General features: G+C 71.5%; 43 protein-coding genes. 27 read left to right on the forward strand and 16 right to left on the reverse strand.

Annotated elements, in window-relative coordinates; translation table 11 throughout:
• The 4 genes from ACFVJX_RS28590 to ACFVJX_RS28605 form a co-directional block, all read left to right on the forward strand.
• On the forward strand, positions 1-249 hold a 249-nt coding region (locus tag ACFVJX_RS28590), incomplete at its 5' end, for a flavodoxin-dependent (E)-4-hydroxy-3-methylbut-2-enyl-diphosphate synthase (RefSeq protein WP_384132439.1).
• 173 nt (positions 250-422) lie between these two features.
• On the forward strand, positions 423-1,268 hold the full coding sequence (locus ACFVJX_RS28595; protein WP_384132442.1) for a GNAT family N-acetyltransferase: 846 nt from the start codon (positions 423-425) through the stop codon (positions 1,266-1,268).
• A gap of 73 nt (positions 1,269-1,341) precedes the next feature.
• Complete coding sequence (locus ACFVJX_RS28600; RefSeq protein ID WP_384132444.1) at positions 1,342-1,908, forward strand: GNAT family N-acetyltransferase; 567 nt, start codon at positions 1,342-1,344, stop codon at positions 1,906-1,908.
• 93 nt (positions 1,909-2,001) lie between these two features.
• On the forward strand, positions 2,002-3,702 hold the full coding sequence (locus ACFVJX_RS28605) for a proline--tRNA ligase (RefSeq protein ID WP_384132447.1): 1,701 nt from the start codon (positions 2,002-2,004) through the stop codon (positions 3,700-3,702).
• A gap of 115 nt (positions 3,703-3,817) precedes the next feature.
• Here the strand turns inward: ACFVJX_RS28605 and ACFVJX_RS28610 are convergent, their stop codons facing one another.
• The 4 genes from ACFVJX_RS28610 to ACFVJX_RS28625 form a co-directional block, all read right to left on the reverse strand.
• Positions 3,818-4,651 carry an NAD(P)H-binding protein gene (locus ACFVJX_RS28610; RefSeq protein WP_384132450.1) on the reverse strand — a complete coding sequence of 278 codons (834 nt, stop codon included), beginning with the start codon at positions 4,649-4,651 and terminating at the stop codon, positions 3,818-3,820.
• 83 nt (positions 4,652-4,734) lie between these two features.
• Positions 4,735-5,667: an aminoglycoside phosphotransferase family protein gene (locus tag ACFVJX_RS28615; protein ID WP_384132453.1), complete on the reverse strand. Its 933-nt coding sequence runs from the start codon at positions 5,665-5,667 to the stop codon at positions 4,735-4,737.
• Positions 5,668-5,696: 29 nt separating this feature from the next.
• Positions 5,697-6,221, reverse strand: coding sequence for a ferritin-like domain-containing protein (locus ACFVJX_RS28620; RefSeq protein ID WP_384132456.1), 525 nt, complete (start codon positions 6,219-6,221; stop codon positions 5,697-5,699).
• Positions 6,218-6,733 (reverse strand): hypothetical protein, encoded by a 516-nt coding sequence (locus tag ACFVJX_RS28625; protein ID WP_384132458.1) that lies wholly within the window; start codon positions 6,731-6,733, stop codon positions 6,218-6,220. Before ACFVJX_RS28625 ends, ACFVJX_RS28620 begins: the two co-directional genes overlap by 4 nt.
• 177 nt (positions 6,734-6,910) lie before the next feature.
• On the opposite strand from ACFVJX_RS28625, the gene rimP reads away from it, so the two are divergent.
• From rimP to ACFVJX_RS28675, 10 genes are all read left to right on the forward strand, one after another.
• Positions 6,911-7,408: a ribosome maturation factor RimP gene (gene rimP / locus ACFVJX_RS28630; protein ID WP_384132461.1), complete on the forward strand. Its 498-nt coding sequence runs from the start codon at positions 6,911-6,913 to the stop codon at positions 7,406-7,408.
• Between the two features lie 2 nt (positions 7,409-7,410).
• Positions 7,411-8,451 (forward strand): transcription termination factor NusA, encoded by a 1,041-nt coding sequence (nusA, locus tag ACFVJX_RS28635; protein ID WP_384132464.1) that lies wholly within the window; start codon positions 7,411-7,413, stop codon positions 8,449-8,451.
• Between the two features lie 135 nt (positions 8,452-8,586).
• Positions 8,587-8,865, forward strand: coding sequence for a YlxR family protein (locus tag ACFVJX_RS28640; protein ID WP_384132467.1), 279 nt, complete (start codon positions 8,587-8,589; stop codon positions 8,863-8,865).
• Positions 8,866-9,013: 148 nt separating this feature from the next.
• A complete protein-coding gene (infB, locus tag ACFVJX_RS28645) occupies positions 9,014-12,157 on the forward strand; it encodes a translation initiation factor IF-2 (protein ID WP_384132470.1) in 3,144 nt (1,047 codons plus the stop codon).
• Positions 12,158-12,295: 138 nt separating this feature from the next.
• Positions 12,296-12,592: a DUF503 domain-containing protein gene (locus ACFVJX_RS28650; RefSeq protein WP_073739168.1), complete on the forward strand. Its 297-nt coding sequence runs from the start codon at positions 12,296-12,298 to the stop codon at positions 12,590-12,592.
• An 80-nt stretch (positions 12,593-12,672) separates the two neighbouring features.
• On the forward strand, positions 12,673-13,125 hold the full coding sequence (rbfA, locus tag ACFVJX_RS28655) for a 30S ribosome-binding factor RbfA (protein ID WP_123462623.1): 453 nt from the start codon (positions 12,673-12,675) through the stop codon (positions 13,123-13,125).
• The gene (gene truB, locus ACFVJX_RS28660) at positions 13,122-14,078 is read left to right on the forward strand and encodes a tRNA pseudouridine(55) synthase TruB (RefSeq protein WP_384132473.1); all 957 of its coding nucleotides are present in this window, start codon (positions 13,122-13,124) and stop codon (positions 14,076-14,078) included. The genes rbfA and truB overlap by 4 nt, the downstream gene beginning before the upstream one ends.
• A gap of 193 nt (positions 14,079-14,271) precedes the next feature.
• Complete coding sequence (locus ACFVJX_RS28665; RefSeq protein ID WP_384132476.1) at positions 14,272-18,597, forward strand: trypsin-like peptidase domain-containing protein; 4,326 nt, start codon at positions 14,272-14,274, stop codon at positions 18,595-18,597.
• A 43-nt stretch (positions 18,598-18,640) separates the two neighbouring features.
• Entirely contained in the window at positions 18,641-19,594 is a 954-nt protein-coding gene (locus ACFVJX_RS28670; RefSeq protein WP_384132479.1) for a bifunctional riboflavin kinase/FAD synthetase, read from the forward strand.
• Positions 19,595-19,720: 126 nt separating this feature from the next.
• Complete coding sequence (locus ACFVJX_RS28675; RefSeq protein WP_384132482.1) at positions 19,721-20,818, forward strand: XdhC family protein; 1,098 nt, start codon at positions 19,721-19,723, stop codon at positions 20,816-20,818.
• Between the two features lie 79 nt (positions 20,819-20,897).
• Here ACFVJX_RS28675 and ACFVJX_RS28680 read toward each other — a convergent pair whose 3' ends face one another.
• The 8 genes from ACFVJX_RS28680 to eccE all read right to left on the reverse strand — a co-directional run bounded on the left by ACFVJX_RS28680 (position 20,898) and on the right by eccE (position 32,429).
• The gene (locus tag ACFVJX_RS28680; protein WP_384132485.1) at positions 20,898-21,893 is read right to left on the reverse strand and encodes an ABC transporter ATP-binding protein; all 996 of its coding nucleotides are present in this window, start codon (positions 21,891-21,893) and stop codon (positions 20,898-20,900) included.
• Positions 21,890-22,918: an ABC transporter ATP-binding protein gene (locus tag ACFVJX_RS28685; protein WP_384132487.1), complete on the reverse strand. Its 1,029-nt coding sequence runs from the start codon at positions 22,916-22,918 to the stop codon at positions 21,890-21,892. The genes ACFVJX_RS28680 and ACFVJX_RS28685 overlap by 4 nt, the downstream gene beginning before the upstream one ends.
• Positions 22,915-23,883: an ABC transporter permease gene (locus tag ACFVJX_RS28690; RefSeq protein WP_384132490.1), complete on the reverse strand. Its 969-nt coding sequence runs from the start codon at positions 23,881-23,883 to the stop codon at positions 22,915-22,917. Before ACFVJX_RS28690 ends, ACFVJX_RS28685 begins: the two co-directional genes overlap by 4 nt.
• Entirely contained in the window at positions 23,880-24,962 is a 1,083-nt protein-coding gene (locus ACFVJX_RS28695) for an ABC transporter permease (protein ID WP_384132493.1), read from the reverse strand. The genes ACFVJX_RS28690 and ACFVJX_RS28695 overlap by 4 nt, the downstream gene beginning before the upstream one ends.
• Before the next feature lie 151 nt (positions 24,963-25,113).
• Positions 25,114-26,991, reverse strand: a complete 1,878-nt coding sequence (locus ACFVJX_RS28700) for an ABC transporter substrate-binding protein (RefSeq protein ID WP_384132496.1) — start codon at positions 26,989-26,991, stop codon at positions 25,114-25,116.
• 197 nt (positions 26,992-27,188) lie between these two features.
• Positions 27,189-30,098 (reverse strand): SCO5717 family growth-regulating ATPase, encoded by a 2,910-nt coding sequence (locus ACFVJX_RS28705; RefSeq protein ID WP_384132499.1) that lies wholly within the window; start codon positions 30,096-30,098, stop codon positions 27,189-27,191.
• Between the two features lie 292 nt (positions 30,099-30,390).
• On the reverse strand, positions 30,391-31,113 hold the full coding sequence (locus tag ACFVJX_RS28710) for a hypothetical protein (RefSeq protein ID WP_384132502.1): 723 nt from the start codon (positions 31,111-31,113) through the stop codon (positions 30,391-30,393).
• The gene (gene eccE / locus ACFVJX_RS28715) at positions 31,113-32,429 is read right to left on the reverse strand and encodes a type VII secretion protein EccE (RefSeq protein WP_384132505.1); all 1,317 of its coding nucleotides are present in this window, start codon (positions 32,427-32,429) and stop codon (positions 31,113-31,115) included. Before eccE ends, ACFVJX_RS28710 begins: the two co-directional genes overlap by 1 nt.
• Positions 32,430-32,645: 216 nt before the next feature.
• Here eccE and eccB point away from each other — a divergent pair, with 216 nt between their 5' ends.
• The 4 genes from eccB (at position 32,646) to ACFVJX_RS28735 (ending at position 36,403) form a co-directional block, all read left to right on the forward strand.
• On the forward strand, positions 32,646-34,196 hold the full coding sequence (eccB, locus tag ACFVJX_RS28720; protein ID WP_384132508.1) for a type VII secretion protein EccB: 1,551 nt from the start codon (positions 32,646-32,648) through the stop codon (positions 34,194-34,196).
• Positions 34,197-34,246: 50 nt separating this feature from the next.
• Positions 34,247-35,554 carry a type VII secretion-associated serine protease mycosin gene (gene mycP, locus ACFVJX_RS28725; RefSeq protein WP_384132511.1) on the forward strand — a complete coding sequence of 436 codons (1,308 nt, stop codon included), beginning with the start codon at positions 34,247-34,249 and terminating at the stop codon, positions 35,552-35,554.
• 143 nt (positions 35,555-35,697) lie between these two features.
• Positions 35,698-36,048 (forward strand): hypothetical protein, encoded by a 351-nt coding sequence (locus tag ACFVJX_RS28730; protein ID WP_384132514.1) that lies wholly within the window; start codon positions 35,698-35,700, stop codon positions 36,046-36,048.
• A gap of 49 nt (positions 36,049-36,097) precedes the next feature.
• Positions 36,098-36,403: a WXG100 family type VII secretion target gene (locus ACFVJX_RS28735; protein ID WP_384132517.1), complete on the forward strand. Its 306-nt coding sequence runs from the start codon at positions 36,098-36,100 to the stop codon at positions 36,401-36,403.
• 102 nt (positions 36,404-36,505) lie between these two features.
• On the opposite strand, the gene ACFVJX_RS28740 is transcribed toward ACFVJX_RS28735, so the two are convergent.
• Together ACFVJX_RS28740 and eccCa are read right to left on the reverse strand one after the other, a co-directional pair.
• Complete coding sequence (locus ACFVJX_RS28740; RefSeq protein WP_266980877.1) at positions 36,506-36,739, reverse strand: DUF397 domain-containing protein; 234 nt, start codon at positions 36,737-36,739, stop codon at positions 36,506-36,508.
• A 139-nt stretch (positions 36,740-36,878) separates the two neighbouring features.
• Positions 36,879-40,838 (reverse strand): type VII secretion protein EccCa, encoded by a 3,960-nt coding sequence (eccCa, locus tag ACFVJX_RS28745; protein ID WP_384132520.1) that lies wholly within the window; start codon positions 40,836-40,838, stop codon positions 36,879-36,881.
• 185 nt (positions 40,839-41,023) lie between these two features.
• Here eccCa and eccD point away from each other — a divergent pair, with 185 nt between their 5' ends.
• From eccD to ACFVJX_RS28775, 6 genes are all read left to right on the forward strand, one after another.
• Positions 41,024-42,505: a type VII secretion integral membrane protein EccD gene (gene eccD / locus ACFVJX_RS28750; RefSeq protein ID WP_384132523.1), complete on the forward strand. Its 1,482-nt coding sequence runs from the start codon at positions 41,024-41,026 to the stop codon at positions 42,503-42,505.
• A 176-nt stretch (positions 42,506-42,681) separates the two neighbouring features.
• Positions 42,682-42,972, forward strand: coding sequence for a 30S ribosomal protein S15 (rpsO, locus tag ACFVJX_RS28755; protein ID WP_018551846.1), 291 nt, complete (start codon positions 42,682-42,684; stop codon positions 42,970-42,972).
• A gap of 270 nt (positions 42,973-43,242) precedes the next feature.
• Complete coding sequence (locus ACFVJX_RS28760; RefSeq protein ID WP_384132548.1) at positions 43,243-45,456, forward strand: polyribonucleotide nucleotidyltransferase; 2,214 nt, start codon at positions 43,243-43,245, stop codon at positions 45,454-45,456.
• Positions 45,453-46,832 (forward strand): M16 family metallopeptidase, encoded by a 1,380-nt coding sequence (locus tag ACFVJX_RS28765; protein WP_384132526.1) that lies wholly within the window; start codon positions 45,453-45,455, stop codon positions 46,830-46,832. Before ACFVJX_RS28760 ends, ACFVJX_RS28765 begins: the two co-directional genes overlap by 4 nt.
• Before the next feature lie 24 nt (positions 46,833-46,856).
• A complete protein-coding gene (gene dapB / locus ACFVJX_RS28770) occupies positions 46,857-47,609 on the forward strand; it encodes a 4-hydroxy-tetrahydrodipicolinate reductase (protein WP_384132529.1) in 753 nt (250 codons plus the stop codon).
• 13 nt (positions 47,610-47,622) lie between these two features.
• Positions 47,623-48,123, forward strand: a complete 501-nt coding sequence (locus ACFVJX_RS28775; RefSeq protein WP_384132532.1) for a hypothetical protein — start codon at positions 47,623-47,625, stop codon at positions 48,121-48,123.
• Between the two features lie 277 nt (positions 48,124-48,400).
• On the opposite strand, the gene ACFVJX_RS28780 is transcribed toward ACFVJX_RS28775, so the two are convergent.
• Positions 48,401-48,952 (reverse strand): hypothetical protein, encoded by a 552-nt coding sequence (locus ACFVJX_RS28780; protein ID WP_384132535.1) that lies wholly within the window; start codon positions 48,950-48,952, stop codon positions 48,401-48,403.
• 94 nt (positions 48,953-49,046) lie between these two features.
• The gene (locus ACFVJX_RS28785) at positions 49,047-49,286 is read right to left on the reverse strand and encodes a hypothetical protein (RefSeq protein WP_384132538.1); all 240 of its coding nucleotides are present in this window, start codon (positions 49,284-49,286) and stop codon (positions 49,047-49,049) included.
• A 186-nt stretch (positions 49,287-49,472) separates the two neighbouring features.
• On the opposite strand from ACFVJX_RS28785, the gene thyX reads away from it, so the two are divergent.
• The 3 genes from thyX to ACFVJX_RS28800 all read left to right on the forward strand — a co-directional run bounded on the left by thyX (position 49,473) and on the right by ACFVJX_RS28800 (position 53,088).
• Complete coding sequence (gene thyX / locus ACFVJX_RS28790) at positions 49,473-50,210, forward strand: FAD-dependent thymidylate synthase (RefSeq protein WP_384132540.1); 738 nt, start codon at positions 49,473-49,475, stop codon at positions 50,208-50,210.
• Between the two features lie 152 nt (positions 50,211-50,362).
• On the forward strand, positions 50,363-51,262 hold the full coding sequence (gene dapA / locus ACFVJX_RS28795) for a 4-hydroxy-tetrahydrodipicolinate synthase (protein ID WP_384132543.1): 900 nt from the start codon (positions 50,363-50,365) through the stop codon (positions 51,260-51,262).
• A gap of 140 nt (positions 51,263-51,402) precedes the next feature.
• Complete coding sequence (locus ACFVJX_RS28800; RefSeq protein WP_384132546.1) at positions 51,403-53,088, forward strand: ribonuclease J; 1,686 nt, start codon at positions 51,403-51,405, stop codon at positions 53,086-53,088.
• The last annotated feature ends 407 nt before the right edge of the window (positions 53,089-53,495 follow it).

Raw genomic sequence — 53,495 nt, forward strand, 5'->3', positions numbered from 1 at the left:
GGCATGGAGGTGCCGTTGCGTGTCGCCGTGATGGGCTGTGTCGTCAACGGTCCGGGTGAGGCGCGTGAGGCCGATCTGGGTGTGGCCTCCGGCAATGGCAAGGGTCAGATCTTCGTCAAGGGCGAGATCATCAAGACCGTGCCGGAGTCGAAGATCGTCGAGACCCTCATCGAGGAAGCCCTCAAGATCGCCGAACAGATGGAGAAGGACGGCATCGCCTCCGGCGAGCCCGAGGTCTCCATCAGCTGAACCCACGGCACAACACCCACGACGACGCCCCGCCGGAGGAACCATCTCCGCGGGGCGTCGCCCGTGAGCAGGCTCACCACCTTCCGCAGAAGCTGTTCCCGGCCACGAGCGGCGCCCCCCAGCCTCTTTGGGTACAGTGCGGAAATCAGCAGACCGCATGGTGAGGCCCCCTCGTGTTGACGCAGACCACCACCCGGGTCCTCGAACCCAGCGACCTCGGTGCCGCCCTGGCGGTACTCGAGAGCGAACCCGTAGTGAACGCCTTCGTGACCTCCCGGGTCCAGATCGCAGGCCTCGACCCCTGGCGCCTGGGCGGCGAGATGTGGGGCTGGTACGCCGACGGGCAGCTGCGCTCCCTGTGCTACTCCGGAGCCAACCTCGTCCCCATCTGCGCCGGCCCCGAAGCCGTCAGGGCCTTCGCCGACCGGGCCCGCCGGGCCGGCCGCCGCTGCTCCTCGATCGTCGGCCCCGCCGGGCCCACCGCCCAGCTGTGGCGGCTCCTCGAACCGGGCTGGGGCCCCGCCCGCGAGGTCCGGGCCAACCAGCCCCTCATGGTCACCGAGAGCCCCGCGGCCGATGTGCCCCCTGATCCAGCGGTGCGCCGGGTCCGCAAGGACGAGATGGACGTCCTGATGCCGGCCTGCGTCGCCATGTTCACCGAGGAGGTCGGCATCTCCCCGCTCGCGGGCGACGGCGGACTCCTCTACCAGGCCCGCGTCGCGGAACTCATCGGCGCCGGCCGGTCCTTCGCCCGGATCGATGACGGCAAGGTCGTCTTCAAGGCCGAGATCGGCGCCACCACCTCACAGGCCTGCCAGATCCAGGGAGTCTGGGTCGCCCCGGAATTCCGCGGCCGCGGCTACTCCGAGACCGGGATGGCGGCCGTCGTGCGCTTCGCACTGGCCGATGTCGCACCGGTCGTCAGTCTGTACGTCAACGACTACAACACCCCCGCGCGCAAGTCCTACACGCGCATCGGCTTCCGTGAGGTCGGCGCGTTCATGAGCGTGCTGTTCTGACCCGGCCCGCCGCTTCGTCCCGGCCGGTACCGACCCGTACCCCGCAACCCGCCACGGACAGTAGGGTCTGTCCATGGCAGCAGCTTCCGGGGGCGGCCCCCACACTCCCAGCGTCCGGATCGGACCGATCGATCTCGCCGCACGCGTGGACGAGGCGCTCGCCGTACAGGGCGTCGCCTTCGGCCTCGGCCCCGACGAGATCGAGGTGCGCCGCCACATCGTCCTCAGACACCTCGACCACCCCAGCGCCCTCGCGCTGGGCGCCCTGACCCCGGACGACCGGCTCGTCGGCTTCGTCTACGGAATGCCGAACGAACGCGGCCACTGGTGGTCCACCGTCGTCGAGCCCTATCTGCGCGCCACCGGCTCCACGCACTGGCTCGACGACTCCTTCGTCATCACCGAGCTGCACGTCCACCCCGAGTACCAGAACCGCGGGGTCGGCCGCACCCTGATCACCACCGTCACCGACGCCGTGGACCAGCCCCGGTCCATCCTCTCCGCGATCGACACGGAGAGCCCGGCACGCGGTCTGTACCGCTCACTCGGCTACCAGGACCTGGCCCGGCAGGTGCTCTTCCCCAGCGCACCCAGGCCGTACGCGGTCATGGGCGCACCGCTTCCGCTGCGCCGCCGCTAGGGCGCGTCCGCCGGACGCGCCCTATTCGATTTCCGCCCGCGCGGGCCGCCCGGCTAACCTCGGGGCCATCACCCTTCCGAGCAGGAGTTCATCATGGCCCAGGTCCAGCGCATGTCCCGATTGATGATCAAGACACTGCGCGACGACCCGGCGGATGCCGAGACGCTCAACCACAAGCTCCTCGTCCGGGCCGGTTACGTACGCCGCACCGCCGCAGGCATCTGGTCCTGGCTGCCGCTCGGCAAGAAGGTCCTGGACAACATCACCCGCGTCGTCCGCGAGGAGATGGACGCCATCGGCGGCCAGGAGGTCCTGCTCCCCGCGCTGCTGCCCAAGGACGCGTACGAGGCGAGCGGCCGGTACGAGGAGTACGGCGACCTGCTGTTCCGGCTCAAGGACCGCAAGGGTGCCGACTACCTCCTCGGACCCACCCACGAGGAGATCTTCACCCAGGTCGTCAAGGACATGTGCTCGTCCTACAAGGACCTGCCCGTGATCCTCTACCAGATCCAGACCAAGTACCGTGACGAGGCCCGCCCCCGGGCCGGCGTGCTGCGCGGCCGTGAGTTCCAGATGAAGGACTCGTACTCCTTCGACACCACGGACGAGGGGCTGGCCGAGGCGTACCAGCTGCACCGCGCCGCCTACATCCGGATCTTCGAGCGGCTCGGTCTCGACCACCGCATCGTCTCCGCCGTCTCCGGCGCCATGGGCGGCTCCGCCTCCGAGGAGTTCCTCGCCCCCGCGCCCGCCGGTGAGGACACCTTCGTCGACTGTCCGAACTGCGACTACGCCGCCAACACCGAGGCCGTGACCTTCAGGGCCACCCTGGGCGACGCCTCGGCCACCGGCGCCGTCGAGGAGCTGGACACCCCCGACACCCCGACCATCGAGACCCTCGCGGCCCACCTCGGCGTCCCGGCCTCCGCCACCCTGAAGAACCTCCTGGTCAAGGTGGACGGCGAGATCGTCGCCGTCGGAGTGCCCGGGGACCGCGAGGTCGACCTCGGCAAGCTCGGCGAGCACCTCGCCCCCGCCGTCGTCGAGCTCGTCACCGCCGAGGACTTCGTCGGCCGCCCCGACCTGGTGCGCGGCTACGTCGGCCCGCAGGGCCTGGAGAAGGCCCGCTACATCGCCGACCCCCGCATCGCCGCGGGCACCTCCTGGATCACGGGCGCCAACAAGGAGGGCAAGCACGCGAAGAACGTCGTCGCGGGCCGTGACTTCGAGGTCGACGACTACCTCGACGTGGTCGTCGTCGAGGCCGGCGACCCCTGCCCCAACTGCGGGGCCGGCCTCCAGGTGGACCGTGCCATCGAGATCGGTCACATCTTCCAGCTGGGCCGCAAGTACGCCGACATCTTCTCCCTCGACGTCCTCGGTCAGCAGGGCAAGCCCGTCCGCGTCACGATGGGCTCGTACGGCATCGGCGTCTCCCGCGCGGTGGCCGCCCTCGCCGAGCAGACCGCCGACGACAAGGGCCTGTGCTGGCCCCGCGAGATCGCCCCGGCCGATGTGCACGTCGTCGCCGCGGGCAAGGCGCTCCAGACCGAGCTGGCCATCGAGGTCTCCGAGAAGCTGAACGCCGCCGGTCTGCGCGTCCTGGTCGACGACCGCGCGGGCGTCTCGCCGGGCGTGAAGTTCACCGACTCCGAGCTCATCGGCGTCCCGAAGATCCTGGTCGCCGGCCGCCGCTCGGCCGAGGGGGTCCTGGAGCTGAAGGACCGCCGCACCGGCGAGCGCGAGGAGCTCACCGTGGACGAGGCGATCGCCCGCCTCACCGCGCGGGACTGACCGCCCCGGCCGCCGCGAGGGGCCCGTACCCACGGGTCGCCCCCGGCGGATCCGAAGCCCTGATCACTTTCGTCCCGTCGGTGCGTCCGGCGGGACGAAAGTGCTGTCGGGCGGTTCAGCGGAAGGCGTCGGCGTTCTCCGACGCCCACTGCCGGAACGGCCGGGCCGCCACTCCGGTGACCTGCGAAACCGTGTCGCGCACCCTCAGCAACTCGTCGTTCACATCCCCGCCGGTGACGTCGAGCACCGCGTCCGCGGCCTCGGCCCCGAAGACCGCGGCCATCTGTGCGTGGGCCTCCTGGCGGCTGATCGCGGCGAAGGGAACATCCCGGCCCACCGCCGCCGCGATGGCCTCGACCTGCTGCCGGGCGGAGACCGGCTCCGGACCGGTCAAGGCGTACGTGCGCCCGCGGTGGCCGGGTTCGGTCAGTGCCACCCGCGCCACCGACGCGATGTCCGCGGGGTGGATGGTCGGCAGTGCGACGTCCGCGTACGGCGCGCGGACGGTTTCGCGGCCGCGGACGGAGGCCGCCCACATCAGGGAGTTCGAGGCGAACTGCGTCGGCCGCAGGATCGTCCAGTCCATGCCGCTCGTTTCGAGCAGCCGCTCCACCGCCAGGTTCTCGCCGGCCGGGCCGAGGTGCGGGTGGGTCAGGACGGTGATGGACGACACCAGCACGACGTGTTCCACGCCCGCCTTCCGGGCGGCGTCGAGGATGTCGGCGTCCGGTCCCAGACGCGAGACCAGGAACAGCGAGCGCACCCCCTCCAGCGCGGGCCCCAGCGACGCCGGGTCCGCGAAGTCGCCCTCGACGGTCTCGACCCCTTCGGGCAGGGCGGCCCGCGCGGCATCGCGGGTGAGCCCGCGGAGCGGACCGGCTCCGTGCGCGCGCATTTCCTTCAGCAGGGCACCGCCGATATTTCCGGTGGCTCCGGTCACGAGGATCATGAGCGTGTTTCCCGTCGTCGGATGATGGAACTGACGAGACGTTAGGACCTCGATCACGCTTGAGGTCAAGGCGTTCCCGGGCGCTACAGCCAGCCCGCGAACTCCAGCGTCACTTCACCCTCCTGGCGACGCCCGGCCGCCAGTGCCCGCGTCCCCGACTCCACCGCGCGGAACAGCGTCCAGCCATGCAGCCGCTCGCGGTCCACGTCCAGGGACTCCGCGAGCCGCTTGATCCTGCGCCGGGCCGTCATCGCGCCGCCGGGCGAGGCGATCAGATCCTCGACCCGGTCCCGCACCAGCCGGCCCAGATCGTAGGCCCGCTCACCGACCAGCGGTTCGGGCCCGACCGTCAGCCAGGGCGCGCGCTCACCGGACAGCACCTTGCTCTGCCGGAAGTTGCCGTGCAGCAGCAGGGTCTCGGGAGGGTCGGCGACCAGTTCATCGCGCGCTGCCAGGGCGGCCGTGACCAGGGGTTCGAGATCCGGATCGGCCTCGGCGGCGGCCCGCATGGGGCCGGTCCGCAGCGCGGTCCGTTCGGCGACCGTCTCGAAGGCGTGTCCGGCGGGCGGCTCCACCCACAGCCGTCGCACCGTCCCCGCCGCCTCCAGCAGGGCCTTCGCCTCCGGCAGCGAACGCAGCGACATCTCGGGGTGCAGCCGCTCCAGCAGCAGGGCGCCACCGGGGGCGTGCTCCGGGAGCGCGTTCCCGCCCGGCGCGATCAGCCGGACCGCGCCCCAGCCGTCCCAGTGCGCCAGCGCCGCCCTTTCGAGCTCGGGCGCGGCCGGCGGCGGGGAGATCTTCAGCGCCGCCGGGGTGCCGTCGTCACCGCGCACCAGCAGGACCAGGCTGCTGCGTCCGCCGGGGGCGGCGACCCGGTCCACGGACAGCCCCTGTCCGGCCCCGGCCAGCGCCTTCTCGGTCAGCGCGGGAAGCCCCGCGAGCCATTCTCCGGCGGCCGTATCCCCGTACGACTCGCCGAGCGCTCGCACCAGACGCCGCGGCGGTTCAAAACCCATACGTGCTGTGTTCCCTTTCAGAGCCTGCTTCAGTGCGCCTTGCCGGTCCGTGCCTTCGTGTCGGACCCGGTCCGCACGGTGGCACCCGTCGCCTGTTCCGTCTCGTCGGCACGGCCCTCGCGGGAACCGTCGGCGGCCCGTTCGGCGAGCCCGGGAAAGGGTACGCCGCTGCCCCGCCAGCGGACCGCGCGCACCGCTGCCTCGCGCAGCGCGTCCGCAGCCTCCCGCCGCAGCGGGCCGTCGGCGGCCCGTACGAGGTCGGAGTAGACGTCGGCGACGCGGTCCTCCAGCACGGCGGCGAGCCGTACCGCGGCGGCCGGGCCCGGTACCGCGAACGGCAGAGCGTACGCGGGGTCCGCCGCCACCGGCTCACCGCCCAGGTCGCGCACCGTCCGCACCAGTGCGTCGCGGCGGGCCCGGTGGGCGTGGTGCGCGGCGGTGGCCTCGGACCGGCGGTCCTTGGCGACCCGGCCGCCCGCCACCCCGTACCCGTACACCGCGGCGTGTTCGGCGGCCAGCGCCGCCTGTGCCGCGTCCAGCGTGCCGTCGCTCATGCGGACGTCTCCTTGGCCAGTTCGGTCAGCAGGTAGGAGTGCGCCGAGGCGGCCGCGGCGATCGAGGCGAGCAGCCGGGCCAGCTCCGGGGGAGCTTTCAGCAGAGCCGCGGTGTGCGCGGCCGCGGCACGGCGTTCCGCGGACGCCAGTTCCCTGACGGCCGCCGCGGGGTCGCCGGCCGCCGTCCCCGCGGGGGCGGGGTGCTTCCCGTCCCCGGGCCCGAGGGCCTTCGTGTGGGCCAGGACGGCGTCGCGCAGCGGGGTGATCCCGGCCGCGGTCGACGGATGGGCCCGGAGTACCGCTTCGTACTGGGTGAGCAGCGTCCCGCTGGTGCGCAGGGCGCTCGTCCGGAGCGCCGTCCCCGTCGATGACCGGGCGGCCGCGGCCCGGCCCGAGGCGCCCTTCCGGCTGTCGTCCCCGTCACCGTCTCCGCAGCCGGCCAGGACCGCCCCCATGGCGATCGCTCCCGTCGCGGTGAGCGCGCCCCTGCGCGTCGTCCCCGTGCGCCGCACTTGATCTCCTTCGGGCCTGGACCTGTCTTGACCGGATGTGTCCGGAAGTGATCACCGCAGGCGAGCGTACCCGCGCTCACGGGGCCGGCGGACGGCAACACCCCTCAGGACCGGATACCCTTTGACCTGACACGCGACGATCCCCACAACAGCACACGCGGCCGAGGAGTCACCCGGATGAGCACCACCCAGAGCGAGAGGCTGCGCGGGCTGGTCGAACCGCTCGTCAGCGCCGAGCAGCTGGATCTGGAAGAGATCGAAGTGTCCCGGGCCGGCCGCCGCCGGGTGCTGCGGATCATCGTGGACTCCGAAGAGGGCGTGGAGCTCGACACCTGCGCGGATCTGAGCCGCGCGATCTCCGAGAAGCTGGACGAGACCGACGCGATGGGCGAGGACGAGTACGTCCTGGAGGTCAGCTCTCCCGGCGCCGACCGCCCGCTGACGGATCACCGCCACTACGTACGCGCCACCGGCCGCCTGGCCAGGCTCCAACTCCGCGAGGGCGGCGAGCTGGTGGCCCGCATCCTCGCTGTCGACGACGAGGGCCTCGACCTCGAGGTGCCGGGCGTCAAGGGCCGCAGGCCCACGTCCCGCCGGATCGCCTTCGACGAGATCGAGAAGGCGCGCGTGGAGCTGGAATTCAACCGCAAGGACAAGAAGGAAGAGGAGGCGTAGCCGTGGACATCGATGTGAAGCTTCTGAAGGGCTTGGCGCAGGACAAGGAGATCCCGTTCGACGTGCTCGTCGAGGCGATCGAGTCGGCCCTCCTCATCGCGTACCACCGCACGGACGGCAGCCACCGCCGGGCGCGCGTGAAGCTGGACGAGCGTGGCCATGTGACGGTGTGGGCGAAGGAGGACCCGGCCGATCTGGAGGAGGGCCAGGAGCCCAAGGAGTTCGACGACACCCCGTCGGGCTTCGGCCGGATCGCCGCGACCACCGCCAAGCAGGTCATCCTGCAGCGGCTGCGCGACGCGGAGGACGACCGGACGTTCGGCGAGTACGCGGGCCACGAGGGCGATGTCGTCACCGGCGTCGTCCAGCAGGGCAAGGACCCGAAGAACGTCCTGGTCGACATCGGCAAGCTGGAGGCCATCCTGCCGGTGCAGGAGCAGGTGCCGGGCGAGGAGTACACCCACGGCCTGCGGCTGCGCACCTATGTCGTACGGGTGGCCAAGGGTGTGCGCGGCCCGTCGGTGACACTGTCGCGGACCCACCCCAACCTGGTGAAGAAGCTCTTCGCGCTGGAGGTCCCGGAGATCGCCGACGGTTCCGTCGAGATCTGCGCGATCGCCCGCGAGGCGGGGCACCGCACCAAGATCGCGGTCCGCTCCACGCGCTCCGGCCTCAACGCCAAGGGCGCCTGCATCGGCCCGATGGGTGGCCGCGTGCGCAACGTCATGGCCGAGCTGCTCGGCGAGAAGATCGACATCGTGGACTGGTCGGACGACCCGGCCGAGATGGTCGCCAACGCCCTGTCGCCCGCACGGGTGAGTGAGGTCGAGGTCGTGGACCTCGGCGCCCGTTCCGCCCGGGTCACCGTGCCCGACTACCAGCTGTCGCTGGCGATCGGCAAGGAGGGGCAGAACGCCCGTCTCGCCGCCCGTCTCACCGGCTGGCGCATCGACATCCGCCCGGACACCGAGACCGACGCCGAGCGCGACGTCGCCGACCGCGAGCGGGCCGAGCGGGCCCGGGAGCGTGCCGAGCGGAGCTGATCCGGCGAGGGCCGCGGTGCGGCCCGACCGGACGGCAAGGAATAGATCTCGTCGGCGTGCCGCTGAGATCACGACAACATCCGTTCGATCTTTGCCCCAAACGGGTGGGGTCGGTGCGGGGAGGTAGACTTAGACGTGTCTGGCCGGACGCTAGCCCGCGCTTGCCCTGAGCGAACCTGTGTGGGATGCCGGGAGCGAGCGGCCAAGAGCGAGCTGCTGCGCATCGTGGCGGACGGGGACACATGCGTCCCCGACCCTCGCGGTACGCTGCCCGGCCGGGGTGCGTACGTACACCCCGAATCTGTCTGTCTCGACCTGGCGGTTCGCCGCCGGGCATTCCCCCGGGCCTTCAAGGCCAAGGGGCCGTTCGACCCCGCAGCAGTGCAGCGGTTCGTCGAACGGGTGACACCGTAGAAAAGTGAACGGCACGGGTCCCCGTGCGGTCAGGTACCTCGCGAGTTGGAAGTAGGTCGAGATTGCGATGAGCACTCGATGAGTACGCGATGAGTACGCCCATGAAGTAGCGACGGTCCGGCGGTAACCCGGACCTAAAAGGAGCGAAGTGGCTAAGGTCCGGGTATACGAACTCGCCAAGGAGTTCGGCGTGGAGAGCAAGGTCGTCATGGCCAAGCTCCAAGAACTCGGTGAATTCGTACGTTCGGCGTCCTCGACGATCGAGGCGCCGGTTGTACGCAAGTTGACTGACGCACTGCAGGGTCCCGGTGGCAACGCCGCCGGCAAGTCCGCTGCAAAGCCTGGCGCGCCCCGCAAGGCCGCCCCCTCGAAGCCCGCAGCGCCCTCCCCGGCCGCCGCGGCACGTCCCGCTGCCCCGAAGCCCGGCGTACCGGCTGCCAAGCCGGCCGCCGCCGAGGCCCCGAGCAGCACCCCCGCTGCGCCTTCCGCGCCGTCTGCGGGCCCGCGTCCGGGCCCCAAGCCCGCGCCGGCGAAGCCCGCCCCGGTCACCCCGGTGCCCGCGGCCGAGTTCTCGGCTCCGGCCCCGGCACAGCCGGCCGCACCGCAGCAGCAGACCCCGCGTCCCGCGGGTGCCACCCCGGGACCGCGTCCCGCCGGTGGCCCTGCCCGTCCGGCTCCGGCCGGCGGTCAGCGTGACGGCGGCCGCGACGGTGGCCAGCGTGACGGCGGCCGTGGCGGCGAGCGCGGTGGCGAGCGCCCCGCACGTCCCGCAGGCCAGGGCGCCCCGCGCCCCGGCGGCGCACGTCCGGCCGGTCCCCGTCCGGGCAACAACCCGTTCACCTCCGGTGGCTCGACGGGCATGGCCCGTCCGCAGTCGCCCCGTCCCGGTGGCGCCCCGCGTCCCGGCGGCGGTTCGGAGCGCCCCGGCGCCCCGCGTCCGCAGGGCGGCCCCGGCGGCGCACCGCGCCCCCAGGGTCAGGGCGGCGCACGTCCGTCCCCGGGCGGCATGCCGCGCCCGCAGGCTCCTCGTCCCGGTGGCGGCGGCGCTCCCGGTGTCGGTGGTAACCGTCCCAACCCGGGCATGATGCCGCAGCGTCCCGCTGCCGGCCCGCGTCCCGGTGGTGGCCCCGGCGGTGGCCGTGGTCCCGGTGGCGGCGGCGGTCGTCCCGGCGGCGGTGGCGGCGCAGGCCGTCCCGGTGGTGGCGGCGGCTTCGCAGGCCGTCCGGCCGGTCCCGGTGGCGGTGGCGGCGGTTTCGCCGGTCGTCCCGGTGGCGGTGGCGGCGCAGGCCGTCCCGGTGGTGGCGGCGGCTTCGGCGGTCGTCCCGGATTCGGTGGGCGACCCGGTGGCCCCGGTGCCCGTGGTGGCACGCAGGGCGCCTTCGGCCGTCCCGGCGGTCCCGCGCGTCGTGGTCGCAAGTCGAAGCGGCAGAGGCGCCAGGAGTACGAGGCCATGCAGGCCCCGTCGGTGGGCGGCGTCATGCTGCCCCGCGGCAACGGGCAGGCTGTCCGGCTGTCGCGCGGTGCCTCCCTCACCGACTTCGCCGAGAAGATCAACGCCAACCCGGCGTCGCTCGTCGGCGTGATGATGAACCTCGGCGAGATGGTCACTGCCACGCAGTCCGTCTCCGACGAGACGCTGAAGCTCCTCGCGGACGAGATGAACTTCGTCCTCGAGATCGTCAGCCCCGAGGAGGAGGACCGCGAGCTGCTCGAGTCCTTCGACATCGAGTTCGGCGAGGACGAGGGCGGCGAAGAGGCCCTGGTCTCCCGTCCGCCGGTCGTGACCGTCATGGGTCACGTCGACCACGGTAAGACCCGACTGCTGGACGCGATCCGCAAGACGAACGTCGTCGCGGGCGAGGCCGGCGGTATCACGCAGCACATCGGTGCGTACCAGGTCGGCGCCGAGGTCAACGGCGAGGACCGCAGGATCACCTTCATCGACACCCCGGGTCACGAGGCGTTCACCGCCATGCGTGCACGTGGTGCGAAGTCCACCGACATCGCGATCCTCGTGGTGGCGGCGAACGACGGCGTGATGCCCCAGACGATCGAGGCGCTGAACCACGCCAAGGCGGCCGACGTGCCGATCGTGGTCGCGGTCAACAAGATCGACGTCGAGGGTGCGGACCCGACCAAGGTGCGCGGTCAGCTCACCGAGTTCGGTCTGGTGGCCGAGGAGTACGGCGGCGACACGATGTTCGTCGACATCTCCGCCAAGCAGGGCCTCAACATCGAGTCCCTCCTGGAGGCCGTCGTCCTCACCGCCGACGCCTCGCTCGACCTGCGGGCCAACCCGGAGCAGGACGCGCAGGGTATTGCGATCGAGTCCCACCTCGACCGCGGCCGCGGTGCCGTCGCGACCGTCCTGGTCCAGCGAGGCACGCTGCGGGTCGGCGACACCATGGTGGTCGGCGACGCGTACGGCCGAGTCCGCGCGATGCTCGACGACAAGGGCGAGAACGTCGAGGAAGCGGGTCCCTCGACCCCCGTCCTCGTGCTGGGTCTCACCAACGTCCCGGGTGCCGGCGACAACTTCCTGGTGGTCGACGAGGACCGTACGGCCCGTCAGATCGCCGAGAAGCGTGCCGCTCGTGAGCGCAACGCCAACTTCGCCCGCAAGGGTGTCCGGTTCTCCCTGGAGAACCTGGACGAGGCGCTCAAGGCCGGTCTGGTCCAGGAGCTCAACCTCATCATCAAGGGCGACGCGTCCGGTTCGGTGGAGGCTCTCGAGTCCTCGCTGCTCCAGCTCGACGTCGGTGAAGAGGTCGACATCCGGGTCCTGCACCGCGGTGTGGGTGCGGTCACCGAGTCGGACATCGACCTGGCGACCGGCTCCGACGCCATCGTGATCGGCTTCAACGTGCGCGCCGCAGGGCGTGCCGCGCAGATGGCCGACCGCGAAGGTGTGGACGTCCGGTACTACTCGGTCATCTACCAGGCGATCGAAGAGATCGAAGCGGCCCTCAAGGGCATGCTCAAGCCGGAGTACGAAGAGGTCGAGCTCGGTACGGCGGAGATCCGCGAGATCTTCCGCTCGTCCAAGCTGGGCAACATCGCCGGTGTGCTGGTCCGGTCCGGCGAGGTCAAGCGCAACACCAAGGCGCGACTGCTGCGCGACGGCAAGGTCATCGCGGAGAACCTCAACATCTCCGGTCTGCGCCGCTTCAAGGACGACGTCACCGAGATCCGCGAAGGCTTCGAGGGCGGTATCAACCTCGGAAACTTCAACGACATCAAGATCGACGACGTCATCGCGACGTACGAGATGCGCGAGAAGCCGCGAGGCTGACCCGTACCTCAACAGTCGGGGCCGGTCGACGGGTGTTATTTCCGTCGATCGGCCCCGGCCGTTCCGTGTACGGTTCTTGTGTCCCTGCCAAACAAACGGCGGGGCACGAACCCGAACCGGCGGGACATCCGGACATACATGTATGTGGGGACACTGTCCTTCGATCTGCTTCTCGGCGACGTACGGTCGCTGAAGGAGAAGCGCTCCGTGGTCCGTCCGATCGTTGCCGAGCTCCAGCGCAAGTACGCGGTGAGCGTGGCGGAGACGGGCGGTCAGGACCTCCATCGCAGGGCCGAGATCGGCCTCGCCGTGGTCTCCGGTGACACCGGGCACCTCACGGATGTGCTGGACCGGTGCGAGCGGCTGATCGCCGGCCGGCCGGAAGTGGAGCTGCTGTCCGTACGGCGGCGGCTGCACAGCGACGAAGACGATTGAGCAGGACCGGCCGGAACCGGGGGGTGGGCGACGCCGCCCCCGGTTCCCGGCCGGGTCCAAAGCGAGAAGGAGACGGACCAGTGGCCGACAACGCGCGGGCTAAGAAGCTGGCGGACCTCATCCAGGAGGTGGTCGCCGAGAAACTGCAGCGCGGAATCAAGGACCCGCGCCTGGGTACGCACGTGACCATCACGGACACCCGCGTCACCGGCGACCTGCGGGAGGCCACGGTCTTCTACACGGTCTACGGCGACGACGAGGACCGGGCGAGCGCGGCGGCCGGCCTGGAGAGCGCGAAGGGAATCCTGCGCTCGGCGGTCGGTGCGGCGGCGGGGACGAAGTTCACCCCCACGCTCGCCTTCATGGCGGACGCGCTGCCCGAGAACGCCAAGGCGATCGAGGACCTCCTCGACCGGGCACGGGCCTCGGACGCCAAGGTGCGCGAGGCGTCTTCGGGCGCCACGTACGCCGGCGACGCCGACCCGTACCGCAAGCCGGAGGACGAGACCGACGAGGACACCGCCTCCGAATGACAGCGCAGAACAGTGCACCGGAGGAGGGGAGCGGGAGCGCGGCGGCCCCGGGCAAGGGCGGCGGCGGGCGACGGGAGAGCGGTCTGGTCATTGTCGACAAGCCCTCCGGTTTCACTTCGCACGACGTCGTCGCCAAGATGCGCGGCATCGCCCGGACCCGGCGCGTCGGCCACGCCGGCACGCTGGACCCGATGGCGACGGGCGTGCTCGTGCTCGGCGTCGAGAAGGCCACCAAGCTCCTCGGCCATCTCGCGCTGACCGAGAAGGAGTACCTCGGTACGATCCGGCTCGGCCAGAACACCGTCACGGACGACGCGGAGGGCGAGATCACCTCGTCCACCGACGCCTCCGCCGTGACGCGTGAGGGCATCGACGCGGGTGTCGCCGAACTGACCGGTGCGATCATGCAGGTGCCGTCCAAGGTCAGCGCCATCAAGATCGACGGCAAGCGGTCGTACGCGCGGGTGCGCGGCGGCGAGGAGTTCGAGATCCCGGCCCGGCCGGTGACCATCTCGTCCTTCAGGGTCTACGACGTCCGCGAGGCCGTCGCCGAGGACGGCACCCCGGTCGTCGACCTGGTCGTCTCGGTGGTCTGCTCCTCCGGTACGTACATCCGGGCGATCGCCCGCGATCTCGGCGCCGGGCTCGGCGTGGGCGGTCATCTGACCGCTCTGCGGCGTACCCGCGTCGGACCGTACGGGATCGACGCCGCGCGGACGCTCGACCAGCACCAGGAAGAGCTGACCGTGATGCCGGTGGCCGAGGCCGCCTCATCGGCGTTCCCGCGCTGGGACGTCGACGAGAAGCGGGCCAAGCTGCTGCAGAACGGCGTGCGCCTCGACATGCCGGCGTACCCGCCGGGGCCCGTCGCGGTCTTCGGCCCCGACGGGGCGTTCCTGGTCCTCGTCGAGGAGCAGAAGGGCAAGGCCAAGAGCCTCGCCGTCTTCGGCTGAACGCCGACCGCCCGCACACCGTGGAGCGGGCAGGGCCTCTGTGCCCGCTCCACGGTCCCCCGCTCCGTTCCTGTCCACCGAACGCCCCTGATTCACCCCAATGGGCAGGCGCTCGGAGTGAATCAGGGGTGCGTACGGGGGCTCTTTTACTCCGAATGCCTCGTGCCGATCACCATGGACCTAACGTCGGATCATGGGATGCGGGGACCGGGCGACGCTGGTACGACTGTGCGATCCGGCCGGGAGGCCGCGGGGGACCGGATTCGTCGCGGACGACCGGGGCACGGTCGTGACGAGCCACGAGGCTGTCGACGGGGTCACGCACCTCGTCCTGCACGGAACGGACGGACGCAGTTGCCGCGTCGAGTCCGCTGACATCACCTCGCTGCCCGAACTGGATCTCGCACTCGTGCCCACCGGGGGACCGGACGTGCTGGGTGTCCAGCCGCTGCCGATCGTGCTGCGTGAGCCGGCCGGGGCCGGTACGTACGTGACGATCGCCGCGCACGGCTGGCGCGAGGCACGGATCCTCGGCCCGGCCCGGGTCACGTACACCGCGGGCGGCACCACCCACCGGATCGACCGGGCGCTGGAACTGGCCCTCGGAACGGACGGCCGTGACGCGCTGCGGCTCGGCGGCGCGGCGGTGGGCGGGCCGGTGCTCGACCCGGACAGCGGCGCGGTCATCGCGGTTCTCGGCACCGCCCTGCGGGCCGCCGGACACTCCGCCGCCGGATGCGCGGTGCCGCTGGCCGGGACGGGCGACCGAGGGCCGCTGGAGGCCCTGGTGCGGCGCAACGCGATGAGCGTGCCCGGCTACGGCAGCGATCTCAACCTGGCCGGAGCCCTCCAGCTGACGGCGATGTCGGTCGGTTCGGCGGGCGGACCGAGCGCCTGGCCCGATCCGGTGGAACGGCCTGAAGCCAGCGCGGAGTTCAGCGCGTTCGCCGCCGCCCGCCCGTCGGCCGCCGACGGGGAGCCGGCCGTGGTCCTCGGTCTCGTCGGGGAACCGGGCACCGGCCGCACCACCGAACTCTCCGCGCTCGCCGCCCGCCGCGCCCGCGGCCCGGTGCCCGCGCTCACCCTGTGGCTGCGGGGAGCCGACCTGCTGGCCGACGACGCCTCCGTCGCCGACGCGATCGCCCGCACCCTCCGGCAGGCCGGACGCATCGTCAGTGCCGCGGGAGCCACCGGCGACATGACGGCCGCCACCCCGGAGCGGGTGGCACGGCTGGCAGCGGAATCCGGCGGCCCGCTGCTCCTCCTGCTGGACGGCCCCGAGGAGATGCCGCCCGTCCTGGCGCACCGGCTGGCCCGGTGGAGCACGGGCACGGTCGGCTGGCTGCGGGAGAACGGGGCGCGGCTCGTCGTCGCCTGCCGGCCGGAGCACTGGGAGACCGCCGGCGCACTCTGTCCGCCCGACGCACTGCACCGCCCGGCCCGGCCGGCCCGGCGGCTGCCGTCCGCCCTGCGCATCGACGACCTCACGGTGGGCCAGGCCGAAGAGGCCCGGGAACGGTACGCGCTCCCGCCCGACGCACTGGCCCCCGGCCACGACCGGCACCCGCTCACCCTGCGGCTGCTGGCGGAGGTGCGCAAGGCCCTGCCGCCGGACACACCGGGGCGCCCCGGCACGGAGGAGGTCTTCGGCGCCCACCTGGACCTGATGTGTCTGCGCATCGCGGTCCGGATCGCCGCCGAGCGCCGCCCGGCCCCCGGGGGCACGGCCGTGCGCCGGCTGGCCGCTCAGGTGGCGGGGCAGGTCCACGAGGCGGCCCGGCGCTGTCTGGGACCGGGCCAGGGGGAGCTGGACCGGGCCGCGTTCGAGGAGATCTTCCCGTGGCGCACGGGCTGGGCCTCGGCGGTGCTCACCGAGGGGCTGTTGGCCCCGGCGGGAGCGGGCTACCGCTTCGCGCACGAGGAGTTGGGGGACTGGATCCAGGGCGCGCACCTGGACCTGGACGCGGCACTGCGCTCGCTGGTGCACCGCTGGCACGCAGCCGATGCGGGGGAGGAGGGCGCCGGAAGGGTCCCGCATCCGCGCCGGGCGGGCTCGGGAGGAGTGCCGGGCGGCAGGTGGGCTTCTGGTACGGCGTCGGGCGGCACGCGTGCTCAGGCGTCGGGGAGCACGTGGCCCCCTGTTCCCGGGTCGGGCGCGGCGTTGGGGGGTGCCTCCGGGTCGGGTGCTGTTCCTGCGTTGGGGGGTGCTTCCGGGTCGGGTGCTGTTCGTGCGTTGGGCCATACTTCCGCGGCGGGCTCCGCCTCCGGGGCGGGCACAGTTTCCTCCTCCGGCGGCACGCGTGCTTCCGCTCCTCCGCCCGGCGCCGACGCCGAGGACGTGGAGCCGCGCATCCTGCCGGTGCCGCGCCATCGGATCGGGCCGGTGATCCAGGCGCTGCTGCTCCTGGGCCGCCGTCAGGGCCCGGACGCGCTGGCGCACCGGCTGGCCGACCTGATCGAGGCGCTGGACCGGCTGTCGGCCGGGCGGGACGACGCGGCGGACCGGGCCGGTGGGCCGGGCGCGCCGCCGGAGCACAGTCCGGCGGGCGCGGCTGCGCGCGAGGCCGGCTCCGGCTCCGGCATGCCCCCGGCCACCGGACCGGTCACCGGTGCGGCCACCGGACCGGTCACCGGACCGGTCACCGGACCGGCGCGGGCTGTCGGCACCACTACCGCTCCAGGCCCCTCCGCACCGGCTTCCGGAGCTGCCTTGCCCCCGGGCGCCGCCCCTGCCGTCAGCAGGGCTGCCATGGGCGCCGCCGGCAAGACCATGGCCCCCACCACCAACAAGGCCGCCTTCGGCTCTGCCGCAGCCCCCGCGCCCGGCTCCGCCTCAGCCCCCGCGCCCGGCTCTGCCGTAGCACCCGCGCCCGGCGGTGACAGTGGCCGCCCGCCCACGGACGCGCGGTGGTGGGCCGCGCATCTGCTTTCCGAGACGTTGCTGCGGGTGCCCGACGCCCGGCCGCATCTCGGGGTGCTCAGGCTGCTCACCGGGCGGGTCGTCCGGAGTTCGGCCGAGGCGGGCGGGGGAGGGGCGCAGGGGGTGTACGCCGAGTTCGGGCCGTGGTTCTGGCGGCGGTTGCGGTTGCCCGAGGCGGACCGGATGGATCTGTTCCGGCGGCTCGTCCCCGCCGACGGACCGCCTCCCGGCGATGGCGACAACGATGGCGGGCGGTTCCTGGACGCCGTGGCCCGGCGCCTCGCCGCCCATCCGCGTACCGTCCAGCCGCTCCTGTGCGCCTGGTTCACCGACGAGCGACCGCTCGCCGCCGAGGAGGGGGCGGCGATCCGCCCGACCGTCGCGGCGGCCGCGCAGGCGCTCCTCCACGCCCGGCGCGACCTGGCCGTCGACGATCTCATCGACGCCCTCGTCTCGACCGACCACCCACGGGCCGAGGAACTGCTCGCCGCACTGGCCGAGGACGAACCCTCGGCGCTCTGCCGGGCCGTCGAACGCTGGTCGCGCGACGAGGACCGCCGCGCCCGCCGGATCGCGGCCGCCGCCTACGGAGCGGTCCTCGCACCCCACCTCACCCGCGACACCGACCGGGACCTGTTGCGCCGCACGTTCCTCGCCCTGCTGTCCCGTCCCGGCGACACCGATCTGCACGGGGTGGCGCTCGCCCGGCTCGTGGCCGACCCGCACACCAGGGACCGCTATCTGCCGCAGGCGCTCCGGGCCTTCGCCACGGACGGGGCACCCAGGGTCTCACCGGCCGCACTCGCCGTCGCGCTGCCCACACACCCCGCGCAGGTGCTGAGCGCGTACCGCGACCGTCTCGTGCACTCCGGGGACGGCGCGGGCGAGGTGCTGCGCGCGCTCGCCGGGATCGATGCCCCCGCGCTCGCCCTGCACGCCGCCGGGCTCGTACGGGCGTACGTCGACAGCCACCCCGAGGACACCGTGCACGCGGCGGCGTACCTCGACCGCAGGCTGGAGCACGGCCCCGCCGCCCGAGCCCTGCTGCTTCCGCTGCTGACCGGGCTGCTCCGGGACCGCCCGGCGACCGCTCCGGTGCGCGGTTCGCTCGCCGGGGTGCTGGCCTCACCCGGCAGCCCGGCCTCGCAGCCGCTGCGGGACGAGCTGCTGGAGGTCCTGCTGGAGTTCGAGCAGGACGGCGCCCGCCGGGAACCGGTCGTGCTGGACGCGCTGCTGCGGGCCGCCGCGGCGGGCAGCGCCGGCCGCGGCGGGGCCCGCACCAGGGCCCTGGTCCACCGCACCGGGATGCTGCTCGTCCGTACCCCCGAAGGCGCCGCACGGTTCGACCGCCGGCTGGTCGAACTCGCCCGTGAGGTGCCCGGATTCGCCGCCCTCGTCACCGGGTGGCTGGCGGACGCCCCGCAGGAGTGGGCGGCCGTCGTCGGCCCCAGTGCGCGGCGGACGGTAGAGGCCATCGGTGGTGTTCCGTCGCTCACCGCCGGGCCCGCGGCGGCGGACGACGAGACACCCCCAGGAGCCCCGATGCCCATGCCGATGCAGGCCGCAAAGCGTGAGCATGGCAGTCTTAGACCTGCGTAAGAGACAAACCCACGTACACAGGTTCGGGCGAGGAGCGGTCAGAGTGCAGCGCTGGCGTGGCTTGGAGGACATCCCCCAGGACTGGGGACGCAGCGTCGTCACCATCGGCTCCTACGACGGGGTGCACCGCGGACACCAGCTGATCATCGGCCGGGCCGTCGAGCGGGCCCGCGAGCTGGGCGTGCCCTCGGTCGTCGTGACCTTCGACCCGCACCCCAGTGAGGTCGTCCGGCCCGGCAGCCACCCGCCGCTCCTCGCGCCGCACCACCGCCGTGCCGAACTGATGGCGGAGCTCGGCGTGGACGCGCTGCTGATCCTGCCGTTCACCACGGAGTTCTCGAAGCTCGCCCCGGCCGACTTCATCGTGAAGGTGCTCGTCGACAAGCTGCACGCGCAGCTCGTCATCGAGGGCCCCAACTTCCGCTTCGGCCACAAGGCCGCGGGCAACGTGCAACTGCTCACCGAGTTGGGCGCCGCGCACGACTACCGCGTAGAGGTCATCGATCTGCGGGTGCGCGGCGAGGCCGGCGGCGGCGAGCCGTTCTCCTCCACCCTCACCCGCCGTCTCGTCGCCGAGGGCGATGTGGTCGGCGCCGCCGAGATCCTGGGCCGCCCGCACAGCGTCGAGGGCGTCGTCGTCCGTGGCGCGCAGCGCGGCCGGGAACTCGGCTTCCCCACGGCGAACGTGGAGACGCTGCCCCATACCGCCATCCCCGCCGACGGTGTGTACGCGGGCTGGCTGAACGTGAACGGTGAGGCGATGCCCGCCGCGATCTCCGTCGGCACCAACCCGCAGTTCGACGGCACCGAGCGGACGGTGGAGGCGTACGCCATCGACCGCGTAGGCCTCGATCTGTACGGCATGCACGTCGCTGTGGACTTCCTCGCCTACGTACGGGGCATGCTGAAGTTCGACTCGATCGACGAGCTGCTCGTGGCGATGGCCGCCGATGTGAAGCGGTGCAGCGAGCTGATCTCCGCGTACGACCAGGGCTGACCTGCCCCTGCGGCCGACCGGAGCCCCCGCGTCCGACGCCGCGCGCTGATCCGCAGGGGACCACGGGACAGGCCTTAGGGTGGGCCGCGCCCGGCCGCCTCAGCCGGGCCCGAGGAGGTCCGTACCGTGCGTGAACTGCTCGCCGAACTGCGTGCCTGGCACGAGGCCGGCACGTCCTTCGCCCTGGCGACCGTCGTCTCCGTCCGTGGCAGTGCCCCGCGGGCCCCCGGCGCCATGATGGCGGTGACCGCGGACGGGACGGTGGCGGGGAGCGTGTCGGGCGGCTGTGTCGAGGGCGCGGTGTACGAGGTGGCCGGCGAGGTGCTGGCCTCCGGTACCCCGCAGCTCCAGTCGTACGGGATCAGCGACGACGAGGCGTTCGGCGTCGGACTGACCTGTGGCGGCACGATCGACGTCCTGGTCGCGCCGTTCGTCTCGGCGGACGACCGGGCCTGGCTCACCGGGGTCACGGACTCGATCGCGTGCGGTGAACCCGTCGCCGTGGCCACCGTCCTGCCGGGCGCCGCGGCGGCCGGTGCCCGGCTGGTGGTCCGCTCCGGCGGGGCGCGGGGATCGCTCGGCAACGAAGGGCTCGACGCGGCCGTCACTGACGACGCCCGCGGTCTGCTCGCGCAGGGGGCGACCGGCAGGCAGTGGTACGGGGAACGCGGACAGCGCCGGATGCAGGACGTCCCCGTCTTCGTCCAGACGTACGCGCCACCGCCCCGCATGCTCGTCTTCGGCGCCATCGACCACGCGGCCGCCACCGCGCGCATCGGGTCCTTCCTCGGATACCGGGTCACCGTGTGCGACGCCCGTCCGGCCTTCGCGACCCGCGAACGGTTTCCCACCGCCGACGAGGTCGTCTGCGCCTGGCCGCACACCTACCTGTCGGACACGGACGTCGACGGGCGCACGGTCCTCTGCGTTCTGACGCACGATCCGAAGTTCGACGTCCCGCTCCTGGTCGCCGCGTTGCGCACCCCGGCCGCCTACATCGGTGTGATGGGGAGCCGGCGCACCCATCTCGACCGGCTGGCACGACTGCGGGAGGAAGGGGTGGCCGAATCCGATCTGGCGCGGCTCGCCTCACCCGTCGGTCTCGACCTCGGCGCCCGTACACCGGAGGAGACGGCGGTCTCGATCGCCGCCGAGATCATCCAGCACCGCTGGGGCGGTACGGGACGTCCGCTCGCCGAACTGACCGGCACGATCCACCATTAACAGCGGCAGCGGCAGCGGCAGCGGGCGGGTCCGGGCCCCGGACCGACCGGCACCGCTGCCGCCACCGTGATGAAAGGCCCTAGGCCGGTGCCTGCACCGCCGCGTTGGCCCAGTGGCACGCCACCTGCGTCTCGCCGCCCCCGGCCAGCACCGGCAGATCCTTCGTGCGGCAGGCGTCCGCGACACCCGCACGCTCCGCCTCGCCCGAGGCCAGCACCTGGCAGCGCGCGTGGAAGCGGCAGCCGGACGGGATTTTGGACGGGTCCGGCGGTTCACCGGTCAGCACCACCGGATCGCCCTCCGCCTCCGGCAGCACCGACAACAGCGCCTGGGTGTAAGGGTGCCGGGGAGCCGTCAGGATCTGCTCGACGTCACCGGTCTCCACGATCCGGCCGAGGTACATCACAGCCACCCGGTCCGCGATGTTCCACGCCAGACCCAGGTCGTGCGTGACCACCAGCGCGGACAGGCCCAGTTCGTCCCTCAGCCGCAGCAGCAGCGCCAGGATCTCGCCGCGCACCGAGGCGTCCAGCGAGGCGACCGGCTCGTCGGCCACGATGAGTTCCGGTTCCAGGACCAGTGCGCCCGCGATCACGACACGTTGGCGCTGACCGCCCGACAGCTCGTGCGGGTAGCGCAGGAAGAACCGCTCCGGGGGCCGCAGCCCCGCCCGGGAGAGGGCGTTCGTCACCGCCTCCCGCTCGTCGCCGCCGTACCGGTGGATCCGCAGGCCCTCGGCCACCGCGTCGTACACCGTGTGCCGGGGGTTCAGCGAACCGCTGGGGTCCTGGAGCACCAGCTGGACCCGCTTGCGGTACGCCTTCAGCGCACGGCTCCCGTAGTCGAGCGGCTTGCCGCCGAAGGTGACCTGACCTGAGGTCGGCGGGACCAGGCCCAGCAGCGAACGGGCCAGCGTCGTCTTGCCGCAGCCGGACTCGCCGACCAGCGCGACGATCTCGCCCGGCCTGATGTCCAGGTCGACCCCGTCGACGGCGCGCGCCGGTTCGGCTCCGTGCCGGCCGGGGAAGGTGACCTGAAGCTCCTGCGCGCTGAGCAGGTCCGTGGTCGTGGTCATGATGTGCTCCTTGCTTCCTCGGCGCCCGGCAGGGCCGGGTCCGCGGCCCCGGCCGGACCCACCAGCACACAGGCGGCCTGCCGTCCGGGCCCGGCGTCCCGCAGTACCTGGTCCTGCGTGGTGCAGGAGTCCAGGGCCACCGGACAGCGCGGATGGAACGTGCAGCCGGCCGGCAGCGCCGACGGGTCCGGCGGATCGCCCGGCAGACCGCGCGGCGCGAACCGGGAGGCCGGGTCCCCGATGCGCGGGAAGGCGCCCGACAGGGCCTTGCTGTACGGGTGGGTGGCGCTCTCGTAGACCTCGGAGGCGGGCCCCTGCTCGACGACCCGTCCCGCGTACATCACCGCGAGCCGGTCGCAGGTGTCCGAGAGCACCGCCAGGTCATGGCTGATCATGATCAGACCGAGGCCCTGTTCGGAGACCAACTGCTCGATCAGGCGCAGGATCTGGGCCTGGATCATCACATCGAGGGCCGTCGTCGGCTCGTCGGCGATGATCAGCCCCGGATCGCAGGCGAGCGCCATCGCGATCATCACGCGCTGCCGCTGTCCGCCGGAGAGTTCGTGCGGATAGGCGTCCACCCGGGCGGCGGGCAGGCCCACCTGCTCCAGCAGCTCGCCGGCCCGCTTCCGGGCGGCGGTCTGGGAGGCCTTGCTGTGCAGCACGATCGGTTCGGCGATCTGGTCCCCGATGCGGTGCACCGCGTTGAGGGAGTGCATCGCGCCCTGGAAGACGATCGAGGCACCGGCCCAGCGCACGGCCCTGACCTGGCCCCACTTCATGGTGAGGACGTCCTCGCCGTTCAGCAGGATCTCACCGGAGACCTTCGTGCCGGCAGGCAGGAGGCGCAGCAGCGCCAGCGCCAGCGTCGACTTCCCGCAGCCCGACTCCCCGGCGATGCCGAGTTTCTGGCCCGCGTCGACCTCCAGGTTCACCCCGCGGACCGCACGGGCCCCGCCGGGGTACGTCACCGTGAGATCGCGTACCTGGAGAAGAGGCGTCTTGCGGATGCTCGTCGTGCTCAACGGGCCACCCCCAGCTTGGGATTGAGGACGGACTCGATGGCGCGGCCGCAGAGCGTGAACGCCAGCGCCACCAGGGCGATGGCGATTCCGGGCGGCGCCAGGTACCACCAGTCGCCGGAGCTCACCGCACCGGCCTCCCGGGCGTCCTGGAGCATGCCGCCCCAGGAGGTGATGGTCGGGTCGCCGAGGCCGAGGAAGGCCAGGGTCGCTTCGGTGAGGATCGCGCTGGAGATCACCAGCGTGGTCTGGGCGAGCACCAGCGGCATCACGTTCGGCAGGACGTGCCGGCTCATGATGTGGCCGTGTCCGCCGCCCAGCGCGCGGGCCCGCTCGATGTAGGGGCGGGACTCCACGGCGAGCGTCTGCGCCCGCACCAGCCGGGCTGTCGTCGGCCAGGTGGTGACGCCGATCGCGATGATGACCGTCCACAGGGAGCGGTCCATCACCGTGGCGAGGGCGATCGCCAGGACCAGCGTCGGCATCACCAGGAACCAGTCGGTGACCCGCATCAGGACCGTCGAGTACCAGCCGCGGAAGTGTCCGGCGAGGATGCCGACGACCGTTCCGATGGCGACGCAGAGGAAGGCCGCGAGCAGACCCACGGTCAGCGAGACGCGCGCGCCCCACACCAGCAGGGCGAGGACGCTGCGCCCGAACTGGTCGGTGCCGAGCGGGAACTCGCCGCTCGGCGACTCCAGCGCACCGCCCGGGGCGGATGTGACGCTCTGCGAGTCGCCGCCGACCAGTGCCGGGGCGAACAGGGCGGTCAGTCCGATCAGGATGAGCCCGGCGAGGCCCCACAGGCCGCCCGGGTGCTTGCGGTACTCGCGCCAGAAACGGGCCATCGAGCGGCGCTTGCGGGCCCGCGCCAGTGCGCGCGGACTCTTGGCAGCGGTGGTGCCGGACCCTTCCGGCGTGGGCTTCTCGGCCTCGGGCGTGGATGCGGGCATGGATTCGGTCGTCATCGGCCCACCCGGGGATCGAGCAGCGGATACAGCACGTCGGCCAGGGTGTTCGCCAGGATCACCGCGGTGGCGAAGACGAAGAACAGCCCTTGGACGAGTGGCAGGTCGGGGACGCTGAGTCCCTGGTAGAAGAGGCCGCCCAGGCCGGGCCAGGAGAACACGGTCTCGACCAGGATCTGTCCGGCGACCACATGGCCCAGGTTGACGAACATCAGCGTGAAGGTCGGCAGCATCGCGTTGGGCACGGCGTGCTTGCGGCGTACCGCGTCGTCGCGGAGCCCCTTCGCGCGGGCCGTCGTCAGATAGTCGCTGCCCATCTCGTCGAGCAGCGAGGAGCGCATCACCAGGAGCGTCTGCGCGTAGCCGACCGCGACCAGCGTGATCACCGGGAGCACCATGTGGTGCGCGACATCGAGGACGTAGGCGAAGCCGGTCTCGTTGCCGGACTCCAGACCGCCGGTCGGGAACATCCCCGGGATCGGTCCGATGCCCACCGAGAAGACGATGATCAGGAGCAGGCCGAGCCAGAACGCCGGCACCGAGTAGAGGGTGAGCGCGAGCGCGGTGTTGAACCGGTCGCTCGCGGAGCCGTTGCGCCAGGCGGTACGGGTGCCCAGCCAGATGCCGAGCGCGCTGTAGAGGACGTACGCCGTGCCCGTGAGCAGCAGTGTCGCCGGCAGCGCCTCGATGATCTTGTCCATCACCGGGGCGTGGAACTGGTACGAGGTACCGAAGTCGCCGGTGAGCGCGTCCCCCACGTAGGAGGTGAACTGCTTCCACATCGGCTGGTCGAGGCCGAACTGGTGACGCAGTGAATCGAGCTGTTCGGCGGAGACGCGACGGCCGCCCGTCATCTGCTTCACCGGGTCGCTGGGAATGAGCCGGAAGAGGAAGAAGCTGGTGACCAGAACGGCGAACAGCGAGACGGCCGCGCCGGCGATCTTGGCGGCCACATAGGTGAGATAGGCCTTGGTGTTGCGCGCCCGTGGGCCGCGGGCGGCCGACGGACCGGCGGGGGCCGGACCGTCCGTATCCGCATCCGTCTGTTTCACGAGCGCCGGAGTGCTGTCAGCTGTCATGGGGAACTCTCGTTACTCGTGCTGCGCTTAGACCGGCCGGCCATCGGGGGCGGTCCCGGAGGGGCCGGCCGGCGGGGCCGTACCGCTCGGGCCCCGCCGGCCGCTCCCTCTCGTTCCCGTCCGCGGAGATGGCCCACGGTCCATGGAACTACTACTCGCGGTCGTCCGCGGTGGTACGACGCCGCCTCATGAGGAGGAATCCGCCACCTGCCAGGACCACGACGACGACCACGATGCCGATGACGACCCCGGTGGAACCCGAGCCGCTGTCGCTGTCCGTGCCGTCGCCGCTGCCCGCCGGTACGGCCGACCACCAGCTCCAGTAGCCGTCCTGGCCGTAGATGTTCCCGGCCGCCTCGGGCATGGTCGAGATCGACTTGATCTGGTCGGTGCGGTACGCCTCGACCGCGTTCGGGTACGCGATGACGTTCATGTACCCGGAGTCGTACAGCCAGGACTGCATCTGCTTGACGATGTCCGCCCGCTTGGCCGGGTCGTACTCGGCGAGCTGCTTCTTGTACAGCTCGTCGTACGTCTTGTCGCAGATGAAGTCGTCCGTGGAGGCGCTTTCCTTGGCCTTGACCGGAAGGGCGGCGCAGGTGTGGATGCCGAGGACGAAGTCCGGGTCCGGGTTGACGGACCAGCCGTCGAAGGCCAGGTCGTACTCACCGGCGAACCAGGGCACGGAGACGTCGTCGAGGCAGTCGACCTTGAGGCCGATGCCGAGCTTGCCCCACCACTCCTTGAGGTACTTGCCGATCGCCTTGTCGTTCGGGTCCGTGGCGTGGCAGAGGATGCGCAGGTCGAGCGGCTTGCCGTCCTTGCCGACGCGCTGGTCACCCTTGAGCTTGTAGCCCGCCTGGTCCAGGAGCTGGGCCGCCTTGCCGGGGTCGTAGCCCAGCTTCTGACCGGCGGACGGCTGCCAGAAGTACGTGGAGAAGCGCGGCGGGATGTAGCCCTGCCCCTCGACGGCGTCGCCCTGGAAGACCTTGTCGATGATGGTCTTGCGGTCGATGGACAGGAAGAGCGCCTGACGGACCTTCTGGTCCTGAAGCGCCTTGTTGCCGTTGCCGAACTTCTTGCCGTCCTTGGTCTGCGCGCCCGGGTTGGTGGCCAGGGCGAAGAAGCGGCGGCCGGGGCCGTCGTTGACCTTGACGTTCTTCTCGCCCTTGAGCGAGGCGGCCTGGGCGGGGGTCAGCGACGGCGAACCGGCGACGAAGCTGACCTCACCCTTGCGGAGGGCGGCGACCGCGGCGTCCTGGTCCTTGTAGGTCTTGAAGACGACCTCGTCGAACTTGGGCGAACCGCGCCAGAAGTCCTTGTTGGCCTTCAGCTTCACGTACTGGTCGACCTTGTAGTCGGTCAGGATGAAGGGACCGTTGCCCACGATCGGGAACTTCGTGTCGTTGTTGAACTTCGAGAAGTCACCGACCTTCTCCCAGACGTGCTTCGGGACGATCGGGACGTCGAGCGCGGCCATGGTGGCCTGCGGCTCCTTGAGCTCGATGACCAGCTTCGTGGGGCTGGGAGCCGTGACCTTCTTGAAGTTGGTGACGAAGCTGCCGTTGGACTGGGCGGCGCCCTCGTCGGTCATGATCTTGTTGAACGTCCACGCCGCGTCCTCGGCGGTGGCCTGCTGACCGTCGGACCACTTGGAGTTGGACCGGATGGTGTACGTCCACGTCAGCTTGTCCGCGGACGCCTTCCACTCGGTGGCGAGGCCCGGGATCGCGTGGTTGTCCTTGACGTCGTAGTTCGTCAGGAAGTCGTACATGAGCCGGGAGACGCTGGTGCTCAGCAGCTTCTGGGCGAGGAACGGGCTCAGGGAGTCGACGCTCTGCGCGACCGCGACGGTCAGTGTCGTCTTGCCGCTGTCTGCGGCCTGTGCCTGCTGGGGCGCGGCGGCCCCGAGAGGGACCCCCGGCACGACGGACGCGGCTGCGAGCCCGAGGGCGGCGGCACCGGCGGCCAGGAGCAAACGCAGACGTGAGCGTGGCTGGGCGGCGTGTGGTGGAACTCTTTCGACCATGGTCAGGGACCTCGCGTCATGACTCGCACGGAGAAGGCGGGTTGATCTGTGGATCGCCAGCTGGTGAAGCGAAGGTTTATCAGCGGTGGTCGAGCCGCGTCAACGGTCATCGAAACGGCGTGTGGGCTGCGGGAATGCCCAGAGGGCCCGCATCGTGAAGACGATGCGGACCCTCATTGGTTTAGACCTCTGCCGCCTTACTGCTGAGGCGCTGGCGGCGGCTGCTGCTGCCACCCCGCGGGCGGGACGGGGCCCTGCAGTTCGGGATGTGCCGGCTGCCCAGGTTGTCCCGGCTGACCCGGCTGACCTGGCTGTCCGCCGTGCTGCTGCGGCGAGGGCGGGCCGGCCGGGTTGGGGTGCTGCTGCGCCTGCGGGGGCTGCTGCTGCCAGCCCTGCCCGGCGCCGGGGCCCGGCTGCGGGGGATAGGGCTGCTGCCCCTGCTGACCGCCGTACGGCTGCTGGGGCGGGTACGGCCGACCCGGCTGCTGGGGCTGCTGGGGTGCGTACGGCTGCTGTCCCGGCACCTGCTGTCCCGGCACCTGCTGTCCCGGCATCGGCGGGGCGTACTGCGGCGGCTGGTTGCCACCGTTCGACGTCCACAGCCCCTGCTGCTGCTGGGCTCGCGCGAAGTCCTCGGCGACGAGGGCGGAGAGGTGGAAGTACGCGTCCCGGGTCTTCGGGCGCATCATGTCGAGATCCACCTCGGCACCGGCCGACAGGTGCTCGTCGAACGGGACGACGACCACGCCGCGGCAGCGCGTCTCGAAGTGCTGCACGATGTCGTCGACCTTGATCATCTTGCCGGTCTCGCGGACCCCGGAGATGACCGTGAGGGACCGCTGCACCAGGTCGGCGTAGCCGTGCGCGGACAGCCAGTCCAGCGTGGTGGAGGCACTTGACGCACCGTCGACCGACGGGGTGGAGATGATGATCAGCTGGTCGGCGAGGTCCAGTACACCGCGCATCGCGCTGTAGAGGAGACCGGTGCCGGAGTCGGTGAGGATGATGGGGTACTGCTTGCCCAGCACCTCGATCGCGCGCCGGTAGTCCTCGTCGTTGAACGTGGTGGAGACGGCCGGGTCCACGTCGTTGGCGATGATCTCCAGACCGGAGGGCGCCTGCGAGGTGAACCGCCGGATGTCCATGTACGAGTTGAGGTGCGGGATCGCGTGCACCAGGTCCCGGATGGTCGCGCCGGTTTCCCGCCGGACCCGGCGGCCCAGCGTGCCGGCGTCCGGGTTGGCGTCGATGGCGAGGATCTTGTCCTGCCGTTCGGTGGCCAGCGTGGAGCCGAGCGCGGTGGTCGTCGTGGTCTTGCCCACGCCGCCCTTGAGGCTGATCACCGCGATCCGGTAGCAGGAGAGCACCGGGGTGCGGATCAGCTCCAGCTTGCGCTGCCGCTCGGCCTCCTCCTTCTTGCCGCCCAGCTTGAAACGGGAGGCGCCGGACGGCGTACGGCTGCTCTTGGCCTTCTGCTTGCCGCGGACCAGCCGGTCGGACGAGAGCTCGACGGCGGCCGTGTAACCCAGTGGGGCACCCGGCACCGAACGCTCGCGCTGGTCGTGGGTGACCGGAGTGGGCCACGCGGCTCCGGTACGGGGGTCGACGGGCGCCCCCTGCGGCGGGAGCTGCTGCTGCGGCTGTCCTTGCTGCTGGGGGGTGACCTGCGCGGGCAGGTTCGGGGTGCCCTGGGCCGGCGGCGGGGGGCCCTGGGGGAATCCGTAACCGCTCTGTGGCTGCTGGTACTGCTGCGGCGGCTGAGGCGCGGCCGGCGGCAGCGCGGCGCCCTGCTGCTGCGCGGGCCACTGCGGTGCCTGTGGTGTCTGCGGCGGCTGGGGCTGGGATGCCTGCGGCGCCTCGGGGGCGGGCTGCTGCGGGAGCTGCGCCGGGAGCGGGGCTCCGGGCAGGGCCTGCTGCGGAGCCGGGGGCTGTTGCGGGAAGCCGTAGCCCGCCTGCGGCGCGGGTGCGGGCGCTGCCGGCTGGTCGGGCTGCTGCGGGAACGCGGGCGGCTGAGCGCTCTGCGGCGCCGGGGGCGGCGGCGTCTGAGGCGTCTGCGGTGCGGGAGGGGTCTGCGGGAATCCGTAGCCGCTCGGCGTCTCGTTCGCCGGGGGCTGGGGCCGTCCCGGCCACTGCGAGACCGGCTGCGGTGCGGAGGGCTGCGGCGCCGCGGGCTGGAAGGCGGGCGGCAGCGGCGGCAGTCCGCCCTGCGGCGGGCCCGGCGTCCAGGGGGCCGGAGCCGCGTCCTGCGGTGCGTCGGCGGGCGGCGCCGCGTCCGGCACGGCGTCCGAGGGGACGGAGTCGGCGGGCTCGTCGTCCTGCGGGGCGCTGTCGTCGTCGGAGTCGGCGCCGCTCGCCGCGTCGGCGGGGACCTCGTCCGTCGAGGAGTCACCGGGGAAGGCGTCGCCGGCTGCCGCGGACGCGGAGTCGGACGACGGAACGGAATCGGCGGGGACCGCGTCGGCCGGGACCGCGTGGGCAGGGGTCCAATCCGACAGTGCCGGACCGGCGTCGTGGGCCTCGCCGGCCCCGTCCCGCTCGCCGTCCGCATCCGAGTCCGTGCCGGCGTCGGCGGCCTCCACGTCCGCCGCGTCGTCAGCGGCTCCGTCGGAGCCCGGCGCCGCGCTCTGCGCGTCACCGGCCCCGCTGCCCTCACCGCTCGCCGCGGCAGCCTCGCGCTCGGCGATCTCCCGCTTCAGCGCGGCGGACGAGAACCGCATGGTCGCGCCGCTCTCCACATCGCCGCTCCCGAACGGATCGGCCGCACCGCCCGCATCCGCCGCCTCCGGCGTCGGGTAGGAGGAGCCCGTGTGGACCGGCGTCACCGGGGGAGCCGGGGCCGGGGCGGGCGGCGCCGGGGCCCAGCTGGGCTCGAAACCGCCGTCGGCCGGCAGCCCGGGCATGGGCAGCGGTGCTCCGTTGGGCGGCGGGGGCGGTGCCAGATGCGACCCCGCGCCGCCCGAGGAGTCGCCCGACGCGTTCTGCGTGTACCAGGCGGGCGGGGTGTAGTCGATGGTGAACTCACCCGTCATCTCGGCGGGCTCCGCGTCGGACGATTCGTCGACGGGCTTCTCCCAGTCCCCGCGCATCTCGTCCCGATCGCCGTTCACTTTGCCTCCTGGTGTGGTCGAGCACCCTTGTGCCGTGGTGGGTGGGTGCGAACCGCCCGGCTCTCCCCCTGGTACGCGCATCGCATGCCCGCAGGTCTTCTGCCGCGTCCGGACCCACCCTAATCGCCATCGGGCTCGGCACGGCAGGCCGTACGGCACCGCGAGCGCTGTCCCGTACGTCACGTACTGCCCCCAAGTGAACTGACTACGGCAGAGAGTGAAGGGGAAAGCGGTCAAACGGGCACATCTGCGCAAGGAAACCTGAACAATTCGCACACGTCCCGCGGTGGTGTCAGTCCATCCGGCGTGCGCTGCCCAACAGGCCCGATTCGGCATCGGTCGCCCGGGTCATCGCGAACCGCCGGTCCCGCCGCGTGCACCAGAGGGTGACCCCGTCCGTCAGGGTCGACAGGGCCCGGGTGTCCCCGGCGGGCAGACGCATGAGCTGTCCGACCTGTGCGGCTTCGTCGGGAGATACCCGTTGAATTCCGACCAGTGACGATTTCTCCATCAACCCCGGTGCGGTCGGGCTCAGATACGGCAGCAGCGTCACCACCGACTGCCACGGCCCGGACGACACCCGTCCACGCGGAGGCCCTATGCCGCAGTCCCGCACCACGACGACCGGCGAACCCGCGGTGGCACCCTGCGCGGGCACCCGGCCCACCTCGTGCAGCGAGATGCACGGCTGACCGCCGCCCGCGGCCTGCGCCAGGTTCGTCCAGGACCGGGCCCGCCCCGTCTCGACCACGATCCGGGCACCGGTGGCGGCCGCCCGCAACGCGAGCACCTGGGCCGTCCACAGTCCGCCGATCAGTGTGACGTCGTACGCAGTGGGCCGGTTGATGCCGATCACCGCCGGGCGCCCCTCGCCGTCCACACCGATCACCACGCCGTCGTCGCCGACGGGCAGTGCCAGTGAGGCGAGTTGTTCGGGCCCGACGGTGTGCCGGGCCCGGCGCGGACCGGCGGGTCCGAAGCCGAACCGGCCAGGACGACGCGCGATGACGGACATCAGCGGGTACCCCCGAGCGGAAGCGTGGCGAGCGCGCCGGGCAGCTGTTCGCGGTCGAGCCGCACCAGCGACATCCGCACCCCGCGTGCGGTCCGCTCCAACTCATGGCGGGCGGCCAGCAGTTCCCCGTCGCTGCGACCGGTGATCCGGACGTGGCCGGTGATCAGGGTCCCCTGCCGGTCGCCGTGCCCCAGCGTGAGGCTGAACGTCGTGGCCAGCGCCGGGACCGACGTGAGCAGTGCGACGAGCTGCGGCAGCGATGCACCGCCGGCCCCCAGCCGCGGCCAGCGGCGCACCCAGTAGGTGGTGTGCCAACGGTCGTCGCAACGCCAAGTGCGCGAGGTCTCCCGGGTGCGGCGGGCGGCCGGACCGGACCGGCCGGCCCGCTCGGTGGCCGAAGGACTGGCGCAGGCGGAGGTGGCGATCGCCGAGTGCAGCTCCTGTTCCGTCAGCACGGTCGCGCCGAGCCCCGCCCCCGTCAGCCTGCCGGCGAGCTGGTCGGCCGTGCGCACCAGGCACCTCTGCGCGCCGGTGAGACCGCCGCCCCGCGCCCGCACGGCGTCCGGGCAGAGCTCCGGGTCGAGCTTGAGCGCGATCCAGGTGATGCGGACCGCGGGGGTGCCCGTCTGCGCCTGGAGGGGCGCGTAGTTGCGTGCCGCGACGGACTGCTCCGGCAGGTGCGGCGCGGGAGCGGGCTGGGTGTGCTGCACGATCTGCGCCGACTCCAGCCGGATGCCGTCGACGTCCATGGCGTCCCTGACGAGCGGGAGGGGCAGCGGCCGCGCGGAGCGGTCCGGCCGCAGCGCGGTGGCGTCCGACTCGATCCGGAGCACGGCCGTCAGATACGTACCGTCGCCGATCATCCCGACCGGCCGCCGGTCGCGGTCACTGAACGAGCAGGTGCGCAGGCCCGGTTCACACTCCACCGCCGGTGCGAGACCCGGATCAGTTCCCGCGGGCGGCACGGTGGACGCGGCCCTGCGGGTACGGGCACGCAGCGCGAGGACCGTGCGCAGCCACGCGGGGAGCGAACGGCGGCGCCTGCGCACGACGGCGAGCAGTACGAGTGCCGTGGCCACCACCGCGGCCGGGGCCAGCAACAGGGGATCGACGACCCAGGCGCACAGCAGCAGCGCGGCGGCGATCTCCAACAGCACGAGCTGTTGCAGTCGGAACGATTCGAACGCTCCGCCCGGTCCGCCCGGCCGCGCACCCGCCCCGCCGGGCCCCGGAGCGCGGGCCGGAACGCCGGGTCCGGGGGCTCCGGGCGGTGGTGCGTCCACGGGCGGAGGTGTCCGTGTCGCGGAAGCCGTCATCGCGGCGCCCCCCTGTCAGTCCGGGCCCCAACTCGGCCCGTGCCACGCCTCTTCCGCCGACCGTTCCGGCGGCTGGATCACCCTACCCGGCCCGCGGGACCCCACCGGCGACAGGCATAGTAGGGGGCCGGTCCGGCGGGCAGCGGCCCGGTGCGGGGCGTCGGGTGCGGCCGCTCATGACGGCCTGCGGGGAGAGCACGGGAGACGGACGGACTCATGGCATCGCGGCGGGACGAGCTCAACGCGTACACGTTCGCGAAGAGGCGCATGGTGGCTGCTTTCCTCCGGCCCTCGCCCACCGGCTCGGACGAGGGCGCCCCGCGCCCGCTGCGCGCCGTCCTGCCGAGCGTGGTCGCCGGCGCCCTGATCCTCGCGGGCTTCGGCGCCGTCGGCATGTTCAGCCCGGCGGCACCCGTGGGCTGGGACCGGCCCGGCACCCACGTCATCGTCGGCAAGGACTCGACCACCCGCTACGTCGTGCTCCACACCGGCCGGGGCAAGGACCGGAAGACGCTGCTGCACCCGGTGCTGAACCTCGCATCCGCCAGGCTGCTGCTCACCCCCCGGGACTACGGCGTCGTGCAGGTCGACGACGACATCCTGGACGCGGGGAAGCCGCCGCGCGGACCGGTGCTCGGCATCCCGTACGCCCCCGACCGGTTGCCCGAGGCCGGGGACGCGGGCACCGCCAAGCGCTGGGCCGTGTGCGTACAGCCGGGCGGCAAGGGCAACACCGTGCAGAAGGCCGCCTTCGTCCTCGCGGAGCGGGACAGCGGGCTGATGGACGGCGCGAACAGGCTCACCGGCGGTCAGGTGCTCTACGTCAGGGGACAGGACCGGACCCGCTACCTCGTCGACGCGCGCGGCACCAAGTACCGCATCGACGAGAGCGCCGCCGACCTCGGCCATCTGACCGGCGCCCTCGTCGGCGGCGCCCGGCCGCAGCCCGTCACCGACGACTGGCTGGCCACCCTGCACGACGGCAGCCCGATCGCCTTCCCCCGGATCCCCGGCGATGTCGGTGCCCCGGCGCACGTCGAAGGCCGGCTCTCCGAGCAGGAGAACCGGATCGGCACCGTGCTGCGGACCAGGAACGGCGAGGGCACCGCGTACTACGTGGTCCTGCGTGGGAGGGCCCTGCCGGTCTCCGAGTTCACCGCCTGGCTGCTGATCAACTCCCCGCAGACCGCCGCCCTCGATCTGGACGGCGAGGCGCGTGCCGTCGGGCTGCAGGACTTCGTGCCCGACCGTGAACCCTTCGTCGGCCAGGCCGCGCACTGGCCGGCGCACCGTGCCGACCGGATCGGCACCACCGACACCGGGGGCTCCGGCCGCGACACCGTGTGCAGCGTGCTGCGCTCGACGGACGACAACGGCCGTACGACGCTGAGCACCTGGGCGGGCACCTCGTACCCCGCCTCCGTCGGAGCCGGCGGCACGAGCACCTACGTCACCCCGGGGAGCGGCCTGCTCTACACCCAGATCCGGGGCCGGCGGACCGGAGCGGACGGATCACTCTTCCTGGTGACCGACACCGGACTGCGGTACGCGGTTCAGGCGAACGGCGGCAGTGGTGCGGGCAGCTCCGGAACCGGCACCGGTGACGCGGCGAACGGGCGGTCCGGCCGGCCCGGACCCGGCGAGGCGCAGATCCGGCTCGGGTACGAGAAGGTGACGCCGGCGCTCGTCCCGATCGAGTGGTCGGACTTCCTGGCCAAGGGCCCCGGGCTCGACACCGACAGCGCTCGCCGGCCCCAGGGTTCCTGACGGGCCCGGGGCGGAGCGGCGACGAGAAGGAGCACGGGGGAGACCGGACGATGCCGTACCGCAAGAGCGCACTGCCGTACCGCAAGAAGGCACTGCTGACGGCCGCTGCGGCAGCGGCCCTGGCCGCGCTCGCCGGCCCGCAGACCGCGCTCGCCGGCCCGCAGACCGTGTACGCCGGCCCGCAGACCGTGTACGCCGGTCCGCATACCGCGCTCGCCGGTCCGGGCCCGGACGACCTGGGCATAGACGGCAGCGGCGTATGCACGTTCCCGATGGAGAAGCAGTTCGAGGGCCGTCCCTGGCCGCTCCAACGCGTGCTCCTGGACGAGTTGTGGCAGGACACCCGGGGCAAGGGCGTCCGGGTCGCCGTCATCGACACCGGGGTGGACGACAGCAATCCGCAGCTCACCTCGGCCGTGGACGCCTCCGCGGGGGCCGACTACCTCCGGGGCGGCGCCACCGACGGCACCGTCGACGAGGTCGGTCACGGCACCAAGGTGGCCGGCATCATCGCCGCCCGCCCCCGCCGCGGCACCGGGTTCGTCGGCCTGGCCCCCGAGGCCGTCATCATCCCGATCCGCCAGAACGACGAGAAGAACAGCGGCCGGGACACCACGATGGCCGCCGCGATCGACCACGCGATCGCCGAGGGGGCCGACGTCATCAACATCTCCCAGGACACCAGCAGGCCGCTCACCGCCGACTCCGTACTGGGCCGGGCGGTCGCCAAGGCGGTGGGCAAGGACATCGTGGTGGTCGCCTCCGCGGGGAACAACGGAATGGACGGCCGGCCGGGGCGCACCTATCCGGCCGCCTTCGACGGCGTCCTCGCCGTCGGCGCCTCCGACCGCAACAACGAACGCGCCCCCTTCTCCCAGGCGGGGGAGTTCGTGGGGGTCGCCGCCCCCGGAGTCGACGTCGTCTCCACCGTCCCCGGCGGCGGCCAGTGCGCCGACAACGGCACCAGCTTCTCCGCGCCCTACGTCAGCGGGGTCGCCGCGCTGATGCGCGCCAGGTACCCGCACTGGACGGCGGCGCAGATCGTCGCCCGGATCGAACAGACCGCCGAGCGCTCGGTCAACGGGCACGACGACTACGTCGGCTGGGGTGTCGTCGACCCGGTGCGCGCGCTGTCCGGCGACGACACCCCGCAGGACGCGCCCCGCCCGGACCCGCCGCCCACCGCCGCCCAGGCACCCGACCCCGCGCACCTGTCGATGGCGGGGACACCGCAGGAACGGGACAAGCGGTACGCGGCCTACGCCCTGGCGGTCGCCGCGGTACTCGTCGGCCTGGTCGCCGGCACCGCGACGGTCGTGCGCGACGTCCGGAGGCGCCGGGGCCCGCGCTCCGGCTGAGAGGGGCATCAAGGGTACTCCCCACGCAAAAGCCGCAGCCGGGGAGGGATGGTGAAATGGCTAGGCTGATACGGGAATTCACCTACCGGATACCTGGCCGCGTCCGGCGGACAGGTCCCTGAACCGAGAGACAGGACCTCCGGATGACCAACCCCGCAGGCGGCTTCGGACTTGCCGACGATCCGATCGTCCAGGCCAAGAACAAGATCATCAACACCGCCGAGGCAGTGTCCAGACAGTCCAGGGAGCTGGCCGACATCCTCGCCACGGCCGGTGCGGGCTGGACCGGCGTCGGCGCATCGGGGTTCACGTCCGCACAGCTCGTGATCAACGAGGACCACGACGGGATCCGCCGCCTCCTCAACGTGCTGCACAACGCCGTGGGCACCACCAAGAACCTCAGCAACGCCAACGACGAGGAGGTCCGCGCGGCCTTCAACTCGGTGAAGGAACCGGCCGCCCCGGCCGGCACCTCCGGGCTGAACGGCGTCTGAGCCGCACCGCCGCACACCTTCCGCCACAGCGAGCCAGAGGAGAGACCGGATGGGTCACGACCCGCACACCAAGGTCAGGTACGAGAGCGTCCAGGAGATGGCGAACCGCATCCGCGCGGTGTCGCGGAACATCTGCCGCGACCTCGAGGAGATGGACACCGCGCTCAAGGTCGTCACCGACACCTGGGACGGTGAGGCGCACCGCGAGTACGTGACGCTCCAGAACAAGTACCGCGGCAGGGCCGATGACATGAAGAGCCGGCTGGAACAGGTCGCGAGGATCGTCGAGACCGGCAAGGACCACTACCGGTCCACGGACCTGAAGTCCTCCCGCCTGTTCACCGAGGCGTACTGAGGGCCGGGCCGCACGGACACCACGGGGGCGGCACGCACGGCCATGGGCACGTTCACCCGAACGTGCCCATTGTGCGTAGCGCCGCGGTGCCCCGTCGCGCCGCTACGTGAGGTCGAACTCGCCGTCCCTGGCACCCAGTACGAACGCGCGCCACTCGGCCTCGGTGTAACGCAGTACGGTCTCCGGATCCAGCGAGGACCTCATCGCGACGGCCCCGCCCGGCAGATGCGCGATCTCGACCCGTTCCTCGGCGTCCTCGGTGCCCGGCGCGCTCAGCCATTCCACCCCCGAGATGTCGAGTGCGTACAGCTCGTCCTTCTCCGCCTGCGTGCCCATCGTCAAGGGTTCCTCTCCGTACGTGGCTCTGTACGGCACGGTACAGGGCCCGTCCCGACGAGGGATCCCGTCACCGATTCCGCAGCGCGGGGCGCGCGGATGTGCTCTCCCACCCCCGTGCCGGCCCTCCCGCGCCGGGTCAGTGCCGCTCCGGCGTCCACCCCGTCTGCACCAGCGGACTGCCCCGGCGCCGGGTCGCGAAGTACCCGCGCCCCGGTGGCATCGGACGTCCCCGCACCGAACCGATCAGATCGCCCTCGGCCGGATCGCCGGACAGCACGACACCCTGGGCGCCCAGCTCCTTGATCCGCTGCATGAACCCCTCGTACATGGAGCGGGAGGCCCCCGCCGAACCGCGCGCGATGACGAAACGCACCCCCGCGTCCCGGGCGAACGGCAGGTACTCCGCCAGCGGGGCCAGCGGACTGCCCGCGCCCGTCGCCACCAGGTCGTAGTCGTCGACGATGACGAAGATCTGCGGACCCGTCCACCAGCTGCGTTCGCGCAACTGCTGCGGGCTGACGTCCGCCGGAGGCTGCCGGCGTGCGAACACCCCCGCAAGCGCCTCCATATGCGTCCGCATCGCGTCCGCCGTCGGCGCGTACTCCAGCAGATGGCTCTCCGGCAGCGCGCCCAGCAGCGACCGCCGGTAGTCGCCGACGACGAACTTCGCCTCGTCGGGGGAGTGGCGCTCCGCGAGCTGCTTCGCGATCAGCCGCAGCAGACCGGTCTTCCCCGACTCGCTGTCACCGAAGACGAGGAAGAACGGATCGGTGTCGAAGTCGACGAACACCGGCTCCAGTTCGGTCTCGTCGATACCGATCGCGATCCCCCGCCGCGGGAACTCGAACCCCTTGGGCAGCTGGTCCGCGGGCAGCCTGTGCGGCAGCAGCCGTACGGCCGGGGCCGGTGGCCCCGCCCAGCCGGCCCGCACCGCCCCGGTCAGCGCCGCCGTGCCGTCGGCCAGATCCGCCGCGCCGGCGCCGGAGTCGATACGCGGCAGCGCGCCCATGAAGTGCAGCTTCTCCGCCACCTGACCACGGCCGGGCACCCCCGTCGGAACGCGGGCAGCGACCCGGCGGTCGAACTCGGAGTCCATGGCGTCGCCGAGCCGCAGTTCGAGCCGCCCCAGGATCTGGTCCTTCAGCGCGGCACGCACCTCCATGTAGCGCGCCGCCGACAGCACGACATGGACGCCGTAGCCGAGACCGCGTGCGGCGATGTCGGTGACGACCTGCTCAAGCCCCTCGTACTCGGTCCGGAACGCGCTCCAGCCGTCGATGACCAGGAAGACATCGCCCCAAGCCTCCCCGGGCAGTTCACCGAGCGCGCGCAGGTGCCGGTAGGTGGCGACCGAGTCGATCGCCCGGTCGCGGAAGAACTCCTCGCGCCGGGCCAGCACCCCCGCCACCTCGGCGACCGTACGCCGTACCCGCTCCGGGTCCAGCCGTGCGGCGATACCGCCGACATGCGGCAGGTCCGCCAGCGAGGCCAGTCCGCCACCCCCGAAGTCGAGTCCGTAGAACTGGACCTCGCGCGGGGTGTGGGTGAGTGCGAACGACGCGATCAGCGTCCGCAGCAGCGTCGACTTGCCGGACTGCGGGCCGCCGACCACCATCATGTGCCCCGCCGCACCGGAGAAGTCCCGGTACAGCACCTCCCGCCGCTGCTCGAACGGCTTGTCGACCAGACCGAGGGGGACGGTCAGCCCACCGGGCCGGCTGTACTCCGTGGCGGTGAACCCGCGATCGGTACTGGTCGCCAGCCCCGGCAGCAGCCGGTCCAGCGCCGGCGCCCGGTCCAACGGCGGCAGCCACACCTGATGGGCGGGCACCCCCTGCCCCTCCAGCCGCCGCACGATCACATCGAGGACGGTGTCGGCGAGCGCCCCGTCCCGGGCGTCAGCCCCGACGGACGCCGCGGGCACCGGGTCCGGCGCCGGGTGCTCCACCGGCACGGGCAGCGCACTGAACACGGCAGCCCGTCGCCCGGCCGGAAGCCGCCCGGCCGGCCGGGCGGGACCGCCGGTGCGGTACGGCCCCGAGACGTACGCCGCCTTGAACCGGGTCATCCCCTCCGTACCGGCCTTCAGATAGCCGGAGCCGGGCACGGACGGCAGGTGGTAGGCGTCCGCCGCACCCAGCGCGCTGCGCGACTCCGCCGCCGAGAACGTCCGCAGCCCGATCCGGTACGAGAGGTAGGTGTCCAGACCCCGCAGCCTGCCCTCCTCCAGGCGCTGCGAGGCCAGCAGCAGATGCACCCCGAGCGAACGGCCGATCCGGCCGATCTGGATGAACATGTCGATGAAGTCCGGCTTGGCTGTCAGCAGTTCGGAGAACTCGTCGATGACCAGGACCAGCGAGGCCAGCGGCTCGAGCGCCGCGCCCGCCGCACGGGCCTTCTCGTATTCGTGGACGCCGGCGTAGTTGCCCGCCGAGCGCAGCAGCTCCTGGCGGCGCTGGAGCTCACCACGGATCGCGTCGCCCATCCGGTCGACCAGCGTCAGATCGTCGGCCAGATTGGTGATGACCGCGGCCACGTGCGGCAGGTGCGACATACCGGCGAACGTCGCGCCGCCCTTGAAGTCCGCGAGCACGAAGTTCAGCGTCTCGGAGGGGTGCGTGACCGCGAGCCCCAGCACAAGCGTCCGCAGCAGCTCCGACTTCCCGGAACCCGTCGCGCCGACACAGAGCCCGTGCGGCCCCATGCCCTCCTGCGCCGCCTCCTTCAGGTCCAGCATCACCGGTAGACCGTCCTCGCCCACCCCGATCGGCACCCGCAGCCGCTCGGAGGCCGACCGCGGCCGCCACGTACGCGCCACATCGACCGAATCCGCGTCACCCAGACTCAGCAGATCGGTGAAATCCAGCTCGGCGAGCAGCGGTTCGCCGTCATCACCTCCGCCGGCCCGCAGCGGCGCCAGCTGCCGGGCCAGCGCCTCGGCAGCCGGCAGCGCGAGACCGTCCGGCACCCCCTCGTACACCCGCCCCGTCCCGGACTCCAGCCGCAGCAGCCCGGGCCGCACCACCATGGAGAGACCGCCGCGCGCCGCGCCGAGCTCGCCCGACACCACCTCGATGACCGTCACGCCCTTCAGCCCCTCGGCCGCCGCCAGCACCGAGTCCGGCGGCACCCCGCCACCGTCCAGCACGACCACGACGTGCGGACGGTCCGGCACCGGCCCGCCCTCCCGGCCGAATCGAGGCCGCCCATCGAGCCAGGGCGCGAGCAACCCCTCGACCTCGTCCGGCCCCGCCCCGAACAGCCGCTTCGACCCGGCCCCGTCCACCTGCCCCGGCACCTGCACATGCGGCAGCCACTTCGTCCACTCCCAGCGCGCCACCGCACCCGGCCCCGCCACGACCGCGACCACCAGATCCTCCGGAGAGTGCAGCGTCACCAACTGGGCCACCATCGCCCGCGCCGCGGACTGCGCGGACTCCGGCCTGCCGGAGACCGTGACGTGGTAGAACGCCCGCATCGAGACGGCCATCGGCAGTCCGTCCAACGAGCCGTGCACCGCCAGGAACCGCTGCATCGCACCCGCGCACAGCGGGTCCAGCTCATCCACCGGAGCGGAGTCCGCCGCCTCCAGCGGCGTCGACAGCAACTGCGTCCCGAGCCCGACCCGCACCTGGCCGAAGTCCCCGTCGCCGGAACGCCGTTCCCACACCCGGGCGGGATCGGCCGCCACCGACCACAGCTGCTCGGGAGCGGGCTGCAGGTACAACTGCGCGTCCCGCTGGGCACGCGCGGTCCGGCGCACCGTCCGCCGCGTCCGCGCCAGGTACTTGAGGTAGTCGCGCCGGACCTCCGCCAACTGCCCCTGCGAACCCCGCCGGTAGCGGACCAGCTGCGCGACGACCATGCCGAGCGTCGACACCAGCATCAGCACACCCATGACCCGCATGAACGCGGGAGCCTGCGGAGAGAAGAAGAAGACCACCGAGGACGCCATGCCCAGCACAGGCAGGAGCTGCATCAGCAGGCCCTCCCGCTGCCCGCGCGGCAGTCCGGGCGGCGCCGTCAACGTCAACGCGTCCGTGGGGACTTCCGGCGGCAGGGACCGCGGTGGTCGCTTCACGACGATCTGGCTCACCGGAACATCAATCCCTCGGTGCGGACGGGATGACCGGGTGGACCGCACCGGCGCCCCCGTGGCTGCCTCTGCTCGCGGACTGGCCTCCGCGCGACGGTGATCCTACGTGCCGGGAGCCGTTCACCCGCCCCGGTAGGCTTGCCCGCGGACGGTTGCGGCACCGCGAACCAGGGGGATCCAGACACGTGAGTACGACCGCAGCGACCGGCTTCTGCCGGGTCACCGTCGTGGCGCCCGACAGCCGGATCGACGTGGCACTGCCCGAGGACATCGCCGTCGCCGACATCTACCCGGAGATCCTCCGCCTTACCGGCCGGACCCAGCCGGCGGGCACCCCCACCGGACACCACCTCGTACGCCGCGACGGCACGGTCCTCGACAGTTCCGGGACCCTCGCGGCCCAGCAGGTGCTCGACGGCGAACTCCTCCTGCTGCGCCCCTTCGCCCGCTCCCTGCCGCCCGCCGTCTTCGACGACGTCTCCGACGCCGTCGCCTCGGCCGTCGGCCGCGACCGCCACCTCTGGAGCGACGACCTGCTGCGCGGCGCCGGACTGGCGGGAGCCGTCGCCCTGCTCGCCCTGATGGCCCTCGTCCTGTGGTCCGCCGACCCGGCCCACCACGACATGCACGGACTGCCCGGCACCATCGCCGGCTGCGCGGGGGCGCTGCTCACCGCCTTCGCCGGGGTGCGGGCCCGCGTCTACGCGGACCGCGCCACCGCCGTGGCACTCGGCCTCGGCGCACTGCCCCTCCTCCTCGTCGCGGGCTCCGGCATCGTCGGGCCGGACGCCGGCCAGGACCCGGGCAGGCTGCAGTTCCTGCTCGGCTGCGTCACCGTGCTGGTCGCCTCGGTCGTCCTGGTCGCCCTGACGCGCAGCGGCGACGCCCCCTTCGTCGCGACGACCCTCCTCGCCACCGCCGGCACACTGGCGGCCTTCGTCGCGATACTCACCGAGGCCTCCGCCACCGGGGCCGCCGCCGTCTGCGCCCCGGCCGCCCTCGGACTCGTCGCCTTCCTGCCCGGCCTCTCCGCCCGCTTCGCCCGACTGCCCATCGGATACGCCGCACCCCGCCCCGCCCCCGGCGGCTACGGCGACCCCGCCGACGGCCCGGACGGCGGGGACGGCACCCCGGGCCTGCCCATCGACGCCGACGGCATCGCAGACCGCGCCCGCCGCGGCCACGAACTGCTGCTCGGCCTCACCGCCGGCTGCGCGGCCGTCGTCACCGCGTCCGCCGCGGCACTCGCCTTCTCCGACAACGCCTGGGGCCGGCTGCTGGCCCTGGCCGCCGGACTCGCGCTGCTGCTGCGCGCCCGGCTCTTCCGTTACACCTCACAGATCACCTGCCTGCTGGCGGCCGGCGCCGCCGCCATCGCCCTGCTGATCACCGGCCTCGCGCTGAACCCACCCGCCGACCTGCTGCGGGAGCTCGCCAGGTCCGGCGACCGGGGCGCCCTCGACGTCCGTACGATGTGGCTCTCCGTAGCCGTGGCCGCCGGCGCCGCCCTGCTCACGGCGGTCGCCCTGACCGTGCCGCGCAAGGGACTCTCCCCGCTCTGGGGCCGGCTCCTGGACCTGGCCGAGAGCGCGATCCTGCTCTCCCTGGTCCCGCTCTGCCTGGCCGTCCTGGACGTCTTCGCCAGGGCCAGGGCCCTCACCGGCTGAGCCCCGTCAAGGGCGCTCCGAACGGCTGGTAGTCTGGCTGTGGCCGTTTGTGTACGCGTTCCCGGTTCGTTCTGGGAGCTGCGCTCATCGGACCTTCGCTCCCGAGTCACTCAAGCTCCCCTGAGATCAAGACCAGGGGCACTCGTGGGCGCATCGAACACATAGAGGAGTACCGCGTGCCGCTCGACGCCGCTACGAAGAAGCAGATCATGACCGAGTTCGCGCAGAAGGAGGGCGACACCGGTTCCCCCGAGGTTCAGGTGGCCATGCTCTCCCGCCGCATCTCGGACCTGACCGAGCACCTCAAGACGCACAAGCACGACCACCACTCCCGTCGTGGTCTGCTGATCCTGGTCGGCCAGCGTCGCCGCCTTCTGCAGTACCTGGCCAAGAAGGACATCCAGCGCTTCCGTGCGCTCGTCGACCGCCTCGGCATCCGCCGTGGCGCGGCCGGCGGCGCCAAGTAAAGACGCTGATGAAGGGAGCGGTGCCCACTTCCAGGGGACCGCTCCCTTTGCCGTACGTGCGGGACCTGGGTCAAGCTCAGTAACCTGGACGTACAACACCAGACGAGGAGAGGCGCCCCACGGCCGCCGCCGGTCCTCGGTAGTGGCCCCCGGGACAACGCCCGGGAGCTTCGATCGAAGACCGGCCCCGCACACACGGTGCGCCTCTCCGCACCGTCCTCCGCCACACGGGCGACAGGACGAAAGACGACGAGTATGGAGAAAACACTAGTGGAGAACGAGACCCACTACGCCGAGGCCGTTATCGACAACGGAACCTTCGGCACCCGCACCATCCGCTTCGAGACGGGCCGCCTGGCCAAGCAGGCCGCCGGCTCCGCCGTCGCGTACCTGGACGACGACACCATGGTGCTGTCGGCCACCACCGCTTCCAAGCGGCCCAAGGACCAGCTCGACTTCTTCCCCCTCACGGTGGACGTCGAGGAGCGGCAGTACGCCGCCGGCAAGATCCCCGGCTCCTTCTTCCGCCGGGAGGGCCGCCCCTCCGAGGACGCGATCCTCACCTGCCGCCTGATCGACCGCCCGCTGCGCCCCTCCTTCAAGAAGGGCCTGCGCAACGAGATCCAGATCGTCGAGACGATCATGGCGCTCAACCCCGACCACCTGTACGACGTGGTCGCGATCAACGCCGCCTCCGCCTCCACGATCCTGGCGGGCCTGCCCTTCTCCGGCCCGATCGGCGCCACCCGCGTCGCCCTGATCAAGGGCCAGTGGGTCGCCTTCCCGACGCACACCGAGCTCGAGGACGCCGTCTTCGACATGGTCGTCGCCGGTCGCGTCCTGGAGGACGGCGACGTCGCGATCATGATGGTCGAGGCCGAGGCCACCGAGAAGACCATCCAGCTCGTCAAGGACGGCGCCGAGGCCCCGACCGAAGAGGTCGTCGCCGCCGGTCTCGAGGCCGCGAAGCCCTTCATCAAGTCGCTCTGCAAGGCCCAGTCGGACCTCGCCGCCAAGGCCGCCAAGCCCACCGGCGAGTTCCCGGTCTTCCTCGACTACCAGGACGACGTCCTGGAGGCGCTCACCAAGGCCGTCAGCACCGAGCTCGCCAAGGCACTCACCATCGCCGGCAAGCAGGAGCGCGAGGCGGAGCTCGACCGCATCAAGGAGATCGCGGGCGAGAAGCTCCTCCCGGCCTTCGAGGGCCGCGAGAAGGAGATCTCCGGTGCCTACCGCGCGCTGACCAAGAAGCTGGTCCGCGAGCGCGTCATCAAGGACAAGGTCCGCATCGACGGCCGCGGCGTCACGGACATCCGTACGCTCGCCGCCGAGGTCGAGGCCATCCCGCGCGTGCACGGCTCGGCGCTCTTCGAGCGTGGCGAGACCCAGATCCTGGGCGTCACCACCCTCAACATGCTCCGCATGGAGCAGCAGCTGGACACCCTCTCCCCGGTGACCCGCAAGCGCTACATGCACAACTACAACTTCCCGCCGTACTCCGTCGGTGAGACCGGCCGCGTGGGCTCGCCCAAGCGCCGCGAGATCGGCCACGGAGCGCTCGCCGAGCGCGCCATCGTGCCGGTGCTGCCGTCGCGCGAGGAGTTCCCCTACGCGATCCGCCAGGTCTCCGAGGCGCTGGGCTCCAACGGCTCGACGTCCATGGGCTCGGTCTGCGCCTCCACCATGTCGCTGCTGAACGCCGGTGTGCCCCTCAAGGCCGCCGTCGCCGGTATCGCCATGGGCCTGATCTCGCAGGAGATCGACGGCAAGACCCACTACGTCGCCCTCACCGACATCCTCGGTGCCGAGGACGCGTTCGGTGACATGGACTTCAAGGTCGCCGGTACGAAGCAGTTCGTGACCGCGCTCCAGCTCGACACCAAGCTCGACGGCATCCCCGCCTCGGTCCTGGCCGCCGCGCTGAAGCAGGCCCGTGACGCCCGCCTCCACATCCTCGACGTGATGAACGAGGCCATCGACGTCCCGGACGAGATGTCCCCGAACGCCCCGCGGATCATCACCGTCAAGATCCCGGTGGACAAGATCGGTGAGGTCATCGGCCCCAAGGGCAAGATGATCAACCAGATCCAGGAGGACACCGGCGCCGACATCACGATCGAGGACGACGGCACCATCTACATCGGTGCCCAGCAGGGCTCGCAGGCCGAGGCCGCGCGCGCCACGATCAACGCGATCGCCAACCCGACCATGCCGGAGGTCGGCGAGCGCTACCTGGGTACGGTCGTCAAGACCACCACCTTCGGTGCGTTCGTCTCCCTGATGCCCGGCAAGGACGGCCTGCTGCACATCTCGCAGATCCGCAAGCTCGCCGGTGGCAAGCGCGTGGAGAACGTCGAGGACGTTCTCGGCGTCGGTGCCAAGGTCCAGGTCGAGATCGCCGAGATCGACTCCCGCGGCAAGCTCTCCCTCATCCCCGTCATCGAGGGTGAAGAGGACGAGAAGAAGGACGACACCGACAAGTGACGTCCCGTAGTTCCGCGACGACGGCCCGCACCTCCTCGGAGGCGCGGGCCGTCGCCCGTACCCAAACACTCCTCAAGGGCAGCAACGGCATCGGCACAGTCCGCCGCACGGTCCTCCCCGGCGGCCTGCGCATCGTCACCGAGACCCTGCCCTCCGTACGCTCCGCCACCTTCGGTATCTGGGCCAACGTCGGATCACGCGACGAGACCCCGACCCTGAACGGCGCGACCCACTACCTCGAACACCTCCTCTTCAAGGGCACCGCCGAGCGCAGCGCCCTCGACATCTCCTCCGCCATCGACGCGGTCGGCGGCGAGATGAACGCCTTCACGGCGAAGGAGTACACCTGCTACTACGCGCGGGTCCTCGACACGGACCTGCCGCTGGCCATCGACGTCGTCTGCGACATGCTGACCGGCTCGCTGATCGCCTCCGAGGACGTCGACGCCGAACGCGGCGTCATCCTCGAGGAGATCGCGATGACGGAGGACGATCCCGGCGACTGTGTGCACGACCTGTTCGCGCACACCATGCTCGGTGACACCCCGCTCGGCCGCCCGGTCCTCGGCACCGTCGACACCGTCAACGCGCTGGACCGCGCCCAGATCGCCCGCTTCTACAAGAAGCACTACGACCCCACGCACCTGGTCGTCGCGGCCGCGGGCAACGTCGACCACGCCACGGTCGTACGCCAGGTCCGCAAGGCCTTCGAACGCGCCGGTGCCCTGACCCGCACCGACGCCGTCCCCACGCCGCCGCGCGAGGGCTCGCGCACACTGCGCACCGCGGGCAGGGTCGAACTGCTCAACCGCAAGACCGAACAGGCCCACGTCGTCCTCGGTATGCCTGGACTGGCCCGCACCGACGAGCGCCGCTGGGCACTCGGCGTACTCAACACCGCCCTCGGCGGCGGAATGAGCTCCCGCCTCTTCCAGGAGGTACGGGAGAAGCGCGGCCTCGCCTACAGCGTGTACTCGTACACATCGGGCTTCGCGGACTGCGGCCTCTTCGGCGTGTACGCGGGCTGCCGCCCGAGCCAGGTCCACGACGTCCTCAAGATCTGCCGCGACGAGCTGGACCGGGTCGCGTCGGACGGACTGGACGACGAGGAGATCAGCCGCGCCATCGGGCAGCTCTCCGGCTCCACCGTCCTCGGCCTGGAGGACACCGGCGCCCTGATGAACCGCATCGGCAAGAGCGAACTGTGCTGGGGCGAGCAGATGTCCGTCGACGACATGCTGGCCCGTATCGCGCAGGTCACCCCGGACGACGTCCGGTCGGTGGCGGGCGAGGTCCTCGGACACCGCCCCTCGCTCTCCGTCATCGGCCCGCTCAAGGACAAGCAGGCCGACCGCCTCGAAGAAGCGGTCTCCTAAATCCTCCCGTAAGGAAGCAGAGCAATGAGCAAGCTGCGCGTGGCCGTTCTCGGGGCCAGGGGCCGTATCGGCTCCGAGGCGGTACGAGCGGTCGAGGCCGCCGACGACCTGGAGCTGGTGGCCGCACTGGGCCGCGGCGACAAGCTGGAGACCCTCACGGAGACCGGAGCCCAGGTCGTCGTCGAGCTCACCACCCCCGCATCGGTGATGGAGAACCTCGACTTCTGCGTCCGGCACGGCATCCACGCCGTGGTCGGTACCACCGGCTGGACCGACGAACGGCTCGCGCAGCTGACCAGCCGGCTCTCCGGTTCCCCGGAGACCGGCGTGCTCATCGCCCCGAACTTCTCCATCGGCGCGGTCCTCACCATGAAGTTCGCCCAGCAGGCAGCCCGCTACTTCGAGTCTGTCGAGGTCATCGAGCTGCACCACCCGAACAAGGCCGACGCCCCCTCCGGCACGGCCGCGCGCACCGCCCAGCTCATCGCCGAGGCCCGCCGGGAGGCAGGCTCCGCGCCCCAGCCGGACGCCACCGCCACGGCGCTGGACGGGGCGCGCGGAGCGGACGTCGACGGGATCCCCGTCCACTCGGTCCGGCTCCGCGGCCTCCTGGCCCACCAGGAGGTGCTGTTGGGGGGAGAGGGCGAGACCCTCACCATCCGGCACGACTCGCTGCACCACAGCAGCTTCATGCCGGGCATCCTGCTCGGCGCGCGCCGCGTGGCGACCACCCCGGGCCTCACGTTCGGCCTGGAAAACTTCCTCGACCTGAACTGACTGAGCCCACGCCATGCGCGCAAAGATCACTTACGTCGTCACCGCTGCCGTCCTGGTCTTCTACTTCGCCCTGGCCGGCAGCCGTGGCGTCCTGCTCATCCGGCACGGCACTCTGCTCACGGTGACCTTCGGGGTCGCCGTGCTGATCCTGCCGCTGATCGGAATCTGGTTCCTCTGGAAGAACACCCAGTTCGTCCGGAGGGCCAACGCCCTGGCCGCCGAACTCGACGCCGAGGGCGGGCTGCCGGTCGACGACCTGATCCGCACCCCGAGCGGCCGCATCGACCGCGACTCCGCCGACGCGGCCTTCGCACGCCGCCAGGCGGAGACGGAGGACACCCCGGACGACTGGCGCTGCTGGTTCCGCCTGGCCGTGGCCTACCAGGACGCCAGGGACACCCCGAGGGCCCGCAAGACCATGCAACGAGCCATCACCCTGCACAACAACGAAGCCCTCACCCCGGAAGCCACCGCCCCGGCAGACGCATCGAGCCGGTCGGGCAAATCAAGCTGACCCGATACCTCGAGTCCTGCAGAATCACCGAGCTCGTCGGACAAATCCAGCCCGTCCGGTACCTCGAGTCCTGCAGACACACCGAGTCCGTCGGACAGATCCAGCCTGTCCGGTACCTCGAGTCCTGAGTCCTGCAGAATCACCGAGTCCGTCGGGCAAATCCAGCCCGTCCGGCGTTTGAGGACAGTCCTTCGAGCCCGTCCGGCGACCGAGGGCAGAAAACAGCCGCCCGGCGACCGAGGGAAACCCGGTCGCCGGGCGGCAAGGCCCGCAAAGGCTAACGCTGCCGGTACTCGTCCCCCCAGGCCTCAATCGTGTCCGCAGCCCGATCGAACGCCTCCCCCCGCGTCAAGAAGTCCGCGTTGGAGTCCGTGAGCAACGGCGGCACCGCATCGCCACCCCTTCGCACAACGATCAGCGCCTGGCCCTGAACCGTCCGAGGGAACCCGAGCCACTTCACCGGCTGCTGCACTGTACGGACCGCCGTTGCACGGCTCCACGGCACTGTCGTCGTCCGGAAGAAGCCGACCCGGCGGATGCCGTGCCGGCTCACCCAGGCGCCGATCCGCAGCATCCGCAGAGCGCAGATGATCACCGCGAGGGCGAGCGCGAGACAGGCGCCCGCACCGGGCATCGCCCCGGCGAACGCGATGATCATCCCCGCGAACAGGATGAACGAGGCAAGCAGCAGCATGGTGGCCGCAGCAGCGACCCGCCACGGTCCCGGACGGTAGGGACGCCGCCAGCTGTCGTGGTCGTCGAACGGCAGCGCGACATCCTCAGCGCTCGCGTCAAACGCGCGGTCGGCCGTCAGGAAGGGCAGGGGCACGACTGATCCTCACTCACAAGCACGCTCGATTGCTGTGCCCGGTGAGGCTACCGAGGAGGTGACCGGCCGTACCACCCCAGGGGGTCCGTACGAGTCAGTGCCCCCGCGCGGCCTCGGTCTGCTGACTGTGCGCGTGCGACTGGTCGGGTGCCAGTGCGGGGAGGCCGAGGACCAGCGATCCGGCGAGGCCGGCGATCACGGCCAGCCCTACGAGGCTGCGGCCCGCCAGCTCGGAGAGGCTGCTGCGCTCCCGGGGCGGTGGTGTGACGTTACTGCGGAATCGGTCGGCCTCGGCGACGAACGAGAACGGGACGGATTCACGCCGGCGGAACATGAGGTTGCTCTCCTTGAACTCTGTGTCGGGTGGTGCTATTGAGTCAGACGCACGGCGAGCCCGATCGGTGCCCCGAATCGCCGAATTGGTCGAAGAAATCCTCGAACGGGCGGTGCGGACGGCGTTGTCAGTGGCGGCCCGTAGAGTGGGCGCCGCCCGAGCGACGCCATTGGAAGGACCCCGCCGGTGACCGAGACCCCCGAGCCCGCAAAGCCCAGCTTCCGCAGCGACGTCACCGTTGACCTGGTGAAACACGCCGCAGGCGATTCCGACGTGCTGTTCGCCGCCCGTGTCTCCACGGCCGGTGAGCAGTCCCTGGAGGAGATCACCAAGGATCCTGAGCGCTCCAAGGGGCTCATCAACTACCTGATGCGGGACCGGCACGGAAGCCCGTTCGAGCACAACTCGATGACCTTCTTCATCAGCGCCCCGATCTTCGTCTTCCGCGAGTTCATGCGGCACCGCGTCGGCTGGTCGTACAACGAGGAATCGGGCCGCTACAGGGAGCTGGAGCCGGTCTTCTACGTACCGGGGGAGTCCCGCAAGCTCGTCCAGCAGGGCCGTCCCGGCAAGTACGAGTTCGTCGAGGGCACCGAGGCCCAGCAGGAGCTCACCGGCCGCGTCATGGAGGACTCGTACCGCCAGGCGTACGAGGCCTACCAGGAGATGCTCGCCGCGGGCGTGGCCCGTGAGGTCGCCCGCGCGGTCCTCCCGGTCGGCCTGTTCTCCTCGATGTACGCCACGTGCAACGCCCGTTCGCTGATGCATTTCCTCGGCCTGCGCACCCAGCACGAGCTGGCGAAGGTTCCGTCCTTCCCGCAGCGCGAGATCGAGATGGTCGGCCAGCAGATGGAGGCCCACTGGGCGGAGCTCATGCCGCTCACCCATGCAGCCTTCAACAAAAACGGACGCGTCGCTCCATAGGCGGTGTCCGTATTGCGGCGTTTCGTGAAGTTCATCTAGGCTGATCAAACGGACCCGGCACTGCTTGAACCCCCGAGCAGGCAGTGCCGGGCTCCTATCGCTTGTCCCCCCGAGGGGACACCCGGCGCCGAGCAACGAGTAGCGTGTTACCCATGGCTCCGATCTCCACTCCGCAGACCCCCTTCGGGCGGGTCCTCACCGCTATGGTCACGCCCTTCACGGCGGACGGCGCACTCGACCTCGACGGTGCGCAGCGGCTCGCCACCCATCTGGTGGACGCAGGCAACGACGGCCTGATCATCAACGGCACCACCGGCGAGTCCCCGACCACAAGCGACGCGGAGAAAGACCAGCTCGTAAGGGCTGTGCTGGAGGCGGTGGGGGACCGGGCGCACGTCGTCGCCGGCATCGGCACCAATGACACCCGCCACAGCGTCGAGCTCGCTCGTACGGCCGAGCGCACAGGTGCCCACGGCCTCCTCGCCGTGACGCCGTACTACAACAAGCCGCCGCAGGAGGGTCTGCTGCGGCACTTCACGGCGATCGCGGACAGCACCGCTCTGCCGGTGATGCTCTACGACATCCCCGGCCGCAGCGGTGTGCCGATCGACACAGAGACGCTGGTGCGGCTCGCCGAGCACCCCCGCATCGTCGCCAACAAGGACGCCAAGGGCGACCTCGGCCGGGCCAGCTGGGCCATCGCCCAGTCGGGCCTCGCCTGGTACTCGGGCGACGACATGCTGAACCTCCCGCTCCTCTCGGTCGGCGCGGTCGGTCTCGTCTCCGTCGTTGGCCATGTCGTCACCCCCGACCTGCGGGCGCTCGTGGAGGCATTCCTCGGCGGCGACGTCCAGAAGGCCACCGAGATCCACCAGAAGCTGCTGCCCGTCTTCACCGGCATGTTCCGCACCCAGGGCGTGATCACCACCAAGGCCGCGCTGACCCTCCAGGGTCTTCCCGCGGGCCCGCTGCGGCTCCCGCTGGTGGAACTCACCGCACATGAAACGGCGCAGCTCAAGATCGATCTCGCTGCCGGTGGGGTACAGCTGTAACCACGGACTTCACAACTGAATACGCGAAGAACACTCGCAAGAGGGCAACACGGCAACACCCCAAGACAACAGCAAGTGCACGAATGACATGCGCGCCACGTGCCCAAGCGGTACGTGGCGCGTGTGGTAAGGAGAGTCTTTTGAGTCATCCGCATCCCGAACTCGGCACCCCGCCGAAGCTCCCGAAGGGCGGCCTTCGGGTCACCCCGCTGGGCGGCCTCGGCGAAATCGGCCGCAACATGACGGTCTTCGAGTACGGCGGACGCCTGCTCATCGTCGACTGCGGCGTCCTCTTCCCCGAGGAGGAGCAGCCCGGAATCGACCTGATCCTTCCGGACTTCACGACGATCCGGGACCGCCTCGACGACATCGAGGGCATCGTCCTCACGCACGGCCACGAGGACCACATCGGTGGTGTCCCGTATCTGCTGCGTCTGAAGCCGGACATCCCCCTGATCGGCTCCAAGCTGACCCTCGCGCTCATCGAGGCGAAGCTCCAGGAGCACCGCATCCGTCCGTACACCCTTGAGGTCACCGAGGGGCAGCGCGAGCGCATCGGCGTCTTCGACTGCGAGTTCATCGCGGTCAACCACTCCATCCCGGACGCTCTCGCGGTCGCCATCCGCACCCCCGCGGGCATGGCCGTCGCCACCGGTGACTTCAAGATGGACCAGCTCCCGCTGGACGGCCGGCTCACCGACCTGCACGCGTTCGCACGGCTGAGCGAGGAGGGCATCGACCTTCTGCTCTCCGACTCGACGAACGCGGAGGTCCCCGGCTTCGTACCGCCCGAGCGGGACATCCAGAACGTCCTTCGCACGGTCTTCGCCAATGCCCAGAAGCGGATCATCGTGGCGAGCTTCGCCAGCCACGTGCACCGCATCCAGCAGATCCTCGACACGGCCCACGAATACGGCCGCAGGGTCGCCTTCGTCGGACGGTCGATGGTCCGGAACATGGGCATCGCCCGTGACCTGGGCTATCTGAAGGTTCCCGCGGGTCTGGTCGTCGACGTCAAGACCCTCGACGACCTGCCGGACGACGAGGTCGTGCTCGTCTGCACGGGTTCGCAGGGTGAGCCGATGGCGGCCCTGTCCCGGATGGCCAACCGTGATCACCAGATCCGGATCGTCCAGGGCGACACGGTCATCCTGGCGTCGTCGCTGATCCCCGGCAACGAGAACGCGGTCTACCGCGTGATCAACGGCCTGACCCGCTGGGGCGCCAATGTCGTCCACAAGGGCAACGCCAAGGTCCACGTCTCGGGTCACGCCTCGGCCGGCGAGCTGCTGTACTTCTACAACATCTGCAAGCCGAAGAACCTGATGCCGGTCCATGGTGAATGGCGCCACCTCCGGGCCAACGCCGAACTGGGCGCACTCACCGGCGTGCCGAAGGACCACATCGTCATCGCCGAGGACGGCGTGGTCGTCGACCTGATCGACGGCAAGGCCAAGATCGTCGGCAAGGTCCAGGCGGGCTATGTGTACGTGGACGGCCTCTCGGTCGGCGACGTCACCGAGACCTCCCTCAAGGACCGCCGCATCCTGGGCGACGAAGGCATCATCTCCGTCTTCATCGTGGTCGACAGTTCCTCCGGCAAGATCGTGGGCGGCCCCCACATCCAGGCCCGGGGCTCCGGCATCGACGACTCCGCGTTCAGCGCGGTCGTACCGAAGGTCCAGGACGCCCTGAACAAGTCGGCGCAGGACGGCGTGATGGAGCCGCACCAGCTCCAGCAGCTGGTCCGCCGCACGGTGGGCAAGTGGGTTTCCGACACCTACCGCCGGCGCCCGATGATCCTTCCGGTCGTCGTCGAGGTCTGACCTCGGCACGCCCGAACAGGCGCGAACTCCGGAGCGGGGCCCCCGATTTGCATCGGGGAGCCCCGCTCCAGTACGTTTACGTCTCCACCTCACCGGGAAGCACCGCGCGCATCCGTGCGCCGCGAGCGCCTGCGGGGGGTTGGAAATTCCGACTCAGAACTTCTGATAAAGTCGGATCCGCCGAAAGGCAAGGCCACTCCAACGGCCACCGGAAATCAAATTCGGACCGGAAACGGAACGAAAACGGGTCTGGTAAGGTTGGAATCGCTGGAAAGGGAAACGCGAAAGCGAAGAACTGGAAAGCGAAAGAACGCGAGGCCCGCTTCGACCGGGAATCGGACACGAAAGAGTCTGATAGAGTCGGAAACGCAAGACCGAAGGGAAGCGCCCGGAGGAAAGCCCGAGAG

The sequence above is a fragment of the Streptomyces sp. NPDC127177 genome, from assembly GCF_042672475.1.
In the GTDB taxonomy this organism is placed as follows: domain Bacteria; phylum Actinomycetota; class Actinomycetes; order Streptomycetales; family Streptomycetaceae; genus Streptomyces.

What these genes read in the sequence shown, in the direction of transcription:
- ACFVJX_RS28700 (WP_384132496.1), bottom strand. Translation starts at nt 26,991, where the DNA reads ATGGTCGAAAGAGTTCCACCACACGCCGCCCAGCCACGCTCACGTCTG.
- ACFVJX_RS28775 (WP_384132532.1), top strand. Translation starts at nt 47,623, where the DNA reads ATGCGCGCAAAGATCACTTACGTCGTCACCGCTGCCGTCCTGGTCTTC.
- ACFVJX_RS28620 (WP_384132456.1), bottom strand. Translation starts at nt 6,221, where the DNA reads ATGAGCGACGGCACGCTGGACGCGGCACAGGCGGCGCTGGCCGCCGAA.
- ACFVJX_RS28615 (WP_384132453.1), bottom strand. Translation starts at nt 5,667, where the DNA reads ATGGGTTTTGAACCGCCGCGGCGTCTGGTGCGAGCGCTCGGCGAGTCG.
- ACFVJX_RS28735 (WP_384132517.1), top strand. Translation starts at nt 36,098, where the DNA reads ATGGGTCACGACCCGCACACCAAGGTCAGGTACGAGAGCGTCCAGGAG.
- ACFVJX_RS28785 (WP_384132538.1), bottom strand. Translation starts at nt 49,286, where the DNA reads ATGTTCCGCCGGCGTGAATCCGTCCCGTTCTCGTTCGTCGCCGAGGCC.
- mycP (WP_384132511.1), top strand. Translation starts at nt 34,247, where the DNA reads ATGCCGTACCGCAAGAGCGCACTGCCGTACCGCAAGAAGGCACTGCTG.
- ACFVJX_RS28605 (WP_384132447.1), top strand. Translation starts at nt 2,002, where the DNA reads ATGGCCCAGGTCCAGCGCATGTCCCGATTGATGATCAAGACACTGCGC.
- eccB (WP_384132508.1), top strand. Translation starts at nt 32,646, where the DNA reads ATGGCATCGCGGCGGGACGAGCTCAACGCGTACACGTTCGCGAAGAGG.
- ACFVJX_RS28600 (WP_384132444.1), top strand. Translation starts at nt 1,342, where the DNA reads ATGGCAGCAGCTTCCGGGGGCGGCCCCCACACTCCCAGCGTCCGGATC.
- dapB (WP_384132529.1), top strand. Translation starts at nt 46,857, where the DNA reads ATGAGCAAGCTGCGCGTGGCCGTTCTCGGGGCCAGGGGCCGTATCGGC.
- dapA (WP_384132543.1), top strand. Translation starts at nt 50,363, where the DNA reads ATGGCTCCGATCTCCACTCCGCAGACCCCCTTCGGGCGGGTCCTCACC.
- ACFVJX_RS28680 (WP_384132485.1), bottom strand. Translation starts at nt 21,893, where the DNA reads ATGACCACGACCACGGACCTGCTCAGCGCGCAGGAGCTTCAGGTCACC.
- ACFVJX_RS28690 (WP_384132490.1), bottom strand. Translation starts at nt 23,883, where the DNA reads ATGACGACCGAATCCATGCCCGCATCCACGCCCGAGGCCGAGAAGCCC.
- ACFVJX_RS28610 (WP_384132450.1), bottom strand. Translation starts at nt 4,651, where the DNA reads ATGATCCTCGTGACCGGAGCCACCGGAAATATCGGCGGTGCCCTGCTG.
- ACFVJX_RS28665 (WP_384132476.1), top strand. Translation starts at nt 14,272, where the DNA reads ATGGGATGCGGGGACCGGGCGACGCTGGTACGACTGTGCGATCCGGCC.
- truB (WP_384132473.1), top strand. Translation starts at nt 13,122, where the DNA reads ATGACAGCGCAGAACAGTGCACCGGAGGAGGGGAGCGGGAGCGCGGCG.
- eccE (WP_384132505.1), bottom strand. Translation starts at nt 32,429, where the DNA reads ATGACGGCTTCCGCGACACGGACACCTCCGCCCGTGGACGCACCACCG.
- ACFVJX_RS28650 (WP_073739168.1), top strand. Translation starts at nt 12,296, where the DNA reads ATGTATGTGGGGACACTGTCCTTCGATCTGCTTCTCGGCGACGTACGG.
- ACFVJX_RS28740 (WP_266980877.1), bottom strand. Translation starts at nt 36,739, where the DNA reads ATGGGCACGCAGGCGGAGAAGGACGAGCTGTACGCACTCGACATCTCG.
- rimP (WP_384132461.1), top strand. Translation starts at nt 6,911, where the DNA reads ATGAGCACCACCCAGAGCGAGAGGCTGCGCGGGCTGGTCGAACCGCTC.
- ACFVJX_RS28695 (WP_384132493.1), bottom strand. Translation starts at nt 24,962, where the DNA reads ATGACAGCTGACAGCACTCCGGCGCTCGTGAAACAGACGGATGCGGAT.
- ACFVJX_RS28730 (WP_384132514.1), top strand. Translation starts at nt 35,698, where the DNA reads ATGACCAACCCCGCAGGCGGCTTCGGACTTGCCGACGATCCGATCGTC.
- ACFVJX_RS28710 (WP_384132502.1), bottom strand. Translation starts at nt 31,113, where the DNA reads ATGTCCGTCATCGCGCGTCGTCCTGGCCGGTTCGGCTTCGGACCCGCC.